This is a genomic window from Heliomicrobium sulfidophilum, assembly GCF_057715735.1.
In genome coordinates this window covers 346030-401630 of record NZ_JBVTZZ010000005.1, presented here as the reverse complement: position 1 = coordinate 401630, position 55601 = coordinate 346030, and the positions used below count along the sequence as shown (strand labels likewise).

Here is a 55601-nt window from a genome sequence, read left to right as displayed (position 1 = left end):
CGATTTCAGGAATAGTATGATGGTTCTAGAGCGATACAAACGGCTAGTGTTCCAGAAGGAAGGTGGACTTTGTGGAAGAACAGAATTTCATTGACGAACGTGTGCATGATTACTACTGGGTCGATGACTTAATTATGCGACGACTACCCTAATAATCTTGCGGAAATGTTTGATGTGGCGTTGCATCCCCAAGTCATCGATTCCGCAGTCGGTCTGCATAGTGCAGGAACCTTTGGCGCCCAGTGCGCAAGCGTCTGAGCGGGAATCAACCTCAGGATTTAGGCAGGGAGTGCAAGCTTCAAAGCTGCGGGGTAAAGTAAATACATTGAATGAAAATCTAAGAAGCGAAGGAGGATGCCTGCATGACGCCTGAAGAGAGAACCCAACGGATCCATCAGTATCGGGAAGGCATTACACTGATCCAGGATGCCCTGGAAGGGGTTTCTGAAGCGGAATTGGATTATCAACCTGCGCCGGGGCGTTGGACGATTCGCCAGATCGTTCATCACTTGGCCGACAGCGAGATCAACAGCGGCATTCGTCTCCGGCGTTTGTTGGCAGAAGAGTCGCCGGACATCATCGGTTATGATCAGGATCACTATGCAATCGCCTTGCGCTATGATCGGCGTCCGATCGAATCATCCTTGGAACTCTACAAGTGGGTGCGGATGACGACGCTGGAGATCCTCGAATTCATGGACGAGGGACAGTGGAACCGAAAAGGGAACCATTCCGAAATCGGAGAGTACTCGGCGACACTGTGGTTGCAGTTGTACGCCGATCATGGTATCAACCATGCCCACCAAATTCGAGCCAACCGGGAAGCCTATGCGAGGGCAACGAAGTAAATTTAGGAACGCAGTCCTACGAATGATACCTGCATGATCTTGGCCATATATGGTAAAATTATCTTGGCGAGAAGCTATGTGTAAAGGCTTTGTCTGATGAGGAGGAACGAAATGGACGCGAGTAAAATTGTCTGCGGATGCAAAAAGGTCATTTACGGAGACTTGCAAGATGCCATCGCCAAGGGCGCCAAATCCTTTGAAGAAGTACAGTCTGCCACAAAGGTGAGCACCGGTTGCAAAAAATGCACGGACCATGTGAAATCCATGGTGAGCGACCTATTGGCTCGATAGAACGTAAATGGAATGGTCCAACTGCTGGGTAAAGGGCGATGGGGTGTATTTGACAAAGTAATCGCCATTCGTAAAATTTCAAACGGCCAGATTGCGCTTACACTGACTGGAATTGCAGGGGGAATGAAGAACAAAAAAGCCCGCCAACTAAGGCGGGCTTTTTGGATCTAGTGAAGTTTACCAGCGATTGCTGCGGGGTTGGGGCTGGAAGCAGTCGCGGCAGTAGACGGGCTTATCGCCACGAGGCTGGAAAGGAACGGTGGTTTCCTTGCCGCAGGAAGAGCAGGTGACCGGGAACATTTCGCGCTCTTGGCGATAGCCGCCGCGGCTGTTGTTGTTTTGGGCTTTGCGAGCGGCGCGGCACTGGGGGCAGCGGCCAGGTTCGTTGGTGAAACCTTTTTCCGCGTAGAACTCTTGTTCAGAAGCGGTAAACTCGAACTCGCAACCACACTCTTTGCAGGCTAACACTTTGTCTTGAAACATGAAAAAACCCTCCTCATAATTTGCCCTGTCTAGGGATATCCGTCAAACCTCCCTAGCCACAGGCAATCGAGAAGAGTAGCGTTTCACCATATCAGGACTATACACGTAGTATACAGGATAAGCCGGTTATTTACAAGTGCCTCGTCATATTATTTTCAAAGAACTAAGCCAATTCTAGATTGCTCTCATGGGGAAAACAAGAAAGCCCGCCGTTACAAGGCAGGCTTCCTCATGGGCATAGGGCAGGACATTTATTTACGGACATCGTAAATGATGTTTCTATTTGTTTTCTGTTACTTGATCACTTCACCGGTAAGGGCGTCGATCTGGAACGGCGCAAAATCGCGTGTCAATCGGTACTGGAGTTTGGCTTTAGGCGCCCGCTGATTGTAATATTCGGGCCAATCATACACCAGTTCGGGAGTACACTGCTTCATGACGATCTCTTTGGCCTGAGCGATCGGCATCGCTTTCGAAGGGGCAGGGTATTCGGAAAAAGGCGATTCCATCACGAAATAGTGAGAGACTTTTCCGGTGCTTTTGTTGATCGCAACGTTGAGATAGGACGAGTAGTCCCGTAAGCCTTGTCGATTGATGTGGCAAGCGAAGTAATAATCTCTGCTCTGTGCTAGCAAGCCTTGAGGCAGTTTGTTGCGGTCAACCCATTCCGGCATGGGGGAATCCTGGACTAGGGTTACGCTAAGATCGTAATCGCCTTTTGGCAGAACTGATTCTAAAAACTCACGCACCTGTGCCTTCGCCTGATGCTCCGTCACTTTTGTTCCTTCAGGATTCCTTTCCATATCAGAAACGGCGTGGAGGCCGGTGACCGCTCCGGTTGTTCCGTTAACAGTTAGGTTGTAGGCAACGTTGACTCCGCCTTCCACTTCGTTGTTCGGCTGTACCTTATGCCGCCAGCGGTATTCCTGCATCTTCTCTGCTCCGGGGCGGCTGTGCCAGTCTTCGCTCTCCAGTTCCAACCCGGTCATGTCGATCCCAGTGATCTTCCTCAGCCAGGCAGCGGCGTCTTTTCCGTTTTTGATGACGAAATCACTCTTGCCTTTTAACTGCCAACGTTCCTGCGCCGGTTCCGGGTTGGACTGGGGGGTTCCTGTCTCGGCGTCGATGGGAAGCGTTTCGACCCAGTACACTAAACGAGCCTTTTTACTGGAAGGCTCAACACCTGGGACGGGGGGAGCGTATACCAGCCGAAGCTTGACTGCCTGCTCAACCGCCGGCTGCAGTGTTTCCTTTGGGACGACGTCTGCAGGAGCGGGGAACACCGACGGGGGCAGATCTTTCGGTTCCGTATTTTTGGCTTGAAAGACCTGTCCGTCGTTGTCGATGCTGATCGACCAAGCGCTGTTCATCAGGGGGATGTCATTGACGTTCCGGCGAAAGCGGACCGTCATATAGCGATGCACCCGCTCGTCATTGGCCTGTATGTACACCATCTGATCAGGCGCCGCCTCCATGAGGTGGTACTGGTCAAGCCGGTCTCTGGCAGCGATTTTTAAGAATGCGACAGCCTTTTCAATGGACGCTTCCTTCGAGGGGAGCGGTTTTTGCGACGAATCTGCCTTCGGCTCATCGAAGTTGGGGAATAGGTTGCGGTTGAAACTGATCAGTTGGCCTGTTTCACCATCGAAGGTAAGGTGAGAAAAGTTATTTCCGTTTGGCTCTTCCAGATGGATGGTCCAATCCGCTTTACGGCCGGAAACGCCCCAACTCATCTGTTCTTCACTGTACAGTTGGAGTTGCTTGCTGGAGACCCTTAGCTTGGACAGATCAGGGTTGGATGCCACTAATGCCTTCAAAACTTGATCGCTGCGGAGGACGACCTCCGGGGTGGGCAGCATCAGATAGTCCACGGCTGACGGCGAAGCGCTCCCGTCTCCAGTTGCAGAGAACACATCGGCAGAAGCGCTCAGGGGAAGCAAGGCTTGTCCCAGGAGCAATGCCAAAGAGAGACTGACGATGGCTTTTTTCGACGATAGAGAGGCGGTGCGACTCGGCGGCAAAAGCATCACAAAATAACCTCCTCACTGATTCGTGGAGATGACAGCGGATGTTGCTTTAACTGTTGACGGAAATGTTATTTTTCTTAGGCGTACCAAGAAAATATTCCCTGTAAATCAAAAAATTCCTCCTTAGCGTCTAAAGATCAACATAATCCCTTTCGCTCGGCGAGTATCCGGTAGCACAACAAGGGTTCCTGTTTCGATGAACAGGTGGGGTTCATAGATTAACATAAATTTAACATTACTCCCAGGAACAATTCCCCAGGAATCTACTATTATCCGGTTTTTGTTTCCGCTATAATATATATGGTGTGCGTCGAGCAAAGAAGCTCTTCTTCAGCAAGGTTGAGGCGGCTTCTTTTTTTTGTGTCCAAGTTAGGAGGTATGTCCGTGTTTGAAAGCGGTATCGTCAAAGGTTGCTTCAACGAGATGTTCTTTGACGACTATCAGATCCGGCCCTGTTATGAAAGGGTCTTTGCTCATTTCTCCGGCCTGCGATCATCGGCGCTGGAAGAGCAGAGCCGGAAGGCCCGGCGGATGTTTAACCGTCTCGGTGTGACCTTTACGGTCTACCAGGACTCGGCCAACCTCGAACGGACACTGCCTTTTGACATCCTGCCCCGCTTGATCCCGATGGACGAGTGGTCCTTCTTGGAGCGGGGCGTTCGCCAGCGTGTGCGAGCGCTGAACCTGTTTTTGCGCGACATCTACCATGAGCAGGAGATCCTCCATGAGGGGATCGTTCCCCGCGAGTTGGTGGTGACCCATCCCGATTACTGCTGGGCCATGGTTGGCACCAAAGTGCCTTTCGGCCAGTACGTCACCTTGGCGGGCATCGACATCATCCGCGACCCGGCAGGGCAGTATCTGGTGCTGGAAGACAACCTGCGCGTGCCCTCGGGGATCAGCTATATTTTCGAAAACCGGCAGATGATGCAGCGGCTCTTTCCCGACATGTGCCGCAAGTACCGCATCCGGCCAATCCTGCCGGCCCTCAGCTTTTTCGCCCGCTACCTGCGCTCTTTGTCGCCTAGGCAGACGTCGAACCCGACGGTGGTGCTCCTGACGCCGGGCAAGTACAACTCGGCCTACTATGACCATGTGTTCCTCTCCCAGCAGTTAGGGATCCACCTGGTTGAAGGGAAGGACCTGCTGACGCTGAACAACCGGGTCTTCATGCGAACCGTGGAGGGGCTGAAGCAGGTTGACGTGATCTACCGGCGCATCGACGACGCCTTCCTTGACCCCCTCGTCTTTCGTTCCGATTCGGTGCTGGGCGTTCCGGGGCTGATGAGCGCCTATCGGGCGGGCCAGGTGGCTCTGGTCAACGCCCCTGGGGCAGGGGTGGCTGACGATAAGGCCATCTACGCCTATGTGCCGCAGATGATCCGCTACTACCTGAACGAGGAGCCGATCCTGCAGAACGTGCCCACCTACCTGCTCCACGATCCGGAGCAACGGGGCCATGTCCTGGCCAATCTGGACAAAATGGTGGTCAAAAAGACGACCGGCGCCGGCGGTTACGGGATGCTGATCGGACCGAAGGCGTCGCCGGCGGAGATCGAGGACTTCGCCCGGGCTATCGTGAAAGATCCGAAGGAATACATCGCCCAGCCGACGATCAACCTGTCCCAGAGTCCATCCCTGGTCAACGGGCGTTTTGAAGGCCGCCACATCGACCTGCGCCCCTTTGTCATCGGCGGGGAGCAGGTGATCCCCGGCGGGCTGACGCGAGTGGCCTTGCGCAAAGGCTCCCTCGTCGTCAATTCCTCCCAGGGCGGCGGCAGCAAGGACACCTGGGTCGTCCAGTTGGATGGACAGGAGCAAGCAGAGGAAAGGGAGTGCCGGATCGTATGCTGAGTTGTCGCCATGCCGACAGCTTGATCTGGTTGAGTCGATTTATCGAGCGAGCCGAGAACAACGCACGCATTCTGGAAGTGAATTTTGTGCGGCCCTTCTCCGGTGAAACCGCCTCCTGGGAGCCCCTGGTGGCGGTGACGGGAAATGTCGTCGACTTCCATCGCCTCTATGATGAGGCGAATGCCGCCTCTGTCTTCGATTTTCTCGCTTTTAGCGAAGCCAACCCGAACTCCATCGTCGCCTGCGCCACCCAAGCCCGGGAAAACGCCCTGGCGGTGCGGGAACGGCTGCCCAATGAGCTCTATGAGGTGGTCAACCGCTTTCACCTCACCCTCCGCGCCTGCGCCCACCGCGTCGGCGAGAACGTCGTCTATCCTTTTCTCGATCTGGTGAAGCGGCAGTCGATGATCTTTCAGGGGTTGATCGAGGCCATCCTCCCCCACGGGGAGGATGGCGCCTTCCTCCGCATCGGCCGTTATCTGGAGCGGATCGACAAGACGGCGCGCATCCTGGACGTGGTCCATTATTACCCCAACGCCTCCGATGAGGAACTCTGGCTGCGGGTGCTCTCTTCGGTCAGCGCCTATGAGGCCTACCGACGCGCCGGGGGCGGGCGGGTGACTCCGCAGGATGTGACGACCTTTCTGGTCCATGATGGCGACTTCCCGCGTTCCTTGGCCTTTTGCGCTGACCAGGCTTTGCTGGCGGCCCAGCGCGCCTTTACGGGCGTCGGCCAGATTCCCGAGTCGGTGCGCCTTCTGGAACAGTTGGACCGGCGCCTTCGCTATACGACGATGGACGAGATTGAGGCCCAGGGCCTGCACTCCTTTTTGCAGGCAGTCCTGCAAGAGAACAACCGGATCGGGGAGGCCGTCCAGCGCGACCTCTTCGTCGAGGAGGATTCTGCTTGACGCGACTTCGCATCTTCCACCGCACCCATTACCACTATTCCTGCCCAGTGACGGAAGGGGTCAGTGAGACACGGCTGATGCCGTTCACCGATTACCGCCAAAGGTTGCTTTCCTTTGAACTGTATACATCCCCCCTGGGCGCGGTTCAGGAGGATCGGGACGCTTTTGGCAACACCTTTCAGACGATGTGGTTTCCTGAAGCCCATGTGGAATTGATCATCGAGGCCCGATCACTCGTGGAGACAGGGCTGCCCCTCAAAAGGGAAGAGGGACAAAGGGGCGGTTTGGCGCTGGAGAACATAAGGGATCTTCGTGCCGGTAAAAGGAGCGCCTGCATCGGCAGCGGCAAAGGGTCTTCTTGTAGAGCTTCATTGACCCGAAGCCACGCCGAATGGCTGATGGAGACGGACTACTGCCTCTTTCTCCCAGAGGTCAAGGATCTGGCCGGGGATTTTCACGTGCAGGAAGGCGGCTGGCCGGAAGTCCTCCGCCTCGCAGAAGCGATTTACCAGCGCTATGAGTACCGGAAAAACGCGACAGAGGTGGATTCGTCGATCCGGGAGATCCTGCGTAACGGCGTCGGCGTCTGCCAGGACTTCAGCCACCTGATGGCGGCGGCGCTGCGGTTGGGCGGCGTCCCTGCCCGCTATGTGAGCGGCTACATCCCCTGTGGCGGCTATCTGCGGGGGGAGAGCGCCTCCCACGCCTGGGTGGAGGCCTGGCTGCCGGAGCAAGGGTGGGTGGGTGTCGACCCCACCAACAACTGCCCCGCCGGACCGCACCATGTCAAGATCGCTCATGGCCGCGACTACGCCGACATCGTCCCTGTCAAAGGCGTCTACCGGGGCAAAGCGGAGCAGACGTTGCAGGTCTCTGTGGACGTGCAAGTGATCCAATAAAGAGAATCAGCGGAGGAGGCGCGCTCTTGGAACAGAAGATCCTCACCATACGCATGCCGGCCCAGGACCAGTTCAGCATCCGCAAAAATGTGCTGCGCGCTGGTCACGGCAAGACGACAGCCCGGGCCGCCATCGTCAGCGGCATCCATGGTGATGAGTTGGAAGGGCTCTACACCATCTACCTGCTGAACCGGTACCTGCAGGAACTGCGGGAGAAGCGGCCCGAGGTGTTCCGGGGGCAGGTGGATTTTTACCCCACCGTCAATTCTCTCGGCCTCGGCAGCCTCAACCGGTCCTGGCCCTTTTTCAATGTAGACTTAAACCGTCAATTCCCAGGCAACCGGGAAGGTCATGTGCCCTTGCAGGCGGCTCACGCGTTGCTGGAAGACTTAAAAGGCGCCGACCTGGTGGTGGACATCCATGCCAGCAACAAGTTTCTCCTGGAAATGCCCCAGATCCGGATGCAAGATGTCTACGCGCCGAAGCTGCTGCCCCTGGCGAAACAGTCGAATGTCGATATTGTCTGGGTGCACTGCTCTTCGTCCATCTTGGAGACAACCTTGGCGACGAACCTGAACGAGATGGGGGTCCCGGCGCTGGTGGTCGAGATGGGCATCGGCCAGCGCCTCAACCCAGTCTATTCGGAACAACTCCTGCAAGGCATCATCCACCTGCTTTGCCACCTGGAGATCCTCGACCTGCCCGAGGAGGAACTGCCTGTCCTGTGCGCGCCCCGGGTCATCGGCGACAACGAGGTCTGGTACTTCAACGCCGAAGCGTCGGGTCTCTTCGTGCCGGAGGCGAATGTCTTCGGCGCTTGGATCAAAGAGGGCGACGTCATCGGCAGAATCGTCGATCCCTTGAAGGGAAGCGACCTCCAGGTCATTGCCAGCCCGCGGGACGGTTTGCTCTTCACCTTGCGGGAGCATCCTGTCGTCTATGAAGGATCGCTGCTAGCCCGGCTGATGCTGCAAAGGCAGGCATCGCCAGTGAACCATGAGGGAGAGGGGGCGAGAGACGATGCATGAGCCCATCGTCGAGTTAAACATCCCCTTTCGCGAACCGATGGTCATCTACAAAAATGAATTCCGGGGCAGCGGTAACGGACCCCTCATCTCCCTCGTCTCGGGCATGCACGGCGACGAGATCAGCGGCATGTATCTCTTGAGCCGACTGGCGGCCTTCTTGGATCGGGTGGAACGAGGCCAGGAGCCCTTTTACACCCTGGTAGGGACGGTGCGGCTGATCCCGGTTGTCAATGTGCCGGGCGTCAACTTCGCCACCCGCAACTGGCCTTTTGATGGCACCGACATCAACCGCATGTTTCCCGGCTATGACCTGGGCGAGACGACACAGCGCATCGCCGACGGCATCCTCCGGGCCACCGTCGATTCCCACTACGCCTTCGATGTCCACGGCTCCAACGAGCAGTTTTTCGAGATCCCTCACCTGCGCATGTTTTCACCGACGGAAGAGGACCTGCGCCTGGCGCCGTTCCTGCGTTGCCGTTATCTGCTGCGGCGGGAGTTGACGCCGCACTATAAGGCCCAGCTCTCCTACCAATGGAAGGAAGCGGGCATCTCTCCCTACATCCTCATGCTCGGCGTGGCCCGGCGCATCGATGACGACCTGGTGGAAACGCTCTACCAGGGACTGATCGACTTCATGCTGGCGACAGAAGTCCTGGTCGGTCCTCCTCCGGCGCCGCCGCTCCAGCCGCCGTCCTTCGGCCGAAACCACACCCACTTGGTCCTGTCTCGGACCGCCGGCATCTTCCGCCCTACCGCCACGGCAGGAACGATGCTGCGTAAGGGCGAACTGCTTGGCCAGATCGTCAACGTCCTCTCGGGACAGGTGGAAGAAGAGGTGCGGGCGCCAGCGTCGGGATTGCTAGCCAGTATCCGCTCGTACCCCCTCGTCTATGAAAAAGAACTCCTGGCCCGCCTGTTCACGGCTGATGAAAACCCCTCGGGGGCGGCCGACGTGTGGTACCAGGAGCAATAAGCTTTTCATCCCCCGGATCGCCGGGGGATTTTTCTTTGACTGTAGGGTTCCGGGGAACCGATTGGCAATGACTGGTATATATATGTAATGGAAAAGGAAAGGAGTGGAATAAATGTCGAAGAAAGGAAAGGCGTCATATCCTGCGCCTAAAGCGTATTCGTGGCACCGTGTCTGGCATGCCGACAAGAGCCGCGAAAAAGACTGCTGTAGCGAGCCGCCCGAATACGAGTGCGGCGAGGTGAGTTGTGAGGTGGACTACTGCATGGACGGTGGAAAAGTGTCTCCCAAGAAAGATGTCTGCGGCCAGGTGGTCAGTGTGCGGACCCTGCCCCTCTGTCCGAACACACCCGGCAATGTGGCCTGCGGTCAGGTGAAGGTCCCTGTCGTGCTGGCAGAGCCGACGATCCAGATCGAAGTGGAAGCCGATCTGGAACTGGACCAGTATGCCCTGGAGATCAAGCGGATCAAAAAAGAAGTCGTCCTCACCCAATGCGAACTGGTGCTCGGATCCAACAAACTCTTTCTCGGCGGTTACGTGCGCAAGAACATCGAGTACGCCACGGTGGACTGTGAAAATTGTTCCACCAAGTGCGGCGATATCCGTCATTGCACCGTACATGTACCCTTTGAGTGTGTCACGCCGATCACCTTTGCCAATCCGCCCCAGTTTCATGCGGCGAAACCCTGCGTCAATGTCGAATTCGAAGGACACAAGTTTATCGCCGATGAATCCATCTGTGTAGATGTGAAGAATGAAAAACCCTTCTGCGAACTCCTGTCCTCTGTCATTTATGAGGAAGACATCATCAAGCACAAGGAGTGCGGCTGTGACGACGGAGAAGAGTTGTTTAAGAAGTTTACCGAGAAGATGGTCATCGTCCTGACACTGAAAGTGCTCCAAAAACAGCAACGCGTCATCCCCCTGGGGCCGCCTCCCCATCATCATCACCACTGCAAGAACGACTATTGATGAGTAGGGGAAAAACCTTCTAGAGGTACCAAGAAGCTCTCCCGGGGGAATGAGCCCCGATGATTGAGACTTGAGAACAACACGGTTCAACCGAATACGTGTTGTTTTTTTGTTCTAAACTATTCTACTGCAACCGCTCAATCAACAAATGGATGCACCGTCATCACAGTATCATCCGATCGTAGGGAATTTATCTGGCCCTTTTCGGCGTTCACACCTATACTATAGTCACGGGAAAAATAACCACGAAAAAAACGGGGCGCCCAGCGATCCGGGCGCCCCTCATGCAGGTGAAGAAATGGCAAAAATCGAACTCATCGCGACAGCCGCCTTCGGTTTGGAAGCGGTTGTCGCCCGGGAACTGCGGGACTTGGGATATGACGATCAGATGGTCGAAGACGGCCGGGTCATCTTTCGCGGCGACGAGGCGGCCATCTGCCGGACCAACCTCTGGCTGCGTTCGGCCGACCGGGTCCTGGTCAAGGTAGGTTCCTTCCCGGCAACCACCTTTGAAGAACTCTTTCAGGGGACGAAGGCCTTGCCCTGGCCGGACTGGCTGCCGGAGGACGCCGAGTTTCCCGTGGAAGGGAAATCGGTCCGCTCCAAGCTGTTCAGCGTCTCCGACTGCCAGGCTATCGCCAAAAAGGCCATCGTCGAAAAGATGAAGCAGCGGTACAATCGTTCCTGGTTTGACGAAAAGAGCCCCCGCTACACCGTCGAAGTGGCGCTCTTAAAGGATGTGGCCACCTTGACCATCGACACGAGCGGCGCCGGCTTGCATAAACGCGGCTACCGCGATCTGGTGGGACAAGCGCCCTTGAAGGAGACGCTGGCGGCCGCCATGATCCAACTCAGCTTTTGGCGCCACGATCGGGTGCTGCACGATCCCTTCTGCGGCACCGGCACCATCCCCATCGAAGCGGCCATGATCGGCCTCAACCTGGCGCCGGGCCGCAACCGGGAGTTCGCCGCCGAGCAGTGGGGCCAGATCCCGGCCTCCCTCTGGCAAGAAGCCCGCGATGAGGCAGACAGCCTGGCTGCCCTAGACCGGGAACTGCGCATCACCGGAACCGATATCGATGAAGGGGCGCTCAGCCTGGCCCGCCACCATGCCCGCAAGGCCGGTGTCGACACGAAGGTCCACTTGCAGCGCCTGCCTATGTCAGAGACCCGCTCCCGCTTCAAGTACGGCCATCTGATCTGCAACCCGCCCTATGGCGAGCGCTTGGGAGAACAGCGGGAGGTGGAAGGCCTCTACCGGGAGATGGGCAAGGTCTTTTCCAGCCTCGACACATGGTCCTTCTATGTGCTCACCTCCCACCCCGGTTTTGAGGCGCTCTTCGGGCGCAAGGCCGACAAGAAGCGAAAACTCTACAACGGTCGCATCCAGTGCAACTACTACCAGTTCTACGGGCCGAAACCGCCCCGGCGCGATGAAGCGGGGGAAGTAGGCGAATAACCCTAAGCCTTATTCCGCCAAAGGAGTGTGCCATGTCTCACTATGACCTGATTCTGTTCGACCTGGATGGAACGCTGACCGATCCGAAGACAGGCATCACCAAGTCGGTTCAATACGCCCTGGCCAAGTATGGCATAGAGGTGGAGGAGCTCGACAGCCTGATCCCCTTCATCGGGCCGCCGCTCCTCGATTCTTTTCGACACTTCTACGGCTTTGACGAGGAAGAGGCCCGTCAGGCGGTGGCCTATTACCGAGAATACTTCTCCGTGACGGGGATGTACGAAAACGCCGTCTTCCCGGGGGTCGCCGACCTTCTCGACCGGCTGACCGCTTCTGGGACCGCGCTGGCTGTGGCCACGTCAAAACCGACTGTTTTCGCGGAACAGATCCTGCGCCACTTCGGACTCGAACACTACTTTGCTCATATTGTCGGCAGCAATCTGGACGGCACCCGCTGCGCCAAAGGGGAGGTCATCGCAGCGGCGCTGGAACACTTCCCCCAGGTCGAGCGCCGGCGCGTCATCATGGTGGGCGACCGCGAGCATGATATCATCGGCGCCAAGGCGAACGGGATCGCCTCGATGGCCGTCGCCTACGGCTATGGCTCTTTGGAGGAACTCGAGGCGGCCGGACCGAACCAGATCGCGGGTACGGTAGACGCGATCGAGCCTTTGCTGGATTTCCCGGTTCTCCATTCGATGGAGTCCTTTTTTGGGGAACGGGTTGTCATCCGCACCGTACCGGCCCCCTTCGAGTTCGGCGTGCTCAGCGCCCGGGTGCTGGCCGACGCTGCGGAGGTTGCCGGTGCTATGGTATCTGGAGAAGAGGCCGCCATGTCGGAAGTTGCTAGTTTGGAAGCGCCTGGCACAAGAGTAGCCGACGAAATGGGCTCTAGCAAAGAGGCTGCCCAGGCAATGCTACCGGAGCGAATTTCCATCCACCCTCGCCACACCGCCGATGCCGTCTCCTTTGAAGTGAACCTGTCGACAGACCGCTATTCCACGTTGTTCCCCCTTGTGGCGGAAGCCCTCACCAAGCTCCAGGCCCAACTGCCGGCGCTCAAAAGGGAGGCGGCCAAGCTCGAACGCTCCTGCCGAAAATGACGGTAGTCTTACAAGAGGCGGTCGCCTCTTTTCATTTAAAAAAGAAAAGCCCCGGCAGAGCCAGGACCGAAACGAAAGAGGAGCCTACATCATTCCTTCGGATCTTCGGGGCGGTGCGCCGATGACTTGTTGCGCTTCTTCGGAGCCTTGATGCCGGGGGCCAATTCTCCTGGTTTACCCAGGCGGGCCCACAGCTCTTCTAATTCCTCGGGAGACAACAGGTAGGAACGCACTTCATTTCCGTTCATCCACGAACCGCCTTTCATCCTCTGTAATCCTTCGGACATACCATTTTAACCTGAAATGAGGGAATCCGTAAACAGGGAATTACAGGGAGGAAAAGGACTGCCATGGAGAAAAGCGGGGCGGCGCCGAGGCCAATCGCGAGGAGAGCATCCCATCGCTTATTTTACCGATAGGCGGTGGTAAGAGCGGTTTTGTCGGCATATTAACGCTGGAACAGGCTTTTTTGATGAAGAACACCTAAGGAAGGAATTTTGCAATGGAAGAAAAACAAAAAAATCAGCAAGAAGAACAACCACAGATAGAAACCGGGAAGGACGCTCAGAACGAAAGGCAGCAAACGACACAAAAAGCCGGGCTGACCGTCGATCTCATGCGGAAGATCATCGAAGAGAAGAAGCAAAAGAGCGCCAGCCAAGGGCATACGAAAAAGGGTAAAGATGAGGGCGGACCTGTGTCGGCCCGGCCCGGCATCAAGAAGTACAAAAAAGGCGGACTCTTCGACAAGTAAGGAGCCCCGAAAAAGAGGAGAAGGATCTGTTGGTTGCCGATATTATAGCCAAAGAGCTGGGGCTGAATGCCGCCCATGCGGCCAAGGCGATTGAACTGTTGGATGAGGGGAACACGATTCCCTTTATCGCCCGCTACCGCAAGGAAGCCACCGGCGAGATGGATGAAAACAAGCTGCGCGAGTTGGCCGAGCGGCTCCATTACCTGCGGTCGCTGGCCCAGCGCAAGGAAGAGGTCCGCAAGAGCATCGAGGAACAGGGAAAGTGGACCGATGATCTGGCGAAAGCGCTGGAGCGGGCCAAGACCCTGGCCGAGGTGGAGGATATCTACCTGCCCTACCGGCCCAAGCGCAAGACCCGGGCCAGCCAGGCGCGAGAGCGCGGCCTGGAACCGCTGGCCCGCCTGATTCAAGCCCAGGAACTGCGTACAGGAACGCCGGAAACAGCGGCGGCGTCCTATGTGAACCCTGAAAAGGATGTGCCCGATGCGGCGGCGGCCTTGCAAGGCGCTCTCGACATCATCGCCGAGGAATTGGCGGAAGACGCCGAGGTGCGGCGCTGGGTGCGCGCCTTTACCGCCCGAAAGGGCGTCCTGATCGCCAAGGCGGCTGATCCGGAGGCTGCGTCACCTTATCAGATGTACTATGACTATCAAGAGCCAGTGGCCAAAATCCCGCCGCACCGCGTCCTGGCCATCAACCGCGGTGAGCGGGAGAAGGTCCTGAAAGTCAAAATCGAAGTGGAATGGACACCCATCGGCCAGCACCTGGAGGGCCATGTCATCGTCCGCCCCTCGATTTTCACGGACCGGCTCAAAGAGACCTTGCTCGACAGCTACAAGCGACTCCTGGCTCCGGCGATGGAGCGGGAGTTGCGCAACGAACTGACGGAGAAGGCGGAAGAGCAGGCGATGAAGGTTTTTCAGGCCAACCTGAAAAACCTGCTCATGCAGCCCCCCATCGGCCGCCGCCGCGTCCTCGGTCTCGACCCCGGTTTTCGCACCGGCTGCAAGTGGGCGGCCCTGACGGAGACAGGCAGCCTGCTGGAAGTGGGCGTCATCTACCCCCATGAGCCCCAAAAGCGCTGGGAAGAAGCGAAGAGAAACCTCCGTCAGATCGTCAAAAAACACGGCTTCGAGTTGATCGCCATCGGCAACGGCACGGCCAGCCGTGAGACGGAGGCTTTCGTAGCCGAGGCGATCGGCGAGATGGAGCAAGCCGTCCAGTTCATCATCGTCAGCGAAGCCGGCGCCTCCGTTTATTCGGCGTCCCCCTTGGCGGGCGAGGAGTTTCCCCAGTTCGACCTGTCCTTGCGCAGCGCCGTTTCCATCGGCCGCCGCCTCCAGGACCCTCTGGCCGAACTGGTCAAGATCGAGCCGAAAGCCCTCGGTGTCGGTCAGTACCAGCACGACATGAACCAGAAGCGCCTCGAAGAGACGCTGGGCGGCGTCGTCGAGTCCTGCGTGAACACCGTCGGCGTTGATCTGAATACGGCGTCCACATCGCTGCTTCGCTATGTCGCCGGTGTTTCGCCCCAGGTCGCCAAGAACATCGTCGCCTACCGGGAGGAAAAGGGGCCTTTCCGCAAACGGGCAGAGTTGAAAAAGGTGAGCCGCCTCGGCCCGCAAGCCTTCGTCCAGTGTGCCGGCTTTGTGCGCATCCCCGACGGGGACAATCCCCTTGATAACACGCCCGTTCACCCCGAATCCTATGACGGCGCTCTGGCCCTCTTAAAAGCCCTCGGCTTCGGACCTGCCGATATTCGCGGTCCCCGCCATGGCGAACTGAAGCTGGCCCTGACCAAGGTGGATGTGACGAAGATGGCGGAGACGACCGGCCTCGGCGTGCCCACCTTGAAGGACATCATCGAAGCCTTGATGAAACCGGGCCGCGACCCTCGGGAGGACCTGCCCAAGCCGCGCTTTTCCTCAGAGGTGCTTTCCATCGACAACCTGAAGGAAGGCATGGTCTTGCAGGGGACGGTCCGCAATGTCGTCGATTTTGGCGCCTTCGTCGACATCGGCGTCAAACATGACGGCCTCGTCCATGTCTCCCAACTGGCCGACAAGTTCGTCCGCCACCCCATGGAGGTCGTCGCCATCGGGGACATCGTCACCGTGGCCGTCCTCTCGGTGGACCGGCAGCGGGAGCGCGTCGGACTGACGATGCGGGGTATTCCTCAGGCAGGAGGAGAAGCATAGAGGGCCAGAGCTATAGGGATATCAAAACCAGCATGTTTAGCGTAGGAGTGTGACAGCGATTTAACAAAAGTAATTTTATGAGGTGAATGCAGAAATGTCGCAGATGAAGTCGCCGATCTCCGTCGAACAGGCTACGACAGACGACATACCGGCTATGGTGTCGCTCCTTGACGAACTGTTTCGGCTGGAAAAGGATTTTCTCCCCGACCCGGACAAACAGGTGCGGGGGTTGAAGTTGATCCTGGCCTATCCCGATAGGGGCCGTTTGCTCGTACTGAGAGCGGAAGGGAAGGTCATCGGCATGGCCAACCTGCTCTTTTCTGTCAGCACCGCCGAAGGAGGACCGGTGATCGTCCTGGAGGACTTGATCATCTCCGGCGAAGCGCGGGGAAAGGGCTACGGACGATTGTTGATGGAACATGTTTTTGCCATGGCCCGGGAAGAAGGGTTTTTGCGCGTCACCGTCCTCGTTGACGCTGACAACGGTCCGGCTCACGATTTTTATCACCGCTTGGGGTACGGGCGATCGAACATGATCTGCTACCGCCATCATTTGGGCTGAGGAAGCTGGCGCTGCGTCTGTTGCTGACGAGTCTCGTCATGACCTACGCCTACGTCAATCTCGTTATTGCCGTCATCCTCGGCCGGGTCTTCCTCGATGAACCAGTGACAGCATGGACACTGGCCGGGAAAGTGCTCGTGTTGGCCGGTGTCTTTCGAAGTCGGAGAAAGGCGCATTGATCAAGCAGCCCTGACTCTTTTTGCTCATTGATTAAGGATCACGTATTTTCCTCGATGAGGCGCCCCTGGCCGTCTGTTTGTACGGCCGGGGCTTTTTTGCGCCTATATTGTAAACTTGATTCTGAATACATGGTTGACATAAGGCGCGACGATCAGTACAGTATATTTGTCAACAGAACAACAGAACGCACGTCGACAAAAGGAGGCTAACCACTATGGGTTGGACACCCCGAGAGATGGCGCAGGTGGCGCTCTTCGCCGCGTTGACGGCGGCCGGCGCTTTTATCAAGGTTCCTGTGCCGTTTGTTCCTTTTACCTTGCAGTACCTTTTCGTCGCCATGGCCGGCCTCGCCCTGGGCAGCCGAATGGGCCTGGCCAGTCAGTTGGTTTACATTGGCATCGGCCTCATCGGGCTGCCTGTCTTTGCCGAAGGGGGTGGGCCGGGGTATATCCTCAAGCCGACCTTCGGCTATCTGATCGGCTTTGCCATTGGCGCCTGGCTCATCGGCCGTCTGACAGAGAGGCTAGAAAAGCCGAGCGTCGTCCAACTCTTTGGGGCCAGCTTGGCCGGGCTGGCCGTCATCTACGGTCTCGGCGCCGTCTACCTCTACGGGATCATGAATCTCGTTCTCGCCAAGTCGATCACCCTTTGGAACACCCTGCTGTACGGCATCCTGCTTCCCCTGCCTGGCGATATCCTGCTGAGCGGCGCGGCGGCTTATATTGGGATAAAGTTGTGGTCCTTGCGCGGGACTGCGCTGAACCCGATTTTCCCGCAAGAAGCCACCAAAGAGGAACAGCAGGCATAGGCAGCCAAAGGAAGGCGTCAACGAGGGACAACAAGGTAAAGCAGGCGAACGAAAGCGCATCGAGGAACAGAGGCGCAATATATGTTTAGGAAGCCAAAGCAGAGACAAATCGGAAAATGAACGAAAGCATCACATAGGAGAAAAAGTCCGAGAAAGCGAGGATGGATGTTTGCATAAAGGCATCTTTGTCACTGGCACAGACACCGGCGTCGGAAAAACGGTCGTTACCGCTGCGCTATGCAAGGTGATGACCGCCGCCGGCATCAACGCCGTTCCTTTTAAGCCGGTACAGACGGGCGCGCCCCGGCACGAGGGGGGCTTTTTCCGGGAAGACTTGGCTTTCTACCGCCATAACTTGAAAATCGACCTCCCCGACGATTGGCTCAGCCCGGTTTGTTACGAACAGCCCTTGGCGCCTGCTGTGGCGGCAGAACTGTCCAAGCGGCCCGTAAACCTGGAGGTCCTCCGTCAATTCTTCCTACGTCTGGCAGACAGCCACGATGTGGTGCTCGTCGAGGGGGCCGGCGGCCTGGCTGTGCCGGTCACGACGCCGGATTTTACCATGGCCGACCTGGCGTGCCTGTGGAAGCTTCCCCTCCTGATCGTGGCCCGGGCCGGCCTCGGCACGATCAACCACACCGTCCTCACGGCCCGATATGCCTTGGAAAAAGGGATTCCCGTCCTGGGGATCATCCTAAACGGCGCATCGGAAACGCCGGACCTCGCCGAGCAGACCAGCCCTGAGATGATTGCGCACATGACGGGGCTCCCCATACTGGCGCGCTTGCCCCATATGGGCGATATCGGCCATGCCGATCCCTTTGAAGAGTACTGCCGCCTGCTGGCGGCGCAGTTGGATATCGGTAAACTCACCGAGGAGGCGGCGCGGTTATGCGATCAATAGACAACGATGACCTGCAGGAACTGGACAAAAGGTACATATGGCACCCCTTCACCCAGATGCGTGAGTACTGCCGGGAAGACAACCTGATCATCGAGCGGGGCGAGGGCAGCTACCTTTTTGATACTCAGGGGCGCAAGTACCTCGACGGCATCTCATCGCTCTGGGTGACGGTCCACGGCCACAACCGCAAAGAGATCAACGAGGCGATCCAGCGTCAGGCGGAACAGGTGTCCCATTCGACCCTGCTGGGCCTGTCTAATGTCCCTGCCATCCGGCTCGCCCAGGAACTGGTCCGGATCACGCCAGAGGGTCTCAGCCGGGTCTTTTACTCCGACTCGGGGGCGACATCGGTAGAGATCGCCCTGAAGATGGCCTTTCAGTACTGGCAGCAGCAACCGGACGAAAGCAAGCGGGGCAAACAGCGCTTTCTCACGTTCACGAACGCCTATCACGGTGACACCATCGGCTCCGTCAGCCTGGGCGGCATGGACCTCTACCATACGATGTACCGGCCCTTGCTGTTCCAGAGTTTGAAAGCGCCGGCCCCCTACTGCTACCGCTGTCCCTTGGGCCGGCAAGCGGAGGAATGCGGCTTTGCCTGTTTGGAGGAATTCGAGCGCATCATCCGGGCGCACAAGGACGAATTGGCCGCTGTCATCATCGAGCCTCTCGTCCAAGGGGCAGCCGGCATCATCACGGCGCCGCCGGGGTACCTCCGGTCCGTTCGCGAACTCTGCACCGAATGCGACGTCCTCCTGATCGCCGACGAGGTGGCTGTGGGCTTTGGCCGCACGGGGAGTCTCTTCGCCTGTGAGCAGGAAAGGATCTCACCGGATCTGATGTGCCTGGCCAAGGGCATCACCGGCGGCTACCTCCCCTTGGCGGCCACGCTGGCCACGGAAAACATCTATGAAGCCTTTTTGGGCGACTACAGCGAATACAAGACCTTCTTCCATGGTCACAGCTACACAGGCAACCCGCTGGCTTGCGCCGCCGCCCTGGCGAACCTCGAGATCTTTGAGCGGGACCGTGTGATCGAGCGTCTGCAAGGGAAGATCGAAGGGCTTCGCCAGGGGCTAGCGCGCTTTCTAGAGCTCCCCCATGTGGGAGATGTGCGCCAGCGCGGCTTCATGGCGGGCATCGAACTGGTGAAGGACAAGGCGACCAAGGAACCCTTCGCGGCGGCGCTGCGGATGGGGCACCGGGTGATCCTGGAGGCGCGCAAGCGCGGCGTCATTCTCCGTCCCCTCGGTGATGTGCTCGTCCTGATGCCGATCCTGGGCATGAGCGACGGCGAACTGGATCAGTTGCTGCAAGTCACCTATGAATCGATTTGCGCTGTCGCGTCCGAAATAATGGCATGAAAGGCGTCGACTTATCGATAAAGTGGTTTCCGCGTTGAGGTGGATAAACACTGAAGGAGATACCGCATTAAGGCAGATAGAACGAAAAAGAAGTGGCGCACCCGTCACAAAACGTTTGGCGCGCCACTTCTCTTTATGCTTGCCTCTTGAGAAGTTTTTACAGTAAGATTAATGGGAGGTAGAAGAATAAGGGGAGGCGAAGGGGATGGACCGCTCCGAAGCGCCCCAACTTGATATGTTATGGGTGTTCGCCCGTTTCTTGGGCATCTACATCATTTTTTTCTTCCTTGGCATTTTTATGACGGGAATCGTAGTGATGATCGGTCTGCTGGCAACAAAAAGGAGCAACGCTTTTTATAATGAAGGCGGTATGGAATGATGAGGAAACTGCTCATTATCAAAACAGGCGCTACCCTTGCTTCCATCCTCGCCAGCGAGGGCGACTTTGAGGACTTTATTCTGCGCCCGATGGGCCTCCGTCGCGAGCAGGCGATCATCGCCCCTGTGTACGAAGGCGCTGAGTTGCCCGGTCTGTCAGAGATCAAGGCGGTCGTGATCACCGGGTCTCACGCCATGGTCACCGACAACGATGAATGGAGAACTTGTCCTCCTGGCTGCGGGATGTAAGACCGACAGGCATTCCTATACTCGGTATCTGTTACGGTCACCAGTTGCTGGCCTGCGCCTTCGGCGGCGAAGTGGGCTATCACCCCAGGGGCAAAGAGGTGGGGGCCGTTGCGATCGATCTGACGGAGGCGGGGAAAAAAGACCCCTTGCTCCGTTGCCTGCCGGAACGATTTTGGGGTCATGTCACCCATGCCCAGACCGTCTTTCAACTCCCTGAAGCGGCGACGCTGCTGGCCCGCAACGACTTTGAACCCCATCATGCCTTCGTCCTCGACGGCCATATCTGGGGAGTGCAATTTCACCCGGAGTTCAACGCCGCCGTCACCAGCGATTACATCGATGCCCAGAAAGAGCCGTTGATTGCGGAAGGGCAAGATCCGGAGAAACTGCTGAAAAGCGTAGTGGAGCATCCTTACGGGAGAATGCTTTTGCAGCGGTTTATTGAGATTGTCGGATAGGCCTCCGGTAATCAGCTTTTTAGGGGGGGAGCGCTGCCCTTTTTTCGCTCCAGCAGGACATTGAGTTCGAGTTTCAAATCATGGAGCTTCTTTCGCAACGCCTGCTTTTCGTCGTCGCTTTTCGCGCCATCCAGCCGGGCATTCAGCGCTTCGATCTCCTTGAAGAGTTGCACCTCCTCCGGGACGATGCCGGCATTTTTCATATACCGGATCATGGCGCGAATTTCCGGGGGGACCATGGCCATTTCATCTAGGTCGACGGGCTTGCCTTTCCCAGGCAGGTCGTCCAGTTCCCCTTTGTCGATGGCTTCGCGGATCCGTTGTTCAGCCAGGATGCGGAACATATCGGCCACAGGCTGCCGCTCCCTTCTTCTCTGCTGTTTTTCTAATCCTTAACCTTATTCTGTCCCGGAAAACGGGCAACCCCCTTCCAGATCATGCCGGAAGGGGGTTGCCTTTCTTATCGTTGGTGTTTGAACAAAACCAGCGCGTTCTACCGCCGGCAGTCTGATTGCGCTATTGTTCATAAACACGGAATTGTTGAACATCGCTGTTCGCTCGTCTATTTAATAAGCAGCTTCTCGATCGTTACATCGACGGCCAACACGGAGATGCCCATCGTCTCCAGGATGTCAAAAGCCAGGCGCTGCACCTTGCGCCCCAGCACATGGAGGGGCTGTCCGTAGACGGCGGTGATGGGGAGGCGGACGGTGACGCCGTCATCGCCATGGGTGATGCTGATGCTGCCCACATCGGCTACTCCGGGAACCTCCTGCACCTGATGGGTGATGCCGGCCACGATGGCCGGGGTCGAGATAGACAGGTTGCCCAGGGAGGTGAAGGTGGGACGGACGACAGATTGTTCGGCCCAAGTCTTGCGTTCAGAACCCTTCTTTTGGAAAAAGACCTTCACGGGGTTGATCAGGGCGTCTGTCCAGTTCCGGGTCACTTCCAAGGCAGGGGCGGGGACGACATGGCGTCCGTGATGGGCGCGGTTATAGCGGGCTTTGCGGATTTCGTTAGAGGAGGCGATATCGTGGATGTAGACGATCTTTTCCGGCGCCGGCAGTTCCAGGCGGGCGGCGATCTTCTCCACCATCCCTTCAGAGGTGCCCAGAACCAGGATCCCTTGTGGCGAACAGCGCAGCAGCGCCGCCCGTGCCTCATCCCGGTGCGCCTCTTCCTGAAAGAGGGCGGTCTTGATCGCGCCCAGGCGGGTGGGGGACCGCTTGGCTGTCGTTCCCGCCAAGATGCGGTTTTCCTCAATGATCAGGCCGTCATCGATGATCACCTGGCAATGGAGTTCGGCGGCGAGCCGGATGGCCCGGTGGCTTTTGCCGGTGCCGCTGGGGCCAACCAGGGCGTATACGTGCATGGTCTTCCCTCGTTTATGGTGGTTTGTACTCTATCTAACTATTTTATCATGAAAGGGCGGAAAAGGTCAGGTTTGATTTTTCGCCCGCCTCAGGGGTTTACGAGAAAAAATCAGATAACATTTTGTACCAAAAGAAGGAAAATAATACCAAACGGCGAATAGGTTGGTAGATTGAAACGAGAGGAGGAGATTCCATTGGGCTAGGAAGGTTGGCGTTTGCCCGCTTGCCCGCGCCTTGGTGGACACCGGTTCTGCTGCAACAGAGGGGAACGACGGAAGGCAACGGCGGATCCGGTGAAAACGAGTGAGCGTCCCCAGTCGAATGACGGCTGCACGCATGACCCGGGATTGCGTTCAAGTTGGGCCGTTTCGACGGCGGGAATGGCGGGAAGTCTGGGGCAGACGCCCAGGGCCTCCGGGAGACCGGAGAAGGAAGGTCCCAAATAACCGGGAGGCGCCGTTCCGTCGGTCCCATCGGCGTTTCCGGACCGCTTCAGAGCGGGACCCCGCGCCAGCGGGAGTGGGAGACGGCGGAAACGTAACCCCGAAAAGGCCATGGACGGCGGGGAGATGGAATGTGGACCGAGGAATATAGGACAAGGCAGCCTGGCCGGGCCAAACGAGGTGGCCTATTTGAACAATGACGGATGACCCGCTTGCCCCGCAGCGAGTACCCGGCAGTCGCGTTATTCGATGGGACGACGCCCCGCAGGGGGAAGGCCGGTCAATCTCAGACAACTGAATGCACGCGGTCGGTAGCCAGCGTGAATGAAGGTGGAAAGGGTCAGGACCGGAGGCAAGGCATGCTCCGGTCTTTGTTTTTCATTAAGCTATCCAGCCGGCAAGGGGCAAGGACAAAGGAAAGAGGGAAGAGCAAGGGTTTTAAAATGCAAAAACCCGCGCCGCAAACGGCACGGGTCTGTACGCAAAGTGGTGGAGGGGGTAGGATTCGAACCTACGAAGTCGTCAGACGGCAGATTTACAGTCTGCTCCCTTTAGCCACTCGGGAACCCCTCCAGACACATGGTCGGAGCGACACGATTTGAACGTGCGGCCTCTACCACCCCAAGGTAGCGCTCTACCAAACTGAGCTACGCCCCGAAGACAAATGTTAGTATAACCGGGAAGTTACTTCGCGTCAATAGGGGATTCATTGGGAATAGCGGGCCAGTCGTCGCATATATTCCTGTAGGCGCGCTTCTCGATAACCAGCGCTGCCGGGGGGAGAAAGGACCGATGGAACGACCCATGGGCTCAGGCCTTTCACCGATAGTGGAATACAGGGGGAGCGCCGATCTGCTTGATCCCCGTGTCCTGGTCGTTGAGATGGCCGGATTAAAAGGGCGGGTGGGCGAACTGGAAGCTCGCGTCGTCAGCCTGGAGAAACAGTTGGAAATCCTAGCGCGCCACCTGGCCAACCTGAGTTGTGATCCGATACCGGCGGTGCGGTATTCGCAGATACCGGAGCAGTATTAAAAGGGACAACCGCGCGCCGGGAAGAAAATGTCGCCCTGAACCCTGCCATTTCCTGAGTGTAATTTACACATTGACCTAATATTGCTATAATTGATCAGGGTGATGACGATGAAAACCGGATATTGGGGATACACATCGGTCGGTATCGCCGGGATGCTCGGGCTGCTCATACTGTTCTTCTTTGTTCAGCCTGTGCCATTAAGCCTAACGTCATTTCTCCGTCTGGCCGTTTTCTTTCCCATCGTGGTCAGTCCCATCGGATTCGCCGCCGGTTACTGGGGCTACCGGAAGAGCAAGGATGTGTACGCAAGATGGGGCATGGTTTCTAATGCGACACTTTTTCTGTTTTCGCAATTCTATTGGGTGGTTGGCACGCTGTTTTGGGGGCCGTGACCGTTGCGCGGAAATCGCAATGTCATCGCGGAAAGCAAAAGCAAAGGCAAAAGCAAAAAGCAGGGCGATGTGCCCTGCTTCTGGCTGCTGATTGTTTCAGCGGTCTTTTTTTATGAAGACGTTTTTCCTTATCAGTGACGACATAGGCACAACGGCTATTGCCCCCGTTCCTCCGAGGCGGCCGCCGTCTCCGGCAAGGGCTCCAAGCGGCTCTCCACCGGGGAGTCCGGGCGGGTATCCGCCTGAGCCTGGGCCGATTTTTGTGTCATCAGGCTGACGGCGACGAGGACGACGGCGCTGACAGGCAGGCTGATCACCATAGGGTCGATGTAGGTCCAGGGCGCCGCCGCCAGGGTTTTGGCGCCGAAGAGCTGCTGGCAGACGCCGAAGATGGCCGCTTCTTTTTCATGGACGAAGAGGACGAGGACGAGGTAGGTGACGGTGGCCGAGATCATGCTCCAGGTCGCCCCGGCCGGCGTCACCTTCGGCCAGTAGAGGGCGGCCGTGTACATGGGCAAAAAGGCGGATGCGCACATGCCGAAGAAGAGGGCCGTAGCGATGGCGATGATGCTCGGCGGAAGCTGGAGCGCCAGCAGCAGGGTGAGGGTGAAGCCGATGACGGTGCCGACGCGCGCCCAGAGGAGGGTTTTTTGATCGCCCTTTTTGGCCTTTGGGTTGAGGTCATAGGTGAGCGACGTGGCGATGAGGTGGAACTGGCCGCTCAGGGTGGACATGGCCGCCGCCATGAGCGAGAGCAGGAAGAGGTACATGATCCACTCGGGCATGGCCTGGGTGATGAAGAGGGGGATGATCTTGTCAACGTTCGGCGTCGCGCCGCCCATGGCGGTGGCTGCCAGGGCGAGCTTGCCCGATTGCTCCATGAAGTAGACATTGGAGAGGGCGCCGACGGTGAAAGCCGTTCCCGTCATGAAGAGGATGAAGACGCCGCCGACGCTCAAGGCGCGGTAGATCTCCTTTTTGCCGGAGACGGTCATGTAGCGGACGGCCAACTGGGGCTGGGCGAGGACGCCGATGCCGACGCCGAGGACGAGGGTGGAGACGACAAACCACCAGATCTCGGATCCGAATTGGGGCATGGCCGTCCAGCCGAGGTGGCCTTTGGCCGCCAGCGCTTGGGGCACCAGGTCTTTGAGGGCGGTCAGCTTTTCATGGGCCGTCACGACGCCGCCCAGCTTGTCATAGGTGAGGTAGAGCAGGACGCCCATCCCGACGAACATGATGGAACTCTGAAAGGCGTCATTGTAGATGACCCCGCGCAGGCCGCCGAAGAAGACATAGGCCAGAACGATGACGGCGAAGATGATCATGGAGGTGGTGTAGTTGATCTGCATGGCCTCTTCCATGTAGCGGGCGCCGCCGATCATGACGGCGGCGGCGTAGAGGGGCATGGAGAGGGCGATGACGCTGGCCGAGAAGTTGCGGATGAAGGGGGAGGAGAAGCGGGCGCCGAGAAACTCGGGGAAGGTATGCACGCCCAGTTGGTGGGCCAGTTTGCGCGTCTTGACGCCGTAGAAGACGAAGGCGATGAAGATGCCCACGAAGATGTTGAAGACGGTGAGCCACAACAGGCTCATGCCGTAAACGCCGGCGGCGCCGCCAAAACCGACGATGGCCGAGGTGGAGATGAAGGTCGAGCCGTAGGCTAGGGCCATCAGGAAGGGATGGATGTTGCCGCCGGCGATGAGGTAGTCTTTGGACGAGCGCGTGTGTCGGTAGCCCAGATAGCCGAGGAGCACCGTGGCGCCGAGATAAAAGGCCACCATGATGTAAAGGAGACCGTGTTCCACTTTGCCATCCCTCCTGTTTGTGCTTGTGTGGAATCCGATAATCTGTCAAAGCAAAAGACTAATGGGAACGATTATTTCCGAATCTTCAGATAATAATCGGCCCTTTTTGGCGCATTCGATGATCGCCCTCGAACAGGAGCAGCGATTGCGCCTTATTCCTCCTGGTGCTGGCCCCAGTAGGCGTACCCGACACAGAGCAGCGTCGAGGCGATACAGAGCAGGTAGGCGCCTGCAATCCAGGGATCGTGCAGTCCGAGCATCTTTTCCCACCTCCTCTGCGTAGTTAAACTTTGTTGACGTAGTGACAGGCTGAAGTAGAGACAAACGGAGGCAAACCAGGTCGACAACAGAAAAAGGTCAAAATAAAAAATCCCGTCCCTTGTCGCTAGACAAGGGACGGGATTATCACCCGCGGTACCACCCTCATTGGCTTTTTGGGACTGCGCCCAAACAAGCCCTCCTTCATCAGGGTACGGGCCAAGACATAGCGCCTCACCGATACCCCCTTCCCCATAACGGTGGAAGATCCGGCCTCACCTACCAACCCCCGCGCTGCCGATGCTTTCGGAGGGAGAGTCTTCAGCGGGCAACTCCAAGGTGAACTTCGCCTTATCGCTTGCAGACCGGGCTTTCACCTGTCCCCGGCTCTCTGGGCTGAAACCATAAGGGTACTTTACCTTTTCATCGTTTTTCCATTAAGAACCTGATTCAGTTGGATTGGGGTTATTCTAGCATGGGAAGGGTTGTCCTGGCAATGGGGGGATGGGAATTTTTTTCGCGCGTTTCCTCGCCATAGAGCAAACGAATCATCCCACGGGGTTTTAAGTTGTCTTCTGAAAGTGCCCCGTTGGAAAAAATACTGCAAAAAAGCTATAATGCATTATCAGCGCTGGCAGTGTTGGCTAACGCTGAAGAGAACGGGATAGATAAGTAAACGCATATTTGACTGGGGTGTGACATATGAACATTCAAATCTGGGGCACAAAAAAGTGCCAGGATACCCGCAAAGCTGAGCGCTACTTCAAGGAGCGGCGCATCAAGGTCCAGTTCATCGACCTGGCTGTCAAGGGGCTCAGCAAAGGCGAATTCGCCAGCGTCAAGGCCGCCGTCGGCTTGGACAACCTGATCGACAAAGAGGGTAAGGAGTATGCCAAGCGAAACCTCAAATACCTCGTCCATGACGTGGAAGAGGTGTTGATGGAAACCCCTTTGCTCTTCAAGACACCTATCGTCCGAAACGGACGGCAAGTCACCGTAGGCTACCGACCCGAACAGTGGGCCACATGGGAGTAAAAGCAAGACCCAGCCGATACGTGAAAATCGGCTGGGTCTTTTCCGTTACCCTATGCTTGCTTTCACATTTGAGCAGAATCGTTTGTCATATAGGGGGAGGGCTGCTGGTTTCGGCTCTGTTCCGGTTCATTCCCGCTTCCGCTCCACGATCGAGATCTTTCGGCAACGCGCGCTTTTGTCAATGCCTCGTTCGAGGTGTTTGCTGGGATCATGACCAGCGCATTTTCTGGGTATATGTTCAGTTGCAGATAATCCCGGCGCGCCCGTCGAATGTCAAGTTCCGATGGTCCGAAGTCGAGAATCGAATACATGCCTGGCTCAGTCGTGGAGCGCAACAGTAGCCAATGATGTACCGTCCGGTCCAATTTCGAAACACTTCCTCAAAGATTAGTCGTATATTCCACAGACAATTATACACCTCAAGCCAACGGCTTGGTGTTAAGAACCGGTAAAAGCAAATTAAGTCATTTTAGAAGAACATAACCAGAGCAACGCCCGAATACAGTAATCCTAAACGCGAACCAGAGACGCTCCACAGCGGCAAAAGCAAGCGATGCCATTCAAATAAAGTGAGGTGTTGCTGTGAAGTCACGGCGCAAATCGCTCTTGACCATCACCCTGACGGCTGCTGTCGTTGTCACAGCAGTCCTGCTTGGGGTGTTTCTTATTCCCCTTTGGGGTGGGTGGACAGGCGGGCGTGAGTGGATGGTGGCCTTTTTGGCCCTTCTCCTGGCGGCCGCTGTCTGGGTGGCGCGAACAAAGCAACAGGGCCTTGATAACGAAGAAGAGGGACAGGATGCGGGCGATTTGGTGACGGATGAGAAGAACGGGGGCTGCGAGGAGTACGACGAGGACGAGAACGGGGAGGGCGAGAAGGGCCACAAGTGCAAAAAGTGTGACGACGATGAAGCGGGCGGGGAAGACAAAGCAGAGAAGGGCACTCAAAGGGGCCGCCGCCGGAAGGAATGTGCCGCAATGGGTAATGACCAGGGATGTGCCGGCCGATTTCCCGGCCAGTGTCCCGCGCCGGCGCGTCTCTTCGACGAACTCGTTCCAACGCTCAACCACTCGCTCGGCGTGATCCGCTGCGCCGTACAGGTATTAGAAGAGGAGTTCGGCTACCGCTCCGATCTCATTCACCATACGCGGATCATCGCCGTCGAGGCGGAGCGCCAGCAGCAGTACCTGAGGGAGGCGGCTCGGCTCTTGCGAAGCGATGGAAATCTCCCGGACTGGCTGGAGGTTGACCGCCTCTTGGATGGGGTGCTGGAACGGCTGAGCATGCAATTTCCCGGCTATGCGGTGATTCAGGAGGCATCCTTGCAAGACGATTTTGAAGAGAACGCGCCGGATCACCTGATGGCGAACAACGTGCTCAAGGTTTGGGCCGATGGGGGACGACTGGTCGAAGCGGTGTACCGGCTCTTGTCGGGTCTTTGTCATCCCGAGTCGACAGGACAGATCCATGCGCATGTCAGCGTGGCCTCGGCGAGGGCGAACCCAGCGAACATAACCTATAGCGAAATCGCTTTGACAATAGAGTTTCACATCAAAGGGATCAGGGACGGGTCTATTCACCCTGCTGGACAGGTAGCCCGGTTGGCCATTGAGGCGCAAGGGGGGATGGTCGTCATCCGTCTTGGGGCAGCTGGTGAGGCTAGGGTAGTCCTACGGATGCCGCCGGCCTTGACAACTGCAGAGCCGGAACGGGCATTGCGCGAGAAGGGATTCTTATTTCGCCCGGCATGAATAATGGAAAGGAGGGCGTCGATGCAAGGCGTCTTGTTGTTGCTCAGCCCCGAGGAGCACCTGCGCTGGGTCTTGGCGCGGGGGTTGAGCCGTGCCGGATACCGGGTCATTGCGGCGGCGAACGGCAATGAAGCGGTGCAGCAGTTGGAACGGGAGTCGGCAGACCTGGTGATCGTCGACCTGGACGGACCGGGGGCGGAAGGCCTGCCCGTCTTGCATCGCCTCTTCGGCGTCCGGCCTAAGGCGCCAGTCATCGTTCTTACCGGCCAGGCTTCCGCCGAGACGGCCTTGGAAGCGCAGCGCCTGGGCGCGCGCGATTACCTGCAAAAACCCTTCAGTCTGGACGAATTGCGGCTGGCCCTGGAAAAGGCCCTCGAAATGGAGTCCTTGCAGCAGGAGGTGCGCTTCCTGCGCCTCGAAGCGGCGGGACGGCGGGAGAATGTGGAACTGATCGGCGTCAGCCCAGCCATAGGCGCTATCCGCGAACTGATCAGCCAAGTGGCCGATGCCCGCACCCCCGTCATGGTGGTCGGCGAAGCGGGAACGGGGAAGGAGGTCGTCGCCCGGGCGCTCCATCACCAGAGCCGCCGCCGCGAATACCCTTTCGTCATTTTTCCCTGCGCGGCCATCCCGCCCAACCTGATCGAGCGGGAACTGTTCGGTTGGGAGCCGCCCGGTCCGGCGAAGGCAGGGAATGAAGGAAAGGCGCGGCCAGGCCGGTTGGAGCTGGCCCACCGGGGAACCCTCCTGATCCGGGACGTGGAGGTCTTGCCCCTGGATCTGCAGGCGAGGCTGTGCCGCCTGTTGGAGGATGGCGCCTTCACCCCGATTGGCGGGACAAAGCCGCTCGCCGTCGATGTGCGCGTCGTTGTCGCCGCCAGCCGCGATCTGGCTGAAGCCGTGCGCGAGGGGCGTTTGCGGGAGGACCTCTACTACCGGCTGAAGGTGATCCCGATCCATCTGCCGCCCTTGTCGGTCCGCAAAGAGGACATCGCCGACCTGGCCCGGCATTTTTTGTGCCGCTATGAACCGCGCGGCCGGATCCGGGGTTTTACCGGTGACGCGGTCAGCCTCCTCACCGCTCATTCCTGGCCAGGAAACGTGCGGGAACTGGCCAACCGGATCGAGCGGGCGGTCATCGTCACCCGCGGGGAGTGGATTACGGCGGCCGAACTGGCGGTCGATCCACCGGCGCCTTCCGAACAAGGGGAGGGGCAAGAAAGAGCGATGGTGGACCTGCTGAACGGTTCGACTGTTCTGGCGAGGAAAGGCGGTTACGCCCAGCGAACAGGTGAACAGGCAAGGCGGGATGCGGACATCGGAGACAGCAGCAACCCGCCACCGATGCGAGATGCAGGAACCCCGCAGGCGAGTCGAGACAGCGGCGCGCCACCTACGCGGCGGGATGGACCGGAACGTGCGAAGTCTGGCGAGACGGTCCTGCTCAACCAGGGCAAAGAACTGTTTCTGTACACCTCCCCCCGTCGCCGGAGGCGCGCGGAAAGGGGAGAGGGGGAAAGTGGAGAGATGGCCGGACTGGAAAGGGGGGGAAGGGCTGACAAAGCGCCGGCCTGTTCCGCTAAGGGAACGACAAGTGAACGGTCGAGACAAACCGAGGGGGAAGTCATTCGGCGAAAGGGCGTCCTATCTTTCCAGAGCGACGGCATCACCGTGACGATCGCCGGCGAATTCTCTTTAGACCAATTGGAAAAGAAGATCATCGAGTCTGTCCTTCAGGAGACGGGCGGTGAATCGGTGGAAACGGCGCGGATCTTAGGAATAAACCGGTCGGCTCTGTCCGCGCGGATGCAAAAACATCACATCGCCCTTACCCCCTATCGATCGGGCGAGCGCTAAGGCTTATTGAACAATTCTCTTCCAGGAGTTCCGACTTTGGGAAACAAATGCGGCCGCCGTGAGAGGAGTCCCTTTATGGGGAAGAGCGGTAGACCTCTGCGTAATCGGTAACCTCGGTCAGAGCCGCCTCTTCGACCTGGATACGCACCGACAATAGGTAGAGATTAACCGCCGAGATCACAGCAGCCGTCATCCAGGCGCCGAACAGCAGCGGGATGCAGAGCAGTTCGGTGACGACGGCCAGGTAGTTGGGATGACGGAAAAAACGGTAGGGACCCTGCCGGACGGCATTGGCGCCGGGGAGGACGAAGATGCGCGTGTTCCAGTAAGGACCCAGGCTGGTCATGCACCAGTAGCGCAGCCCCTGGGCGAGGAGGAAGGCCGCAGCCGGCGCCATCCACCACAGGGGTGGCTTTCGGCCCAGCATGAGCACTTCCGCCATGAGAGCGGCAAAGAAACAGACATGCAAGGCCACCAGGTATTTGTAGTGCGCCTGCCCTGTTTCAACCGCGCCCTGAGCCGTCATCCATCTGGCGTTTCGCCGAGCGATGGACAATTCGACAACCCGCTGGGCCAGCACAAGCGATAGAAAGGCGAAGAAGATGAGCAACGTCATGCCTCCTTCAGGCTCTTCTCTGGTCAGAGAAGAGCAGATCCTGGCAAGAGAGCAACAATCACCATCGCAGAAGCGCCAGTTCTGAACAAAAGCCCGGCCCCAGTGCGGTCATCAATGCGTATTCGTCACCGGATCCGCCGCCGTCTCCACAACTGCATTTGCCGCGATTTCCACAACTATCGCCGCCGCAGATCCCGGCGGCCCGTTCTTCCATCGCCTTTTCCAGGACGAAAAGGATCGTCGCCGACGACATGTTGCCATACTGGCGCAGTACCTGGCGGCTCAGGCGGGTCTGTTCCGGCGAGAGGCCCAAGCATTCCTCATAGGCACTGATCACCTTGGCCCCGCCGGGATGGGCGATCAAGCGATCGATGGCAGATAGATCCAACTCCTGTTCCTTAAAAAACTCGTCCACCGCCGGCGGGATATGGCGCCGGACAAAGGCAGGGATGTCGCGGGAGAAGATCACCTTCAAGCCCTCCTCTTGAACGTCCCAGCCCATGATGTCGAGGGTATCGGGCCAGCGAGTCGTCCGGGAGGCGACAATCTGGGGGGGAAGGGCAGGACGTGGGGAAGCGTCTTCGCCGGCGGGGGTCGGCCCATCCTCCACAATCAGCGCGGCGGCGGCCCCATCGCCGAAGAGGGAGGTGGCGATCAGGTTGCCTTTTGACCGATCACCCCAAAGGAAGGTGAGGCCGCACAACTCCAGGGCCAGCAACAGAACAGGACGGCCCGGCCGGGCCGCAGCCATTTCGGCGGCCCGGGCGACACCGGCGCAGCCCCCCGCGCAGCCCAACCCCCACAGGGGGAGGCGGCGCAAGGAAGGCTTCATCCCCAATCGGTTGGCGATGTGCACATCGAGCGTCGGGGTGGCGATCCCCGTGGAAGAGACAAAGAGAAAACAATCCACCTCGTCCGGCTTGAGGCCTGCTTTATCGAGGCATTGCGTGACAGCGCGGGCGCCCAACTCGACGGCGTTTTCCACGTAGAGGCGATTTTTTTCGGCGAAACTGTGGTCTTCCTGAAACCACTCCATGGGGACGCAGAAGTGGCGCTTATCGATCTGGGCGTTCTCGAAGATCGGCAGCAGGCGCTCCAGATCGCGGAAGGAGCCTGCAAACATCTGACGCACAGCGTCACAGATATCTTTCTGGTGAAAGACGTGATCCGGAACGGCAGAGGCGACGGCGACAATTCTCGGCACAGCGATCCCTCCTTCAAAGCGATGCTAGTGTTGCCGCGCCGTCGCGGGAAAAGTCACCGTCCGGGCAAAAAATAAACGACCGGAGGTGTAGACCTCTGGTCGTTTTAGAAAAAAGAGTATGGCTGTAATCGAGATTCTGTCCCCGGCTTACGCCGTTGGATAGTCATTTGTCTAAGGAAGTTGCTCCTGACGGCCTGGCTTCCTTCCCGCCGTAGCGGGTGCCCCTACCCGCGGCTAACGCCGCCTATTTGGGTTGCACGCTGGTGGAGTTTACCCTTGCACTTCCCCGTCGCCGGGGAACATCGTTTCTGTGGCACTTTATGGCGACTCGCCTCTCCGAAGAGACGCTTTTGCCGTCGTCAGGTCGCCCTGCCCTGGCTTGCGCCAGGCACCATACTCCACGACCGCCGAAGCGGCCGTGGGCGTGTCTCGAATTTCCTCGATCCCTGCAAAGCAGAAACCGCGACTATCCACCATACTCTTTTTCGCTCTTCTGTTGTGGCGTCTCTCAAAGGACGCTTGACTAGTATAGGTGATTCTACGGTAAAAGGCAAGAGGAGATATTTGGAAAGGAAAAACTGCGATGCAATCGCTTCAATCATCGGGCTCAGGCGCTCCGCAACACGAAGGTGACGATCTCCGAGGGGCAACCGAGGCGGAAGGGCATCCAGTGACCAAGGCCGCTGTGAACGAAAAGCTTGTGCTCGTCGTCGCCGTACCAGCCGCGCATGTACTCCATGGCGAAGGGGAAGAGGGAGCGGTTGCCGATGCCGACCTGACCCCCATGGGTGTGGCCAGCCAGGGAGAGGGCGATCCCGCTGTGCTGCGCCGCGTTGAACCCGTCGGGGTGATGAGTGAGCAGGATCTTCGGCACTTCAGCCGGCGCGCCAGCCAGGGCTTTGTCGACCATGCGAGCGGTGACGGCTGCCCGGTTGTCCTCAGCACGGCGCGTGAAGGGGTAGTCGATGCCGAGCAGGCAGAGGGAGTTCTCCACGGTGTGGCAGTCGTTGTCGAGGTGGCGGATCGAACTGCCCTGAAAGGCGCGTCTCACTTTGTCGAGGTCCCGGTAGTGTTCGTGATTGCCCAGGCAGTAATAGCTGCCCAAGGTGGTGGACACCTGCTCTGTCCGCCTGATGGCATCGTCCAACAGGGTCACATCATCAATATAGTCGCCGGTGATGGTGAGGATGTCCGGCTTTTGCTCTTGGACAAGTTCGAGGGCGTCACTGAGGCGATCGATGGGGAAAAAGGTGCCCAGGTGAACATCGGAGATCTGGACAAGCCGGAGTCCATCGAGGTGCTTGGAAAGACCGGGGATGGTAACTGGGTAGGTCCGGGTGACGATGCGATTGTCGCCGATGAGCACGCCGTCGGCGGCCACAGTGAGGGCGAAGAAGGGGGCGGCGGTGATAGCGCCTTGCAGCAGTTGCCGCCGTGTCACCTTCTCGGGGAGGTGGATGTGCGGTTGTGACTCTACAGCGCCAGTGGGGCTCTCTGCCTTCGGTTCAAATTTTCCGTTCAAATCAGCGGCGCTTGAGTTGTTGGCGCTTGTCGCCAGAATTTCTTCCGCTTCCAGGGAGCGCTGGAAACGGCTGATCATGAAGACGAGCGGGACAACCAGGAGGAAGATGATCTGGCCGATGTTCCAGGCCAGCGCGGGGTAGTAGGCGATGCGCAGCCAGGTCTCCTGGGTTTGATAGCCTGTCGCCACACTGTACAGGGGCGGTAGGGCCGAGAGGATGGCGATGATCACAAAAGCAGCTCGCCGCCGTCCCGGCCGGAAGAAGGGGATCCAGCGGACGAGGGCCATGTAGGAAAGGTAATTGATCAGAAGGAAAAAAGCGATCGGCATGAGGCGCATGATCGAAAACAGCGGAGATTGGTGCAACGGGGGGAGCCTCCTTCCGCCGGAATAAGCCTTAATTATTACATGCAGCGTCGAATCTTAGGACAGAGTCACCGTCCCGATATTCGTTGCTCATTCTATCTTAGCGTCGATTACACCGAAACACAAATTCATCTCCGGCTCATGGTTGCCATCTAGGGAACAAGAGAAGGACAGGGCACGCCTATAAATGATGCTGCGCCAAAATGCGCTGCAACTCGCCGAGGGTGTTCACCGGCCGGAGTTTTTGCAGCCGGGCGAGCATCAACGAAAACAGATCCGCCGTCATCTGGGCGTCGCCGAGGGCGCTGTGGCGGCGGCGGGGGGTGATCCGGTAGTCGGGAACGAGCGCATCAAGGCTGTGATCAGCGCGAAAAGGTTCCAGGACGCGCGACAGGGTGATCGTATCGATGACGGGGTGATAGAGCTTTGTCCGCAGCGGTTTGAGATATTTGTCGAGAAAGCCTACATCGAAGGCAATTCCGTGGGCCACGAGGACGGCGCCGTCGATAAAGTCCAGAAAGTCGTCGAGGACAGGATAGATGGTCGGCTCGGCGAGGACCATATCATCATCGATGCCGGTGATCTCCCGCGCGAGAGTGGGGATGGAGCGATGGGGGTTGACGAGCCGGTCGAAGACCGGCGGCCACTCTGTTCCATCGTCTTGCCCATATCCCTCTTTCCTGTCGCTGGGCAGCACAGTCACGCCGCCCAGGGCGATCACATCGTCATCAGGAACGCTTAGACCGGTCGTCTCCGTATCAAAGACGACGAAAGAGATTTCTCGAAGCAGGCGAAAAGGGGTGTGCCGTCCCCGGTTGCGACGGCACTTTTCCACCAGCCGCGCCGACAGGGCCGGTTCGGGCATCCGCCCGGGGAATCCGCTCCGTTCCAAGCCGAAGAGACTGCGAAAGGTCTCAATCAAGGACAACACCTCCACCGGATCGAAGAAGCGCAATCGACGGGCTCATCGGAGAACTCCTCCAGTCAGAAGCAATGTCCTCAATTGTGTAAATGATTAAGAAGCGCGGTAAGAGAGTGATGCGGAAAACAGTTCCGCAAAAGGTGGCTGTGCTTTATAGAAAGCCTTCGACGCGGAAGGACGAGCCGGCCAGACCCTGCAGGCGGATGACGCCCTGAATCGCCTCTTTCAACGCCGCCTGCTCCCGTTTGGACAACCGGTAGGGGTGGATGTAGTTGTCTGGTGAACGGCCCCCTTGCACCTTACGCAGGTTTTCCTGGATGCGCATGCCGGTCAACGTGTCATAGCTGAAGGTGAACTGTTCGGCGTCATTGGTGTGAAAGACCCCTTTTTCCGTTAGGCGGTGGATTCGGGTGAGTGTATTCGTCTCAGCGATCCCCTCGCGCAGGGCGAAGATGCGGACACAGTCGATCAGGTGCACCAAGAGGCTGCGCTTCAGATCGATCTCATCCTTATGGTCGCCGCTCTTTTCCGTCACAAAGGGTTTGAAGAAGCCGAGACTCACATGGTGGCGCAGGTCATCCTTGGCTAGGTGGTGCAGACCGACAGGGAAGCGGCGGTAGGTCTGATGGACGGCGTCGCGCAGACGCCCAGCCAGAGACAGATCACCGTAGAGGCCGCGAAAATCGAGGAAGATGGTCAACTGGCGCACATGCTCCGGCACCGACTCCTCCACCCAGTTGCCGAGCCGGTGCATCCATTCGCTGTAGGAGTGACACCAGCGGGGGTTGCTGGCCATGACCTGACCGGGACAACGGGAAAAGCCGCAGGCTTCCAGGCCCTTGACAACCAGTTCCCCCAGATCGAGAAAAAAGGCGCGCGCCGACTCCAGATGCTCCTCAGGCACGTCGGCAAAGACGATGGCGTGATCCTGGTCGGTGCGCAGCGTCTGTTCGCGCCGCCCAGCCGAGCCCATGGTGAGCCAGCAAAAAGCCGCCGGCGGCGTCAACCGCCGTTTGGCCAGCACATCGAGGGCCAGTTCTAAGACGCGCACCGTCAGCCGGTCATAGAGCACGGAGATCACCTCGGTGATCTCCGACGGCTGGGCATGTTCGGCCACCATGGCTGTGAGCAGGCGATCGATGATCTTCGCCCTCGCCGCCAGTTCATCGATGGAGCGGCAGTGCTCGATCCCGTCGACGATGGAGAAGGCGCCGGCGTCACGGTTGCGGATCAGGTCGGTCAGAGCGACGACGCCGAGGAGACGGCCCTTGTCGACGACCCCGACATAGCGGACCTTCTCGCGGATCATCGTCAGCAGCACCTGATAATAATAGGATTCGGGCGGCAGGGTGATAAACTGTCTGTTCATCACCGCTTTGAGGGAAGGAAAAGCGAGGGGGCCGTCAAGGGGGACTTCGGAGGGCGGAGGCGCCGCCAGCACATAATAGACGAGATCCCTTTCGGTGATGATGCCGATCGGTTGGTCTTTTTCCGTGACGACGAGGGAACCGACCCGCTTGTCGGCCATCAACCGGGCCGCTTTCGTCACCGGTTCGTTGGCGGCGATGGTGAGAACCGGCGACGACATCATGTCGACAGCGCGCTTGCGAAAAGGCCGCCCGTCCAAGCCCGGCGCCTCGCCTGACTGTTCGGCTACGATCTCATCGATCATGGCCCGAAAGCGTGAGGCAAAGAGACGGGAGAAATAGGCCGAGAAGGCGGCGTGCTTTTCCCAGAGCCGGTGCAGTTCGTCGAAGGGGATTGTCAGGCAGGTCATATCATCGATCACCTTGACGGTAGCCGGGTACTTTTTCTCCACAATACAGGTTTCCCCAAAAAACTCGCCGCCCTGACGAAAGCCGATCACCGTCGGCACGCCGGCGTCATTCTGAATGAGGATCTCCGCCATCCCGTCAAGGGCGAGAAAGAGGTGGGGATAGGCTGGCTGTTTTTGCGAAAAAATGATTTCCCCTTTGGAAAAGCGAAGGGAGGTCATCTTATCAGCCAGGCCCTGAAGGGCATCTTCAGGCAACTGGTCAAAAGGGGCGATGGCGCGGATCAGCGCCAGGGGATCCATCATCGTCCACACTCCTCCCTGCGGCGTTGTATGGTGTATGCCTCATTTTAAATCGGCAGGGAAGGAAAAGACAACAGGTTTTTTGAAAATTCTATCAATTTACGGCTCGCGTCTGTTGCGCCGATGGGATCGGATGGTAGCAACGCGACGAGCAGTGGGACAGAGAAGGGCCAAAAAGGATGCCCTCCCCTAGGAGGAAGGCATCCTTCGTCGGCTAATATCCCCTTATTCTGTCTCCAACAACGGGACGGCGCCCGGTTCTCGACCTGGCGCGATGGAGCGCTTGCGGGGGGCTTTGACACCAGGGGCGATCTCCCCGGGACGTCCGTATTTCTGATAAAGCCGTTCCAGCGATTCCGGATCAAGATGATAGGTATGCATGCCTTTCGGTTTGTCCGCCATCATATCGCCTCCTGTCCATATTTTTTCCGTGGACAGGGGCATGCATTCAGTAGCAGCACAAGGAGGGCCGGCGGGCAGACCATTTTTTTCCGCGAGTAAGCCCTTAAGACCCCGGCGGTGCTGTGGCGACGGAACGGATCACCCAGATGTGCTCCCTTCCGCTGCCCGCCGGCTGGGTCAGTTCGACAAGGAGATCCAGCTTGCCATGGCGAACTCTCACCTTAGCGACCGCTTTGCCAGCGTTCTCCGATTGGCTGATCAGGCTGAAGCTATCCTTTTCGGGCTCGAAACCCAGGGCGATTCCGTCAAGGCGCGCTACTTCCAGCGGATCGAGGCGCCACTGTTGATGGCCTTGATGCACGGCCCCTTCGAGCTCGGATATGTTGTCCGGAAGTGGGATCGGCCCTTGGCGGACAGTGAGTTCGTCAAAAAAGTTGAGGGGGCGGGAGATGTCCAAGTGACCGGCGAGAGACTCGATCTTTTGGCCGTCAACGGTAAGTTGAACGCTCGCATAGCCGAGCGAGGAAAAGCTGTTGACGAGGGAGCCGATCAGCAGGGCTTCACCGGTCGAACCGACATTGCTCTGGCGAATCTCCTTCGAAAGATCCATCTCTAATTGGGCTTCCTTGATGGTGATGCCGAGCAGTTGGGTTTTCTCGGGGATGAGCGTTGTCAACAGGGTGTTCTTAGGGCCTTCTTTCAACAGCTCGAAGGTCTGGCGCACTTTTTCAACGGCGCTGCCGCTCAGGGGCCGTTCTTCCTTGAACAGTCGCTGCAATTCCTTATCGGGGAAAAAGAGTTGAACCGTCGATTCCGTTGCGCCCCCATTGTCTTGCCCGTCCGATCCGGGAGAAGCGGCGCTGTCCGCTGAGGGAGCCGGGGGTGTCGACTGGGAAATGCTGCAGCCCGTCAAGGCAAAGGTGGCGAGGAGCGCGAGGAGGGTGAATGCGACGATGGAGCGAAAGGACCCTTTCGTGAAGTTGTCCAAAACTGCCGGGCCTCCTTCCGAGTTAAGAGTAATCCCTGAGTTTCTTTATTATTTACTGATATTTTCGCCAAAAAGGGAAAGGAATCCTGCTGATGAAAAACCTAATGCACCAGTTATGGCAGATTTGTGCGAAAAAAGCGGCTGAGGGAGAAGCGGGGTACCGTAAGCCGCTGCTGGCCGCCGTTCCACTGTCCGACCCTCGCGTCGAGCGATTGAGAAGGAGCCATCCCGAACTGGTTGATCCGGCGGCCTGCCTGGTGGGAGCGCGCAGCATCGTCGCTGTATTTCTCCCTTTCCGGCGAGAACTGGTTGCTGCGAACCGTAGCGCCGATTATCCGACAGAATCCTGGGCCCGGGGGTATGTGACGACAAACAGCCTGCTCGCCGAGATCGCCGCCGCGTTGACGGCGGAGCTTGCGAAAGCGGGGATCTCCGCCGAGACGGCGAAACCGACCTACGACTTTGACAAGGAACGACTGATCGCCGCCTGGTCCCACAAGCATATGGCCTGGGCTTGCGGACTAGGAGAGTTCGGGCGGCACCAGATGCTGATCACGCCGGCGGGAACGGCGGGCCGCTTCATCTCGCTGGTTATTGATCAGACGGTTAACGAAGGGCCGGGGATCTGGCGACCCGAGAGGGGCGACTTCAGCCCTCCGGCGCCAGGACTCTGCCGGGAAGCCGCCGGTTGCCGGGCTTGTGAGCGGGCTTGTCCCACCGGCGCGCTGTCGGCGACACCCTTTGACCGCCATCGGTGCTACGCCTTTCTCTTGAAGGTGGACCGCGCCTATGACCATCTGCCATTGAGCGATGTCTGCGGTTTCTGCGCCTGCGCCGGTCCTTGCGCCGTCATCGGTGATGAAGAATAAACAAGATTTGCGCCTTTCCAAGGGCAAATCGAAAGATGTATAATAATTAGTATACAGGTAGACAAGGAGATGGGGGGAAGCGATATGTTTTTCAGCCGAAACCAGAGCAGCGGCCCTGTGACGATACCGGCCAACATGTCCATCAACGTAACCGGTGAAGAGGCGCAAGTGGCGAAAAAGCTGCTCAACCTCAGCACCCGCGATCTGGCATTGCTGGCGGAACTGCGCCCTTTGATCGAGCCGCGTCTCGATGAGGTGGCGAATAATTTTTACAAGCAACTCCTTGCGATCCCTGAACTAAAAGCGTTTATCGAAACCCATTCAACGGTCGACAAGCTGCGGGTGACCTTCAAGGGGTACCTGAAGAGCCTCTTCACCGACAAGGTGGATGACCGCTATATCGAACAGCGTCAGACGATCGGTCATGTACATAACCGGATTAAACTGCCGGCTTACTGGTACACTGCCGCTTACCAGGCGCTCTTTAACGCGATGATTCCCATTCTGGATGAGATGCGGGACAAGGGGCGCGCGCTGGAGATCAACACGGCCTTGCAACGCCTGACCAACCTGGATCAGCAGACGGTCATGTCTTCCTATATCACCGATTACATGGCAGAGATTGATAAGAAGGGCGAATTGGAGTTGGCCCTCAACGATATTCAACTCCTGCAAAACCGGGTCAACGACTCCAGCCAGACCTTGGCGGCGACGGCTGAAGAGACGGCGGCGTCGGCGGCCGAGATGGCCTCGGCGGCCCAGCGCATCGCCCACAACGCCGTACAGGCCACCCAGTTCGCCAGCCAGGTCAATCAGTTGGCGGAAAGCGGCGAGAAACGGATCCAGCAGACCGGCACAGCGATTGAAAACCTCAACGACCTGATTCAAGGGATGCAGGACAAGATCAAGGCCCTTGACGAGAGCTCCGAGAAGATCGAATCGATCGCTGGCGTCATCCAGGGCATCGCCACGCAGACAAACCTGCTCTCCTTGAACGCCGCCATCGAAGCCGCCCGGGCCGGCGAATCGGGCCGCGGCTTCACCGTTGTCGCCAACGAGGTGAAGAAGCTAGCCGGTTTCTCGGAACAGTCGGTCCAGGAGATCGCCGAAATGATCCAGATCTCGCGCCAGCATACGCTGGAGGTCTCTCAGGCCATGGTCGAGACGAGCAAGGCCATGGACGCGGCGTCCCAACAAGCGGCTGAGGTTGTCCGCAGCTTCGGCGAGATCATCAAGTCCATCGGCAACAACCAGGATAAGGTGAAGCAGATCGCGACGGAGATAGAGAGCCTGACGACGACCTCCAAGCAGATCGAGGAGGCCTCTGACGAGGTGGCCCGGTCCGCCGAGGCGCTCTCGGTCATGGCCATCAACCGCTAAGCGACAGCGCAAATGGAAAGCCACGGACCTCTGCCAAGGAGGGCGTGGCTTTTTTGCTTTTGCGTAAGCTAAAGATCACTATCGCCGTGATTGAGGCGTGACGGGAAGGGGGGGAATCGTTGAAAAAAGGTCTGAGAGGGATCGCCCTGCCGCTCCTGTTCGTTGCGGCGATCGCTGTTGCCGCCCTGGCGCCGGGCTGCGGGTGGAAGAACGGCGCCGGATCAGGGGCTGGAGGCGCCCATGAGAGGGTCCCTGTCAATGGGGAGAAGGCCAGTGCGACCGCCGTAGGAGCGTCAGAGACTGGCCGAAGTGAAGATGCGAAGGCATCTGTCGCGCCGCAGCAACGTCCGGTCACGATCACGCTGGCAGCAACGGGGGATGTGTTGATCCATGATTCCATGATCGCCGCCGGTCAGGAGGCTGACGGGAGCTACCGGTTCGAACATTTCTTCGCCAAGATCAAGCCCTACATCCAGGCTGCTGATGTGGCTGTGGCTGACTTTGAGGGCACCATGGCCGGCGCTGAACGGGGCTATTCAGGCTACCCGCTCTTCAGTTGCCCTGACGCCATGGCGACGGCGCTGGCGGACACCGGTTTTGACGTAATCACCGTCGCGGGGAACCACATCTTGGACAAAGGAGCCGCCGGCGCTATGCAGACGATCGACCGCCTGGAGGAGAACGGCATCGTCCCGGTCGGCGCCTTTCGCAGCGCCGAAGAGCGAAAGCGCATCGTTATCCGCGAGGTCCAAGGGGTAAAACTCGCCTTTCTGGCCTACACCTACGGAACGAACGGCATCCCGATCCCGCAGGACAAGCCATGGCTGGTCAACCTGCTTGACACGCAGGCCGTAGCGCAGGATGTGGCGGAAGCGCGAAGCCTCGGCGCCGATTTCGTCGTCGCCTCGCTCCACATGGGCGACGAGTACCAGCGGCAACCGAACGCTTTTCAGAAGGAGTGGGTCGACCGGGCCGTCAAGGCGGGCGTCGATGTGATCCTCGGCAGCCACCCCCATGTGCTCCAGCCCTTCGAGAAGCGGAAGGCCGGCGAAAAGGATGTCTTTGTCGCCTACTCGCTGGGGAACTTCATCTCCGCCCAGAAGGGGCGCTACCGCGACGCCGGGGCGATCCTCTTTATCCCCCTGGAAAAGGGAACGGACGGTTCCGGCAAGGCTTACACCCGCATCGGCGACATCCGTTACGCGCCAGTCTGGACAGACCGTTACAACCGGCGAGGCCGGCAGGATTACCGGGCAATTCCTGTCGCTGACGCCTTGAGGGATTGGCGGGAAAAAAGCGACCCCTTGCTGACGGCTGACGATGCGGCCATGCTTCAGCAGGCTTGGAAGGATACGACGGAGCATCTCGGGACGGGATATGTGGAGTCGGTGAACGAACTGAAATAGTAGAAAGCCACGCATGCGATTCGGCGATGCGTGGCTTTTTCGTTCAAGGGCTTCCGGGCCGGGCAGGATAGCGCGAATGTTCGCTTATACGTTTTTTTCATGGAGGTATCCCCCGGTTGCGCCAATGGCGGCAAGGCGGGCAAAGATCAGGAGAAAGACAATGGCCTGTTGCAGCAAAAAAGCGACGGAAAGCCCGGTGATTCCTGTGGCCGGCCAATGTTGGAGCGCCCACAGCACAACAGCGACTCCGGCGAGGAAGGCTGCATGCAAACTGAGCCGGACCAGGAGCAGAGGCGCCATGTGCCGGGGCAATGTGGCGATGGTGGAACGGAGGGCCGTCAGGCTGTCCAGTTTCCGTTCTGCCCCACTGACGACCAGGCGCCAGCGGGCGGTGTCGCCGGCGAGGGTGAGAAGGTCAATAAGCGCCATCAGGGCGACGATGAGGACCGAGGCGATCAAGATGGAAGGGAGCGGCGACCAGGGAACGGCGTCGACCCAATCGGCGGATCGGCGGTAGATCCACCAGAGGAAGAGCCAGGCGGGCGCCAGCCAGAGAGCAATCGCAAAGCTCGCGAAGCCCCAACGACCGGTCCCCTCAAAAAAAGTTTTTACGAGGCCGGTCCGGTGTCTCGGGAAGACGAGGCGGTGGCGGAGAGCCGACCAGATGCCGACCTGTAAGAAAGGGCTGAACAAGGCGAACAGGAGTAAGGGCATCCATAGCAGGGTTTGCCAGAGCCGCCCAGCCACGGTCGACGAGAAGGGCAGCATCAGGTCGTGATAAAGGGAAATTTGCATGGCATCCCAGTCGCGGGGGCTGCTCCCTGCAATGAGTGAAATTGCGGGGACGCCAGCGGCGCTATTGCTAGCAGAAGCGGATAGGTCCGTCGGTGCGGATAAGACGGCAGAAGCAGATAACGCCGCAGGCGGGGGCAGGGCATGGACCAGATAGGAGTAAAGGGGGAACAGCAATGGGAGCAACAAAAGCGCCTGAAAGAGCCAGGTGATAAGGGCGATGGGCCAGAGAGACAGGGACAACCGAACGCCGACTCGGCATAGGGACCACAGGCGCACCAGGGTAATCACCTCCCTGGTCACATCCTATGGTTGTTTTCGATAGGTCAGACCGGCGGAAAAATGCCCAGGGCAACCGCTTGATGTTCTCGAAAAATCGCCTCGGCCGTTTCTTGTTCCTTCTCTGTGTCGCATTCCACTGAGACGATGATCTCCCCCGAAGGGCCAGAATCGTTGTGACGCAAGTTCTTGTTTATCTTTTTATCGATCAAATACCCGATGCCTGCCCCGAGAAAAAATCCGATGATCCCAAGGGCAATCGGTCCGATATACACGACAGAGCCGAAAATAACACCGAACAACATGCCGATTGTCGCAGACATGGCCATGCCATCCAACAAACTGATTCCGTCCGACTTGTACATCGAATCGATGACCTGGGGGGCTGCTCTCGCCGTCGCGTCAAGGGGTATGACGCGCATTTTTTCCTGGCGAAACCCTTTTTCCTGCAACGCATAAATCCCCAAGGCTGTCTTCAGGGAAGTTTTGAACAACCCATAGATCACCGGCATATGATCACCGCGTTTAGTATAAACGAAAAAAATATGGCTATTCTAAGCAGCAAAGTCAAGCTGGGGGATGGGCCATGAGTCAGTTCCGCATCAAGCGAATGCATATGTCTGGCATCTCGCTGGGGATCTTTCATAAAAAAAAACCATGGATGGCTGCCTGGTGGTCGGCGGCCTTACCTGGTCTGGGACATTTATGTATGGGTGAATATTTTAAGGGCCTTATCCTCATGACCTGGGAAACCTACGTCAATACGAAGGCCCACGTGAATATGGCCATACTGTATACCTTTACGGGAAAGTTTCAGGCTGCTCGCGATATCATCGATGAAGGGTGGGCACTGGTTTATGTTTCCATTTTTTGCTTTGCTATCTTTGATGGCTACCTGATGAGCATTGAATTAAATACCTTTTCTGACTTGGAGCGACAACAGAAAAAAAGATATTTTAGGTTTACCCATTATTCCATTTGGGGATTCAATTATTTAAGTCATAAAAATCCCTGGATTGCGGCAGGCTGGTCCGCCCTATTTTCCGGGTTTGGTCATATCTACAACATGAAGACATTCAAGGGCGTCATCCTCTTACTGTGGTTGGTGACCATCATCTTCTTTTCCCATTTTCCTCAAGCAGTCATATATACATTTACCGGTCGATTTCAAGAGATCGGCACTCTGTTGGACTATCATTGGCTGATGTTTTTTCCGTCCATTTATGTGTTTGGCATTTGGGATTCCTATAACGACGCCGTGGAAATGAACAAGCTTTTTGAAGAGGCTCTCAAGCGCCATCTCAGAGAACGGTTCAACCAAGGGATAGTGCCCTATCATTTAAGAGGCAAGTAGCCAGAGAGGGATGCATCTTCGAATTTGCGAAGAGGATGCATCCCTTCGTTTTTTTCACCCACATTCCTATGCCCCTCTTACAATGGAGGGAACTTGTCCGGAAGAAGCGTGGGAAAAAGAGAGCCATTTTACGGGTATTGGAATTAAATTCAAATCATTCTTTTTGAGCAGATAAGCACCATAAGCACAGAGGAGGGATGACTTCTGGAAATCGTTACGCCAGGTTTTTTCAGCGCATTACTTGCGATTGTCGCCATCGATTTGGTGCTTGCCGGGGATAATGCCATCGTTATCGGGATGGCGGCAAGAAATCTGCCGAGGGAACATCAGCGAAAGGCCATCCTTTGGGGCACGGTAGGGGCGATTGTCATACGCGCGGGCGCTACCGTTGCCGTCGTATGGCTGTTGAAAATCCCCGGCTTGCTCTTAATCGGTGGCTTGTTGTTGCTCTGGATCGCCTATAAGTTGATCGTCGAAGAGAAAGAGCATGACATTAAGGCGGAAAAGAATCTGCTCGGAGCGATCCGAACGATCGTCGTCGCCGATGCGGTGATGGGGATCGACAATGTGCTGGCCGTCGCCGGCGCCGCCCATGGAAGCTTCCTTCTCGTGATCCTCGGCCTTTTGATCAGTCTTCCCATTGTCGTATGGGGTAGTACCCTCTTTATTCGATTGGTGGAACGATTCCCGATCATCCTCTACCTTGGCGCTGGAGTGATCGCCTGGACAGCGGGCTCCATGGTAACAGGTGAGCCGATCGTCAAGGGTCTCACTGTCCAAACGCCGGCACTGACATGGGTAGTGCCCGCCATTTTCACGGTAGGGGTCATCGCACTCGGCTGGAACCAAAGGCAGGCATCCGTAAAGGCTGCTCAGAGAAAGCAATTCGAGGAAAATGAGTAAAACGACCTGGAGAATCGATTCGAGACAGGCGAAGTCATGTTGTAATCAAAACCCGACCCCCATCAACCCCTGACAAACACTCATCACAAACAGCGACCACCGCACCGCTGCTGCGCTGTTCTGCTCCTTTGCCCAGTAATTGTTCAACCGGTTGATGTCCAAGGCCAGCTTTTCTCCCGGATCTACCACTACCGCCTCTGGCTCCGCTCCGGACAGGGTGAGTTCCTTGTACCGTTCTCCATCATCCCAGAAAAACCGCTGCACTTGCCCGTCTTTTACGACGACAGCCACTTCCACAGGCGCCCGCAGTTCGCCCCGGCGGTCGATGCGGATCGTCCAGGCGGGGCCATGGGGTGTGTTCACCATCCGGACGGGGCCGACGGCGTCGTCGAGGGCGCCGGGGGTGGAGAGCCATTGTTGAAAGAGCTTCGCTGCCGGATCGCCCGCCATTTCGGCGACGATGCGCAAGAAATCGTTTGTCCCAGGGTGGCGGAAAGACCAGCGACTAAAGTAGGTCGATAGGACCGCCTGCATCTTCTCTTCGCCGATCAGCCGTTCCAATGAATAGAGGGCGAGGGCGGCCCGGTTGTAGACGGAGACGGCGTAGGACTGTTCAGAGGCGAATTTCCAGGAGTCTAACCGGATCGGGTCAGGGACCCAGGGGCCGAGGGCGGCGCGAAAAAGTCCCGGGCAGCCGTCACTCAAGGGTTGGTCTGACAACGGAAAGCCGAAGAAGCGAACAGGGATGCGCGTGTCCGCCTTGTAGCGTTCCAGGATCTTGCCTTCGGCGTAGGTGGTCAGCCCCTCGTCGAGCCAGGCCTCCTCAAACTCGTTGCTCGCCACGAGGCCGTACCAGTACTGGTGGGCCGCTTCGTGGATCAGCACACGATCCGGTTCGGCGGAACGTTCGCCGGGGAAGTTCGGCGTGCCGCCAGTGATCAGGGTGGGATACTCCATCCCGCCAGCGCCGGGGGCGTCGTTGGGCGGGTCGATGACGGTCAATGTGGTATAGGGGTAGGGGCCGTAGGTGGCCAACCCCTCCAGGGCGGCGGCGACGGCGTCCAGTTGCCGCTCCGCCGTGTGGACATGGTTCAACTGGCAATAGAGGCGAATTTCCACCGGCCGTCCTCCTGGGGGCGTGACGGTGCGCGTGAAGAGGCGAAAGCGCGAGTCGGCGGACCAGGCGAAGTCGTGGACCCAGGACTGGCCGAAACGGACTGTTTGAAGGCCCTCCTGTTCCACCGGCGGCGCCGTTTCCTGGCCAGTGGCGCCCACGGTGTACCCTTTGGGCAGGGTGATCTGCACGTCATAGTTGGCGAAGTTGGCGTAAAACTCGCTGTTGGCGTGAAACTGGTGCAGGTTGAAGCCTTCCTGGGTCCGGCCCCGCTGGCCGTAGCGCTCAAAGGCGGCTAGCTTGGGATACCACTGGCCGGCCATGACGAAAGGCCCCGCCGTGCCGGAGCGGGCGTAGACGCGGGGCAGCCGGGTGCGAAACTCGATGGTTAACTCCAGCGTCTGGTCGGGGCGGAGGGGACGCGGGAGGTCGACGGTGGCCAGGGTTTTATCGTCGGGGTTGTTGTCGTCCGGTTGGATGAAGCGAAAAGCTTTGGTCACGTCAACGCGCTGCCCGTCATAGTGGGCGGTGATCCGGGTCACTTCCATCTCGCCGTCGTCGCCTTGACCGGCACTGTATCCCCGGTGCCTGCCCGACGATTCTTTCTGAAAGGTGGAGCCGGGCCGGAAGGCGTTGGGGTAGAGGTGAAGCGCCAACTGGTTCAGCGGCTGGGCGCCGGGAAAGCGCCAGGTCAGGTCTACTCGGCCGGCGATGGTTGTCGTCTCGGGGAAATAGCGGCACTGGATCCGGTAATCGAGGGGCGGCGCTGAGGTCGGGAGCAACGATTCTTCGGCATAGGCGGCCGGGAGTTTGCCGAGGGCGAGCGGGTCGAGCGGGAAAAGGCTGATCGCCGACAGGGCGATCGCGAAAATCAAGGTGATGGGGATAGGAAGAATATGGGCGACACGAGCGTGTGCAGCCATGCTTATCCACTCCTTGCGGGCGAATCCCTTTTCTCCCTATAGCATGCCAGTTCCGGCAGCAGAACATGAGGTTGCGCCAGTTCTAGCCGAAAAGGTTGGCGCATAGGGTGTGGGATAGACGGGCCTTAAGAAGGAGGGAGTATGGTGGGCAATCCCCTCGACGGGACGGCTTTTGAGTTTTTGCGCTGGGCCTGGTGGAGCCTGCACATCCCGGTGATCATGATGCTCTTTTACCTCGGCCACCGCTATTGGCCGAAGCGTCGTTGATTTTTAACGGAGCGCTCACACTTCCTTAACGTGGCGGCGCTATGCTGTTACTGTGCGATTGAACGCATGCAGTCGGCTGCCAAAGAATACCGCCTTCGATGGCTGGATACTCTGATGGCTGAATACAGGGATGGTTGGATAATCTAATCTGGGATTCAGAGCCCTTGGCGGACTCTTTTTTAAACCAGCGATCTATCCTGGCCGGCGACGGCTGGAATTTTTTTATCCGCAATTTTGCGTCCCAGCGATTTCCTTTACCAGGAACCCCCTGCCTTGCCCCCTAATATCATGATTGCAGATGAGATTTTGTTTTTTGGGAGGCAGCGGCTATGGATTTGAACAACCTGAAAGAGGTTCTGGGACAGTTGTTGAATCAGGGCAATTTGAATCTGCCCATTGGCGCCGATCAGGAAAAGCAGGTCAAGGGGTTCATCGACAAAGTGAAACAGAAGAAGGGGCTGAGCGACAACGAGCGCAATCAGGCTGTCCAACTGGTGTCACAGTTTACGCGGTACCTGTCGCCGGAACAGGGCAACCAGATCAAAGGCTTGCTCGATCAACTGATGAGGACCCAGAAGGTGTCTGACAAAGACAAGGCGGCTTTGGAACAGATCCGGAAGATGCTCTAAACCCCATGGAAAAACCCCCGCGCCTGCGGGGGTTTTTCCATGGGATGCGATGATATCGGAGTGCTTTGGTATTGTGATTGTGGTATCATGTCAAGAAATACAACCGTAAAGGGGTATGGAACATGAGCCACATCAAAGACCAGGTGTACCGCATCATCCGGGAGTTGCAAGAGACATCGATGGATAACCTCATCGTCCAGATGTTCGGCGGCAGCCTGATTTCGACCGGGCAGATGGCTGAATTGGATCAGGCCGTCCATGAACTGGTTGCCGAGGGAAAAGTGGAACGAAACATATTGGGCATCCGCCTTCTATCATAACGCTCAGCGAAACGCCTCTGCGGGCTCTCGGGCTGCGGCCCGCGATGCCGGTGGAAGGGCCGCCAGCGCCCCGAGCAGAATGGCCAGGAAAAGGACTCCCGCTACAGGCAACGCCGGGAAGGAAGGGAAGTGTCCGCCTCACTCTGTTCTGTTATCCCGATCAGATGTCCTCTATGTGAATCGCTGATAAAGTTCCTGTCGCGCTATCCGAAGTGCCGTTTTCTTTTATCGAAAAAAAAGGTCATTGCATTGACGTTGAAAATCGTTATCAATTAAAATAAAATCGCCGGGCTTCACAGGAAAAAGGTTCCCTCTTCCGAGGAGACCAGGCGGAACGGCATGGCATAGCGGTGTTACATAAAGGAGGATCCCCATGTCCGGCATCAGGGAGTTTGCGAACCCAGCATTCCATCAGACCTTCGATCTGGCGACGCCGGCTCATATCGCGCTGCCTGACTTGATCGGCGGTTTTTCACTGGCCATCGACCTGGCGGAAGGCAAGCCCTTGCGCCACGCCCAGTCGATCTCCTTTTTGGCTGATCATGTGGCCCAGGCGCTGAGCATCGGCGGGAGTGAGCGGGACGCCCTCTACTATGCTTCCCTGCTTCATGATATCGGTGTTTCTTCCCAAAACCAACTCTGTCCCCTCTGTCAGGTTTTTGAAGAGGAGGGGAACCTCGATTCCGTCGGTAGTCTGATAGATGCTGATCAGGCCTTGCACCGGCGCTGGGAGAAGTGGGACGGAAGTGGTCCCAGGGAGTTGCGCGGGCAGGCGATCCCGCTGGTGTCGCGCATCCTGTCCGTGGCTGTCGCCGCCGAACGGGCCGGCGGGAAGCGCCGTGATTTTTGGAACTGGCGGACGCGGGTGGAGGATTATTTCCGGCGCGACACGGGTCTCTTCGATCCGGCCATCGTCGCCGCCTTGAAGGCGCTGTTGCGGGACCGCGCATTTTGCCTCGACCTCTTCGCATTTACACAGGGACGCGCTGTTGACCGCTTCCGTCCCGACGAGACGATCGCCCTGGCCGGCGGGACGATGCACCTGCTCGGCAAGGCTTTCGCGCGCTTTATCGACGTGAAGACGCCCTTCACGGCCGATCACAGCCGCAATGTGGCCGACTGGTCCCGGCGGATCGCCGGCGCCATGGATCTGCCGGAAGAGCGAAACCATCAGATCTATCTGGCCGGGCTGCTCCACGATCTCGGCAAGATCGCCATCCCGAAGGCGATCCTGGAGAAACCGGGGCCTTTGTCGGCAAAGGAATTTGATCTGGTGAAGAACCATCCCTACTACACGGCCTGTATATTAAATCAGATCCCAGCCCTCGAGACGATCTCCCTCTGGGCCTCTGCTCACCATGAGCGGCTCGACGGTTCCGGCTATTTTCTCGGGATCCCCGGTGAGTTGCTTCCGCTGGAAGCGCGCATCATCGCTGTCGCCGATGTCTATGAGGCATTAGCGGCCGACCGTCCCTACCGCAAAGGGTTGGAGACAGCGGTCATCCAGAGGATGCTGAAAGATATGGCCCACCGGAGGCATTTGGATGCCGACGTGGTCGAGGTTCTCAATGGGCTTCTGGGCCGACACCTTTGTTGAGCAGAAAAGTTGCACCAATTTTTTCCGCCTCCAGTACACTATAGTGGATGTATTGGGACGCCACAGGATCCGGAGGTGGGGCCATGAGGCGAAGCACAGGCGCCCGGCGCCGCTCCAGCGGCAACGGCAGTCGGCGCCGGGGTCACATGCCCGGCGATATTGTGAGCTTATTGGAGGCGGAGGAACGGCAAGCTTTAGAGGGGACGCGGAAGAGTCGAAGAAAAACGAAGAAGAAGAAAAAAACATCCATACTCCTTCCCTGGGAGGAAGAATCGCGCCCCGTCAAGGGCGACAGGACTGGAAAGGACAATGGCGCAAAAAAGAAAAGCGGCAAGAAAACTGCCGCTCAGGATGACGTGAAGGTGTCCAGCGAAAACGACGGCGATGGGAATGCCGCATCATCATCGGATGTGGGCTCCCTCCTCTCCAATCTACTGGCTTTGCCGGGCGCGGGGGGCGCAGGAGAGAACTCCGGCGATAGCGGTGACAACAGTGGGTCTGCTGACAGCGGTGACGGGGGCAGTGGTGAATCGTTAGCGCTGCTGCGGTCGTTGATGTCCAAGGGGCTCGATCTGGAGCGGATCGAAAAAGAGGTGGCTCGCCTCAAGAGCAATGTCCACCGGATGGAATCGATGGCGAAAGAGGCCGACGGCGCACTCGATTCCCTGGTGCGGACCATGGGCTATTTCGGCATCAAGCCAAAACGAGGCACGTGGGTTCATAACCGGATGCGCCGTCTGGAAGAACAGGATGTGGTTGCCGCTGCGGCGTCCTCAGCGCCGGCGCCCGCCGGCACTGGCGCAGGCGGTCTGGACCTGGGCGCCATGATGAACCTGGCCTCCATGTTCCTGGGCAGCGGCGGTGGCGGCGCTGCAGCCGCCGCGCCGGCCTCGAAAGGGATCATGAGCATGGCGATGAACCTGATGAAGTCGCCGACGGTGCAGAATCTGGTGCTCGACGGCATCGCCAGGTTTTTGAAAAAGTAAAATCACAGAAAGGGATCACTCCGGAACGACTAGGCCGGAGTGACTTTTTTGTCAAACAGGAAAAGTACAGATTATTCGAGAAATAAAGTCCGCAAATATTTGTGCATGCGTCAGCTTTCTCCATTTCGGTGATTGAAATCACAATATACACACTGATGTTTTTGTACACTGGGAGAAGACAGCGGAAGGGGGTAGAGGGAAACAGGAAGAGAGAGCCTAACAGGCTGTCTCTTTTTGCGCCATTTATCGCAATAGTTGATTACCTTGTTAGTTCTTCACTCGAAGTCCTGACAAAAGTAATGATAGCTTAAACCGCAGATTATCGACGAGCGGCATGTCCACGTTGCTTGTCATCGTTGTATGCAGTAAGCCCATGAGTGTCTCATAGATCACCTCAAAGGGAATATCGGTGCGAAAAAGGCCTTTTGCCTGCCCGTCTTTGATAACGTTTTGCAGAATCTCTTTGAAAAAAGAACCATGAGGAGGGTTGTGCCTGGCTGCCCCTTTTTCAACAGGGGCTATCAGTCGGAGGAGAGTCTGATGCGCTTGAAAGCGCTTTGCTGTAGCCAGCAGCATCTCTGTCAGCTTTTGCGGCGCCTCCAAATCTGATTGGGCGTACTGTGCGTACGATTGTTTTGCTTCTTCGATTCTCTCGGCGAGACAGTGTTTGAGGATGTCTTCTTTCGTCTGAAAATAGTTATAAAAGGTGCCTGTGCCAAGATCGGCTTTTTGCATGATTTCAGCAATGGACGTGTCTTGAACACCTTTCTCAAGGAAAAGCGTCAGGGCCGCATCGATAATAGACTGTCTTGCTTGCAACTTTTTTCGTTCTCGTCGATTCACAGGTTCTTTCATCCGATTATACCCCTCGCGCGGAAACAAACTCGGTTCTTCCAACAGTATATCAAACATCCCGGCAGCGCAACCCATTTGGATAGTCAATATAGCTTACGCCGTTCTTTTGCCGCGAGGCCCGGTGTTTGATTGTGAAGTGAAGCAGGCGCCCGAGGGTCAATCGGTAGAACTACCAGTTATCCTCCACTGTGTCAACCGTATCTTTGACGACATTGGCGCAGGTCACAAAAACACCGCGTTCTTTAGCCTGTTGAATTTCTTCCGGCTTGCTGAAGTCGATGCCCGTAATCCCACTGCAGGTGAAACAACCGTATTTTGCCTTTATTGTGTCCATCAACAGGTGTGTGAGCGCAAATGTTTTGCTTTGTTCCTGGGGATTCGGAGGCTGATCAGTTCCGTGCTTTAGACCTAGCGCCATGACGGCGCCGCTGATGGCGCCGCAGATATGACCACTACTGGCGATTCCGCCGCCAAAACCGGCAGCCATTTTTACGGCAGTAGCCCGGTCTAGATTGAACTGTTCACCCAAAGTCGCCAGGACGGCCTGGCTGCAGAAAAAACCGTTGCTAAACATCGCCATTGCCTTGTCAGCGTTTTTCATCGCAAAGCTCCTTCTGTTTCGTTGTTGATTTTTGAAATGAATCAGATAAATGAATATATTCAAAAATGAATATATTCATATTTATATCTTACCGACTGCTTATGTGACTGTCAATAGCTTATCGGCGACGCTGTTTGTTAAAATGTAAGCAACAATAACAACAAAAGGGGGCGCTGCTATGGGGCGCCAAGGAGGACATACAATGAAACTGACTGTTGTCGTTGAAAATACCGTCCCAGGCGCTGGGTGGCGGCCTGCCACTGCACCGGCTTCGCCGTCCTGGCCCGGATGGCCGGGATGTTCGTAAACCGGTGCGTTCCCGCCTTTACGGGGACGGTATTATCGTTTTAATTCGGCGATGATTCTCAACGAAAGCGGATGTCAGCCCTTTTCAACTGTAGACGGCAAATGTCTTACTCCCATTCAGTGGGAACGCAGATCGCTTGACCGATCAGGAGCGCGTTGGGGTTAATCCCCCGGTTGGCCCGGACCAGGGACTCGACGCTGATGTTGAAGCGCCTGGCGATGGAAAAAAAGGTGTCTCCCCGCTGAATCAGGTAGCGCCGTGAGGCAGGCGGGCAGGTGACGGGCGGTGTGGCCAGGGGGATGCAGATCACCTGGCCCGCAAAGAGACGCTCTGGATCGATGCCTGGATTGGCTTCGATCAGGTCGTCAAGAGAGACGTTGAACAAGTCGGCCAGCGAAAAGAGGTTGTCTCCCGGCTGGACTGTATAGAAGTTTCGTTCGGGGCAGGGCGGGTAGATAAGTTGTCGGGGGACGCAGATCGTCGTTCCAATGGGAAGGGCGTTGGGATCTAAAAGGGGATTGGCCGAGATCAAGGCGGCCAGGGTCGTGTTGAACCGGCGGGCGATGGCATAGAGGTTGTCGCCGGGCCGGATCGTATAGGGTGACGTTGCCGGCGGGCACTCGGGCATACAGGAACACCTCCGCGAAGCTTTTCGCTTATAAGGTATTCCCTGTGGGATAAAATGGAACAGGCCGCCTCTCACGAGGCGGCCTTCTGCCGGCGGTAACGGACGGTTCGAAAGCGCCCTACCCTGGTCTGTTTTTGCCCTTCCATTCCCATGGCGCCCTTTCCGGCCAGCAGTCCCAGGGCGAAGCCGATCATGACGAGTCCCAGCGAGCCCATAAAACCCATGCGCAGGATCCTTCCCATCGACGAAAGCACCTCCGCCTTTAGTATGCCAGCGCTTCCTGTTCATATGAAGCGGCGGGGGATCGGAAGCCGCCTGTCGCTGCCGCATTGGGGGCAGACGAAGAGATGGGTGCAGGCCTCTGCGGCGTCATGGCCGGATTCAGAACCGGTGAGGCCTTGCTGAAGGATGCCGCTGGCCGATTCGGGATGGCCGAGCCCCTTCGGCGCCCTTTGGTTCGCGGCAATATGGTTGCCGTCATGAAGCGTTTCACCGAACTGGTCATCGATATCATAGGGGCTGTAGGGCTGGGCGTAATCCTCCAGCCGCCCCCGGTCCTCCATCAGGGCGCTGCAGCGGCGGCAGGGGATGGAGACGCGGACCATGCCGTTGCAGGCGGGACAGACCGATTCCAGGTTGCATCACCTGTCTCTGTTCAGATTCTCACCTGGTTCTCACTCGTAGCGGAGGGCGTTAATCGGGTCAAGGCGGGAGGCCTGCAGCGCCGGGTAGAGGCCGAAGAGGAGGCCGATGCCGGAGGCGCCCAGGACGCCGAGTAAGAGGGCCTCCCCGGAGAGGTACAGGCCGCCCGTGTCCCAGCCGGCCCATTGAGCCAGCCCGTAAACGGCGAGGACCGACAAGGCAGAACCGGCCATGCCGCCGGTCGCGCCCAGGAAGAGCGCCTCCAGGAGAAACTGGGCCACGATCTGGCCAGGCGTCGCCCCCAGGGCGCGCCGGATGCCGATCTCCCGCGTCCGTTCCCGCACGGAGACGAGCATGATGTTGAGGATGCCGATGCCGCCGACGGCGAGAGAGATGGCGGCGATGCAGGCCAGGAAGGCTGTCAGCGTGCCCAGGATCTTGTCGCTCGCCTGAAGGGCGTCGTTCTGGGAAAAGACCTGCACATCTTTTTGACGGTGCGACTTGGCCAGCGCAGAGAGGATCCGCTCCCGCACCTGGGGGACCTGGGCAGGGTCTGCGGCGCGCACGAAGATGACGCCGATGTTTTTTAGGCCCGAAACGTCCTGGACGGCAGTCACCGGCGCCACGACGATGCGGTCGCGGTCATGGACGAGGGCCCGTCCTTTTTCCTTTAAAGTGCCGATGACCCGGAAGGTGGCGCCGTTCAGGCGGATCATGCGCCCCTCGGCCTCCCTGTTCCCGAAGAGCTTTTCCTTCGCTTTGGCGCCGAGGAGGACCACGTGACTGCGGGCGATGACCTCGCTGGCCTGGAACATGCGCCCGCTGGCCAGTTCATAACCGTGGACCGGGAGAAAATCGGCGTTGTCGCCGTAACAGGTCACGCCCAGGCCGGCATTGGCCGTTTCAGCCCGGGCCGGTACGGTCAGGTTGGGGTTGACCTTGTCCACGCCGTCGATCTGCCGCAGCCGTTCGGCGTCGTTGATCGTCAGGTTCATAG

The 55601-nt window shown here is 57.9% G+C and carries 59 protein-coding genes, 2 tRNA genes, 1 other RNA gene and 1 other annotated feature (1 of these 63 running past the window's edge); of the genes, 36 read left to right on the top strand and 26 right to left on the bottom strand.

The annotated features are described in order from the left end of the window. Positions 1-362: 362 nt before the first annotated feature. Positions 363-848: a DinB family protein gene (locus AC0CW1_RS07690; RefSeq protein ID WP_488182480.1), complete on the top strand. Its 486-nt coding sequence runs from the start codon at positions 363-365 to the stop codon at positions 846-848. A gap of 111 nt (positions 849-959) precedes the next feature. After that, positions 960-1139 (top strand): (2Fe-2S)-binding protein, encoded by a 180-nt coding sequence (locus tag AC0CW1_RS07685; RefSeq protein ID WP_488182479.1) that lies wholly within the window; start codon positions 960-962, stop codon positions 1137-1139. 177 nt (positions 1140-1316) lie between these two features. On the opposite strand, the gene AC0CW1_RS07680 is transcribed toward AC0CW1_RS07685, so the two are convergent. Both AC0CW1_RS07680 and AC0CW1_RS07675 read right to left on the bottom strand, forming a co-directional pair. Next, positions 1317-1622 (bottom strand): zinc-ribbon domain containing protein, encoded by a 306-nt coding sequence (locus AC0CW1_RS07680; RefSeq protein ID WP_488182478.1) that lies wholly within the window; start codon positions 1620-1622, stop codon positions 1317-1319. Between the two features lie 293 nt (positions 1623-1915). Beyond that, the gene (locus AC0CW1_RS07675) at positions 1916-3649 is read right to left on the bottom strand and encodes a YcdB/YcdC domain-containing protein (protein ID WP_488182477.1); all 1734 of its coding nucleotides are present in this window, start codon (positions 3647-3649) and stop codon (positions 1916-1918) included. Positions 3650-4033: 384 nt separating this feature from the next. Between AC0CW1_RS07675 and AC0CW1_RS07670 the strand changes: the two genes are divergently transcribed. From AC0CW1_RS07670 to AC0CW1_RS07635, 8 genes are all read left to right on the top strand, one after another. Then, entirely contained in the window at positions 4034-5503 is a 1470-nt protein-coding gene (locus tag AC0CW1_RS07670) for a circularly permuted type 2 ATP-grasp protein (RefSeq protein ID WP_488182476.1), read from the top strand. Further along, positions 5497-6414: an alpha-E domain-containing protein gene (locus AC0CW1_RS07665; protein WP_488182475.1), complete on the top strand. Its 918-nt coding sequence runs from the start codon at positions 5497-5499 to the stop codon at positions 6412-6414. Before AC0CW1_RS07670 ends, AC0CW1_RS07665 begins: the two co-directional genes overlap by 7 nt. Then, positions 6411-7313, top strand: a complete 903-nt coding sequence (locus AC0CW1_RS07660; RefSeq protein WP_488182474.1) for a transglutaminase family protein — start codon at positions 6411-6413, stop codon at positions 7311-7313. Before AC0CW1_RS07665 ends, AC0CW1_RS07660 begins: the two co-directional genes overlap by 4 nt. Before the next feature lie 26 nt (positions 7314-7339). Beyond that, entirely contained in the window at positions 7340-8341 is a 1002-nt protein-coding gene (locus AC0CW1_RS07655; protein ID WP_488182473.1) for a M14 family metallopeptidase, read from the top strand. Beyond that, a complete protein-coding gene (locus tag AC0CW1_RS07650; RefSeq protein WP_488182472.1) occupies positions 8334-9317 on the top strand; it encodes a M14 family metallopeptidase in 984 nt (327 codons plus the stop codon). Before AC0CW1_RS07655 ends, AC0CW1_RS07650 begins: the two co-directional genes overlap by 8 nt. A 112-nt stretch (positions 9318-9429) precedes the next feature. After that, positions 9430-10287 carry a CsxC family protein gene (locus AC0CW1_RS07645; RefSeq protein WP_488182471.1) on the top strand — a complete coding sequence of 286 codons (858 nt, stop codon included), beginning with the start codon at positions 9430-9432 and terminating at the stop codon, positions 10285-10287. Between the two features lie 298 nt (positions 10288-10585). Next, positions 10586-11746, top strand: coding sequence for a THUMP domain-containing class I SAM-dependent RNA methyltransferase (locus tag AC0CW1_RS07640; RefSeq protein WP_488182470.1), 1161 nt, complete (start codon positions 10586-10588; stop codon positions 11744-11746). Positions 11747-11778: 32 nt separating this feature from the next. Then, a complete protein-coding gene (locus AC0CW1_RS07635; protein ID WP_488182469.1) occupies positions 11779-12849 on the top strand; it encodes an HAD family hydrolase in 1071 nt (356 codons plus the stop codon). 89 nt (positions 12850-12938) lie between these two features. Here the strand turns inward: AC0CW1_RS07635 and AC0CW1_RS07630 are convergent, their stop codons facing one another. Further along, on the bottom strand, positions 12939-13097 hold the full coding sequence (locus AC0CW1_RS07630; protein ID WP_012281545.1) for a hypothetical protein: 159 nt from the start codon (positions 13095-13097) through the stop codon (positions 12939-12941). A 254-nt stretch (positions 13098-13351) separates the two neighbouring features. Here AC0CW1_RS07630 and AC0CW1_RS07625 point away from each other — a divergent pair, with 254 nt between their 5' ends. The 10 genes from AC0CW1_RS07625 (at position 13352) to AC0CW1_RS07580 (ending at position 20704) form a co-directional block, all read left to right on the top strand. Beyond that, on the top strand, positions 13352-13603 hold the full coding sequence (locus AC0CW1_RS07625) for a hypothetical protein (protein WP_488182468.1): 252 nt from the start codon (positions 13352-13354) through the stop codon (positions 13601-13603). A 26-nt stretch (positions 13604-13629) separates the two neighbouring features. Continuing rightward, positions 13630-15801, top strand: a complete 2172-nt coding sequence (locus AC0CW1_RS07620; protein WP_488184113.1) for a Tex family protein — start codon at positions 13630-13632, stop codon at positions 15799-15801. 94 nt (positions 15802-15895) lie between these two features. Further along, the gene (locus AC0CW1_RS07615) at positions 15896-16363 is read left to right on the top strand and encodes an N-acetyltransferase family protein (protein WP_488182467.1); all 468 of its coding nucleotides are present in this window, start codon (positions 15896-15898) and stop codon (positions 16361-16363) included. 20 nt (positions 16364-16383) lie between these two features. Next, positions 16384-16542: a hypothetical protein gene (locus AC0CW1_RS07610; RefSeq protein WP_488182466.1), complete on the top strand. Its 159-nt coding sequence runs from the start codon at positions 16384-16386 to the stop codon at positions 16540-16542. Between the two features lie 215 nt (positions 16543-16757). Further along, the gene (locus tag AC0CW1_RS07605; RefSeq protein WP_488182465.1) at positions 16758-17351 is read left to right on the top strand and encodes a biotin transporter BioY; all 594 of its coding nucleotides are present in this window, start codon (positions 16758-16760) and stop codon (positions 17349-17351) included. 169 nt (positions 17352-17520) lie between these two features. Further along, positions 17521-18255: a dethiobiotin synthase gene (bioD, locus tag AC0CW1_RS07600; protein ID WP_488182464.1), complete on the top strand. Its 735-nt coding sequence runs from the start codon at positions 17521-17523 to the stop codon at positions 18253-18255. After that, a complete protein-coding gene (gene bioA / locus AC0CW1_RS07595; RefSeq protein WP_488182463.1) occupies positions 18243-19619 on the top strand; it encodes an adenosylmethionine--8-amino-7-oxononanoate transaminase in 1377 nt (458 codons plus the stop codon). The genes bioD and bioA overlap by 13 nt, the downstream gene beginning before the upstream one ends. Before the next feature lie 205 nt (positions 19620-19824). Continuing rightward, entirely contained in the window at positions 19825-19998 is a 174-nt protein-coding gene (locus tag AC0CW1_RS07590) for a hypothetical protein (RefSeq protein WP_488182462.1), read from the top strand. Beyond that, positions 19998-20246, top strand: coding sequence for a hypothetical protein (locus tag AC0CW1_RS07585; protein ID WP_488182461.1), 249 nt, complete (start codon positions 19998-20000; stop codon positions 20244-20246). Before AC0CW1_RS07590 ends, AC0CW1_RS07585 begins: the two co-directional genes overlap by 1 nt. After that, positions 20213-20704, top strand: coding sequence for a glutamine amidotransferase-related protein (locus AC0CW1_RS07580; protein ID WP_488182460.1), 492 nt, complete (start codon positions 20213-20215; stop codon positions 20702-20704). Before AC0CW1_RS07585 ends, AC0CW1_RS07580 begins: the two co-directional genes overlap by 34 nt. A gap of 11 nt (positions 20705-20715) precedes the next feature. Here the strand turns inward: AC0CW1_RS07580 and AC0CW1_RS07575 are convergent, their stop codons facing one another. Together AC0CW1_RS07575 and AC0CW1_RS07570 are read right to left on the bottom strand one after the other, a co-directional pair. Beyond that, positions 20716-21048 (bottom strand): DnaJ family domain-containing protein, encoded by a 333-nt coding sequence (locus AC0CW1_RS07575; RefSeq protein WP_488184112.1) that lies wholly within the window; start codon positions 21046-21048, stop codon positions 20716-20718. Positions 21049-21266: 218 nt separating this feature from the next. After that, positions 21267-22079: an Asp23/Gls24 family envelope stress response protein gene (locus AC0CW1_RS07570; protein WP_488182459.1), complete on the bottom strand. Its 813-nt coding sequence runs from the start codon at positions 22077-22079 to the stop codon at positions 21267-21269. Between the two features lie 359 nt (positions 22080-22438). On the opposite strand from AC0CW1_RS07570, the gene AC0CW1_RS07565 reads away from it, so the two are divergent. Then, positions 22439-22621, top strand: a complete 183-nt coding sequence (locus AC0CW1_RS07565) for a hypothetical protein (RefSeq protein WP_488182458.1) — start codon at positions 22439-22441, stop codon at positions 22619-22621. A 389-nt stretch (positions 22622-23010) separates the two neighbouring features. Here AC0CW1_RS07565 and AC0CW1_RS07560 read toward each other — a convergent pair. Further along, positions 23011-23096, bottom strand: a tRNA-Tyr gene (locus tag AC0CW1_RS07560). A 7-nt stretch (positions 23097-23103) separates the two neighbouring features. Further along, a tRNA-Pro gene (locus tag AC0CW1_RS07555) sits at positions 23104-23180 on the bottom strand. Positions 23181-23315: 135 nt separating this feature from the next. Here AC0CW1_RS07555 and AC0CW1_RS07550 point away from each other — a divergent pair. Both AC0CW1_RS07550 and AC0CW1_RS07545 read left to right on the top strand, forming a co-directional pair. Then, a complete protein-coding gene (locus AC0CW1_RS07550) occupies positions 23316-23555 on the top strand; it encodes a hypothetical protein (RefSeq protein WP_488182457.1) in 240 nt (79 codons plus the stop codon). A gap of 108 nt (positions 23556-23663) precedes the next feature. Then, positions 23664-23948, top strand: coding sequence for a hypothetical protein (locus AC0CW1_RS07545; RefSeq protein ID WP_488182456.1), 285 nt, complete (start codon positions 23664-23666; stop codon positions 23946-23948). 155 nt (positions 23949-24103) lie between these two features. Here AC0CW1_RS07545 and AC0CW1_RS07540 read toward each other — a convergent pair whose 3' ends face one another. Beyond that, the gene (locus AC0CW1_RS07540) at positions 24104-25756 is read right to left on the bottom strand and encodes a sodium:solute symporter family protein (protein WP_488182455.1); all 1653 of its coding nucleotides are present in this window, start codon (positions 25754-25756) and stop codon (positions 24104-24106) included. A 152-nt stretch (positions 25757-25908) separates the two neighbouring features. After that, the gene (locus AC0CW1_RS07535; RefSeq protein WP_328793701.1) at positions 25909-26016 is read right to left on the bottom strand and encodes a symporter small accessory protein; all 108 of its coding nucleotides are present in this window, start codon (positions 26014-26016) and stop codon (positions 25909-25911) included. A 129-nt stretch (positions 26017-26145) separates the two neighbouring features. Then, positions 26146-26450, bottom strand: a binding site (T-box leader). A gap of 266 nt (positions 26451-26716) precedes the next feature. On the opposite strand from AC0CW1_RS07535, the gene AC0CW1_RS07530 reads away from it, so the two are divergent. From AC0CW1_RS07530 to AC0CW1_RS07520, 3 genes are all read left to right on the top strand, one after another. Then, positions 26717-27049: an arsenate reductase family protein gene (locus AC0CW1_RS07530; protein ID WP_488182454.1), complete on the top strand. Its 333-nt coding sequence runs from the start codon at positions 26717-26719 to the stop codon at positions 27047-27049. A 582-nt stretch (positions 27050-27631) separates the two neighbouring features. Further along, positions 27632-28798 carry a hypothetical protein gene (locus AC0CW1_RS07525; protein ID WP_488182453.1) on the top strand — a complete coding sequence of 389 codons (1167 nt, stop codon included), beginning with the start codon at positions 27632-27634 and terminating at the stop codon, positions 28796-28798. Between the two features lie 21 nt (positions 28799-28819). Next, positions 28820-30655 carry a sigma 54-interacting transcriptional regulator gene (locus tag AC0CW1_RS07520; protein WP_488182452.1) on the top strand — a complete coding sequence of 612 codons (1836 nt, stop codon included), beginning with the start codon at positions 28820-28822 and terminating at the stop codon, positions 30653-30655. Positions 30656-30728: 73 nt separating this feature from the next. On the opposite strand, the gene AC0CW1_RS07515 is transcribed toward AC0CW1_RS07520, so the two are convergent. The 8 genes from AC0CW1_RS07515 to AC0CW1_RS07480 all read right to left on the bottom strand — a co-directional run bounded on the left by AC0CW1_RS07515 (position 30729) and on the right by AC0CW1_RS07480 (position 38752). After that, positions 30729-31271 carry an isoprenylcysteine carboxyl methyltransferase family protein gene (locus tag AC0CW1_RS07515; RefSeq protein WP_488182451.1) on the bottom strand — a complete coding sequence of 181 codons (543 nt, stop codon included), beginning with the start codon at positions 31269-31271 and terminating at the stop codon, positions 30729-30731. Positions 31272-31329: 58 nt separating this feature from the next. Continuing rightward, complete coding sequence (locus tag AC0CW1_RS07510; RefSeq protein ID WP_488182450.1) at positions 31330-32475, bottom strand: type III polyketide synthase; 1146 nt, start codon at positions 32473-32475, stop codon at positions 31330-31332. A 120-nt stretch (positions 32476-32595) separates the two neighbouring features. Next, positions 32596-32953, bottom strand: an RNA gene (gene rnpB, locus AC0CW1_RS07505) — RNase P RNA component class B. 129 nt (positions 32954-33082) lie between these two features. Further along, a complete protein-coding gene (locus AC0CW1_RS07500; RefSeq protein ID WP_488182449.1) occupies positions 33083-34363 on the bottom strand; it encodes a metallophosphoesterase in 1281 nt (426 codons plus the stop codon). 181 nt (positions 34364-34544) lie between these two features. Beyond that, positions 34545-35285: a 3'-5' exonuclease gene (locus AC0CW1_RS07495; RefSeq protein WP_488182448.1), complete on the bottom strand. Its 741-nt coding sequence runs from the start codon at positions 35283-35285 to the stop codon at positions 34545-34547. 151 nt (positions 35286-35436) lie between these two features. Continuing rightward, positions 35437-37365, bottom strand: a complete 1929-nt coding sequence (locus tag AC0CW1_RS07490) for a DUF294 nucleotidyltransferase-like domain-containing protein (RefSeq protein WP_488182447.1) — start codon at positions 37363-37365, stop codon at positions 35437-35439. Between the two features lie 222 nt (positions 37366-37587). Then, positions 37588-37764 (bottom strand): hypothetical protein, encoded by a 177-nt coding sequence (locus AC0CW1_RS07485; protein ID WP_488182446.1) that lies wholly within the window; start codon positions 37762-37764, stop codon positions 37588-37590. A 103-nt stretch (positions 37765-37867) separates the two neighbouring features. After that, a complete protein-coding gene (locus AC0CW1_RS07480; RefSeq protein ID WP_488182445.1) occupies positions 37868-38752 on the bottom strand; it encodes a GerMN domain-containing protein in 885 nt (294 codons plus the stop codon). Between the two features lie 92 nt (positions 38753-38844). On the opposite strand from AC0CW1_RS07480, the gene AC0CW1_RS07475 reads away from it, so the two are divergent. From AC0CW1_RS07475 to AC0CW1_RS07465, 3 genes are all read left to right on the top strand, one after another. Beyond that, a complete protein-coding gene (locus tag AC0CW1_RS07475; RefSeq protein WP_488182444.1) occupies positions 38845-39621 on the top strand; it encodes a 4Fe-4S binding protein in 777 nt (258 codons plus the stop codon). Between the two features lie 84 nt (positions 39622-39705). Continuing rightward, positions 39706-41001 carry a protoglobin domain-containing protein gene (locus AC0CW1_RS07470; protein WP_488182443.1) on the top strand — a complete coding sequence of 432 codons (1296 nt, stop codon included), beginning with the start codon at positions 39706-39708 and terminating at the stop codon, positions 40999-41001. 119 nt (positions 41002-41120) lie between these two features. Next, positions 41121-42407, top strand: coding sequence for a CapA family protein (locus AC0CW1_RS07465; RefSeq protein ID WP_488182442.1), 1287 nt, complete (start codon positions 41121-41123; stop codon positions 42405-42407). An 84-nt stretch (positions 42408-42491) separates the two neighbouring features. Here the strand turns inward: AC0CW1_RS07465 and AC0CW1_RS07460 are convergent, their stop codons facing one another. Together AC0CW1_RS07460 and AC0CW1_RS07455 are read right to left on the bottom strand one after the other, a co-directional pair. Further along, positions 42492-43478 carry a hypothetical protein gene (locus AC0CW1_RS07460; protein WP_488182441.1) on the bottom strand — a complete coding sequence of 329 codons (987 nt, stop codon included), beginning with the start codon at positions 43476-43478 and terminating at the stop codon, positions 42492-42494. Between the two features lie 47 nt (positions 43479-43525). Then, on the bottom strand, positions 43526-43972 hold the full coding sequence (locus AC0CW1_RS07455; protein ID WP_488182440.1) for a hypothetical protein: 447 nt from the start codon (positions 43970-43972) through the stop codon (positions 43526-43528). Positions 43973-44064: 92 nt separating this feature from the next. Between AC0CW1_RS07455 and AC0CW1_RS07450 the strand changes: the two genes are divergently transcribed. Together AC0CW1_RS07450 and AC0CW1_RS07445 are read left to right on the top strand one after the other, a co-directional pair. Beyond that, positions 44065-44832: a hypothetical protein gene (locus tag AC0CW1_RS07450; RefSeq protein WP_488182439.1), complete on the top strand. Its 768-nt coding sequence runs from the start codon at positions 44065-44067 to the stop codon at positions 44830-44832. A gap of 204 nt (positions 44833-45036) precedes the next feature. Continuing rightward, entirely contained in the window at positions 45037-45735 is a 699-nt protein-coding gene (locus tag AC0CW1_RS07445) for a TerC family protein (RefSeq protein WP_488184111.1), read from the top strand. A gap of 45 nt (positions 45736-45780) precedes the next feature. Here the strand turns inward: AC0CW1_RS07445 and AC0CW1_RS07440 are convergent, their stop codons facing one another. Continuing rightward, positions 45781-47772: a M1 family metallopeptidase gene (locus AC0CW1_RS07440; protein WP_488182438.1), complete on the bottom strand. Its 1992-nt coding sequence runs from the start codon at positions 47770-47772 to the stop codon at positions 45781-45783. A 144-nt stretch (positions 47773-47916) separates the two neighbouring features. Here AC0CW1_RS07440 and AC0CW1_RS07435 point away from each other — a divergent pair, with 144 nt between their 5' ends. From AC0CW1_RS07435 to AC0CW1_RS07415, 5 genes are all read left to right on the top strand, one after another. Beyond that, the gene (locus AC0CW1_RS07435; RefSeq protein ID WP_268894796.1) at positions 47917-48039 is read left to right on the top strand and encodes a hypothetical protein; all 123 of its coding nucleotides are present in this window, start codon (positions 47917-47919) and stop codon (positions 48037-48039) included. Positions 48040-48368: 329 nt separating this feature from the next. Continuing rightward, on the top strand, positions 48369-48668 hold the full coding sequence (locus AC0CW1_RS07430) for a hypothetical protein (protein ID WP_488182437.1): 300 nt from the start codon (positions 48369-48371) through the stop codon (positions 48666-48668). A 122-nt stretch (positions 48669-48790) separates the two neighbouring features. Continuing rightward, positions 48791-48988 carry a hypothetical protein gene (locus AC0CW1_RS07425; protein WP_488182436.1) on the top strand — a complete coding sequence of 66 codons (198 nt, stop codon included), beginning with the start codon at positions 48791-48793 and terminating at the stop codon, positions 48986-48988. 373 nt (positions 48989-49361) lie between these two features. Beyond that, the gene (locus AC0CW1_RS07420) at positions 49362-50585 is read left to right on the top strand and encodes an HD domain-containing phosphohydrolase (protein ID WP_488182435.1); all 1224 of its coding nucleotides are present in this window, start codon (positions 49362-49364) and stop codon (positions 50583-50585) included. 83 nt (positions 50586-50668) lie between these two features. Continuing rightward, positions 50669-51571, top strand: a complete 903-nt coding sequence (locus AC0CW1_RS07415; protein ID WP_488182434.1) for a hypothetical protein — start codon at positions 50669-50671, stop codon at positions 51569-51571. Between the two features lie 267 nt (positions 51572-51838). Here AC0CW1_RS07415 and AC0CW1_RS07410 read toward each other — a convergent pair whose 3' ends face one another. The 6 genes from AC0CW1_RS07410 to AC0CW1_RS07385 form a co-directional block, all read right to left on the bottom strand. After that, entirely contained in the window at positions 51839-52426 is a 588-nt protein-coding gene (locus tag AC0CW1_RS07410; RefSeq protein ID WP_488182433.1) for a TetR/AcrR family transcriptional regulator, read from the bottom strand. 169 nt (positions 52427-52595) lie between these two features. Beyond that, positions 52596-53027, bottom strand: a complete 432-nt coding sequence (locus tag AC0CW1_RS07405) for a C-GCAxxG-C-C family protein (RefSeq protein WP_488182432.1) — start codon at positions 53025-53027, stop codon at positions 52596-52598. Between the two features lie 413 nt (positions 53028-53440). Beyond that, the gene (locus AC0CW1_RS07400; RefSeq protein ID WP_488182431.1) at positions 53441-53962 is read right to left on the bottom strand and encodes a LysM peptidoglycan-binding domain-containing protein; all 522 of its coding nucleotides are present in this window, start codon (positions 53960-53962) and stop codon (positions 53441-53443) included. A gap of 71 nt (positions 53963-54033) precedes the next feature. Then, positions 54034-54204, bottom strand: a complete 171-nt coding sequence (locus tag AC0CW1_RS07395; protein WP_488182430.1) for a hypothetical protein — start codon at positions 54202-54204, stop codon at positions 54034-54036. A gap of 42 nt (positions 54205-54246) precedes the next feature. Beyond that, entirely contained in the window at positions 54247-54567 is a 321-nt protein-coding gene (locus AC0CW1_RS07390; RefSeq protein ID WP_488182429.1) for a hypothetical protein, read from the bottom strand. Positions 54568-54636: 69 nt separating this feature from the next. Continuing rightward, a protein-coding gene (locus tag AC0CW1_RS07385; RefSeq protein ID WP_488182428.1) for an ABC transporter permease crosses the window boundary here: on the bottom strand, positions 54637-55601 show its 3' portion. It continues 232 nt past the right edge of the window; the window shows 965 of its 1197 coding nt (coding positions 233-1197); the start codon falls outside the window, past its right edge — the gene reads right to left on this strand; its stop codon occupies positions 54637-54639.

Coding starts and splice junctions, on each gene's coding strand:
- AC0CW1_RS07690 (WP_488182480.1), top strand. CDS start 363: ATGACGCCTGAAGAGAGAACCCAACGGATCCATCAGTATCGGGAAGGC.
- AC0CW1_RS07685 (WP_488182479.1), top strand. CDS start 960: ATGGACGCGAGTAAAATTGTCTGCGGATGCAAAAAGGTCATTTACGGA.
- AC0CW1_RS07680 (WP_488182478.1), bottom strand. CDS start 1,622: ATGTTTCAAGACAAAGTGTTAGCCTGCAAAGAGTGTGGTTGCGAGTTC.
- AC0CW1_RS07675 (WP_488182477.1), bottom strand. CDS start 3,649: ATGCTTTTGCCGCCGAGTCGCACCGCCTCTCTATCGTCGAAAAAAGCC.
- AC0CW1_RS07665 (WP_488182475.1), top strand. CDS start 5,497: ATGCTGAGTTGTCGCCATGCCGACAGCTTGATCTGGTTGAGTCGATTT.
- AC0CW1_RS07650 (WP_488182472.1), top strand. CDS start 8,334: ATGCATGAGCCCATCGTCGAGTTAAACATCCCCTTTCGCGAACCGATG.
- AC0CW1_RS07645 (WP_488182471.1), top strand. CDS start 9,430: ATGTCGAAGAAAGGAAAGGCGTCATATCCTGCGCCTAAAGCGTATTCG.
- AC0CW1_RS07640 (WP_488182470.1), top strand. CDS start 10,586: ATGGCAAAAATCGAACTCATCGCGACAGCCGCCTTCGGTTTGGAAGCG.
- AC0CW1_RS07635 (WP_488182469.1), top strand. CDS start 11,779: ATGTCTCACTATGACCTGATTCTGTTCGACCTGGATGGAACGCTGACC.
- AC0CW1_RS07630 (WP_012281545.1), bottom strand. CDS start 13,097: ATGAACGGAAATGAAGTGCGTTCCTACCTGTTGTCTCCCGAGGAATTA.
- AC0CW1_RS07625 (WP_488182468.1), top strand. CDS start 13,352: ATGGAAGAAAAACAAAAAAATCAGCAAGAAGAACAACCACAGATAGAA.
- AC0CW1_RS07615 (WP_488182467.1), top strand. CDS start 15,896: ATGTCGCAGATGAAGTCGCCGATCTCCGTCGAACAGGCTACGACAGAC.
- AC0CW1_RS07605 (WP_488182465.1), top strand. CDS start 16,758: ATGGGTTGGACACCCCGAGAGATGGCGCAGGTGGCGCTCTTCGCCGCG.
- bioA (WP_488182463.1), top strand. CDS start 18,243: ATGCGATCAATAGACAACGATGACCTGCAGGAACTGGACAAAAGGTAC.
- AC0CW1_RS07590 (WP_488182462.1), top strand. CDS start 19,825: ATGGACCGCTCCGAAGCGCCCCAACTTGATATGTTATGGGTGTTCGCC.
- AC0CW1_RS07585 (WP_488182461.1), top strand. CDS start 19,998: ATGAGGAAACTGCTCATTATCAAAACAGGCGCTACCCTTGCTTCCATC.
- AC0CW1_RS07580 (WP_488182460.1), top strand. CDS start 20,213: ATGGAGAACTTGTCCTCCTGGCTGCGGGATGTAAGACCGACAGGCATT.
- AC0CW1_RS07575 (WP_488184112.1), bottom strand. CDS start 21,048: ATGTTCCGCATCCTGGCTGAACAACGGATCCGCGAAGCCATCGACAAA.
- AC0CW1_RS07570 (WP_488182459.1), bottom strand. CDS start 22,079: ATGCACGTATACGCCCTGGTTGGCCCCAGCGGCACCGGCAAAAGCCAC.
- AC0CW1_RS07550 (WP_488182457.1), top strand. CDS start 23,316: ATGGAACGACCCATGGGCTCAGGCCTTTCACCGATAGTGGAATACAGG.
- AC0CW1_RS07545 (WP_488182456.1), top strand. CDS start 23,664: ATGAAAACCGGATATTGGGGATACACATCGGTCGGTATCGCCGGGATG.
- AC0CW1_RS07535 (WP_328793701.1), bottom strand. CDS start 26,016: ATGCTCGGACTGCACGATCCCTGGATTGCAGGCGCCTACCTGCTCTGT.
- AC0CW1_RS07530 (WP_488182454.1), top strand. CDS start 26,717: ATGAACATTCAAATCTGGGGCACAAAAAAGTGCCAGGATACCCGCAAA.
- AC0CW1_RS07520 (WP_488182452.1), top strand. CDS start 28,820: ATGCAAGGCGTCTTGTTGTTGCTCAGCCCCGAGGAGCACCTGCGCTGG.
- AC0CW1_RS07515 (WP_488182451.1), bottom strand. CDS start 31,271: ATGACGTTGCTCATCTTCTTCGCCTTTCTATCGCTTGTGCTGGCCCAG.
- AC0CW1_RS07490 (WP_488182447.1), bottom strand. CDS start 37,365: ATGATGGATCCCCTGGCGCTGATCCGCGCCATCGCCCCTTTTGACCAG.
- AC0CW1_RS07485 (WP_488182446.1), bottom strand. CDS start 37,764: ATGGCGGACAAACCGAAAGGCATGCATACCTATCATCTTGATCCGGAA.
- AC0CW1_RS07475 (WP_488182444.1), top strand. CDS start 38,845: ATGAAAAACCTAATGCACCAGTTATGGCAGATTTGTGCGAAAAAAGCG.
- AC0CW1_RS07470 (WP_488182443.1), top strand. CDS start 39,706: ATGTTTTTCAGCCGAAACCAGAGCAGCGGCCCTGTGACGATACCGGCC.
- AC0CW1_RS07450 (WP_488182439.1), top strand. CDS start 44,065: ATGAGTCAGTTCCGCATCAAGCGAATGCATATGTCTGGCATCTCGCTG.
- AC0CW1_RS07440 (WP_488182438.1), bottom strand. CDS start 47,772: ATGGCTGCACACGCTCGTGTCGCCCATATTCTTCCTATCCCCATCACC.
- AC0CW1_RS07430 (WP_488182437.1), top strand. CDS start 48,369: ATGGATTTGAACAACCTGAAAGAGGTTCTGGGACAGTTGTTGAATCAG.
- AC0CW1_RS07425 (WP_488182436.1), top strand. CDS start 48,791: ATGAGCCACATCAAAGACCAGGTGTACCGCATCATCCGGGAGTTGCAA.
- AC0CW1_RS07420 (WP_488182435.1), top strand. CDS start 49,362: ATGTCCGGCATCAGGGAGTTTGCGAACCCAGCATTCCATCAGACCTTC.
- AC0CW1_RS07415 (WP_488182434.1), top strand. CDS start 50,669: ATGAGGCGAAGCACAGGCGCCCGGCGCCGCTCCAGCGGCAACGGCAGT.
- AC0CW1_RS07410 (WP_488182433.1), bottom strand. CDS start 52,426: ATGAAAGAACCTGTGAATCGACGAGAACGAAAAAAGTTGCAAGCAAGA.
- AC0CW1_RS07405 (WP_488182432.1), bottom strand. CDS start 53,027: ATGAAAAACGCTGACAAGGCAATGGCGATGTTTAGCAACGGTTTTTTC.
- AC0CW1_RS07400 (WP_488182431.1), bottom strand. CDS start 53,962: ATGCCCGAGTGCCCGCCGGCAACGTCACCCTATACGATCCGGCCCGGC.
- AC0CW1_RS07395 (WP_488182430.1), bottom strand. CDS start 54,204: ATGGGAAGGATCCTGCGCATGGGTTTTATGGGCTCGCTGGGACTCGTC.
- AC0CW1_RS07390 (WP_488182429.1), bottom strand. CDS start 54,567: ATGGTCCGCGTCTCCATCCCCTGCCGCCGCTGCAGCGCCCTGATGGAG.